The 57,671-nt window shown below is 71.3% G+C and carries 50 protein-coding genes and 1 pseudogene (2 of these 51 cut by a window edge); 32 read left to right on the forward strand and 19 right to left on the reverse strand.

Annotated elements, in window-relative coordinates; genetic code table 11:
• From GWK25_RS03500 to GWK25_RS03515, 4 genes are all read left to right on the forward strand, one after another.
• On the forward strand, positions 1-703 hold the end of the coding sequence (locus GWK25_RS03500; protein ID WP_215448446.1) for a serine/threonine-protein kinase. It extends 1,028 nt beyond the left edge of the window; 703 of the gene's 1,731 nt are visible here — the last part of the coding sequence; the start codon falls outside the window, past its left edge; its stop codon occupies positions 701-703.
• A 243-nt stretch (positions 704-946) separates the two neighbouring features.
• Positions 947-1,735, forward strand: a complete 789-nt coding sequence (locus tag GWK25_RS03505) for an A24 family peptidase (RefSeq protein ID WP_251829408.1) — start codon at positions 947-949, stop codon at positions 1,733-1,735.
• A 134-nt stretch (positions 1,736-1,869) separates the two neighbouring features.
• Complete coding sequence (mqnC, locus tag GWK25_RS03510) at positions 1,870-3,069, forward strand: cyclic dehypoxanthinyl futalosine synthase (protein WP_215448448.1); 1,200 nt, start codon at positions 1,870-1,872, stop codon at positions 3,067-3,069.
• Between the two features lie 8 nt (positions 3,070-3,077).
• The gene (locus GWK25_RS03515) at positions 3,078-3,527 is read left to right on the forward strand and encodes a hypothetical protein (protein ID WP_215448449.1); all 450 of its coding nucleotides are present in this window, start codon (positions 3,078-3,080) and stop codon (positions 3,525-3,527) included.
• A gap of 21 nt (positions 3,528-3,548) precedes the next feature.
• On the opposite strand, the gene GWK25_RS03520 is transcribed toward GWK25_RS03515, so the two are convergent.
• Positions 3,549-4,571 (reverse strand): chitinase, encoded by a 1,023-nt coding sequence (locus GWK25_RS03520; protein ID WP_374200686.1) that lies wholly within the window; start codon positions 4,569-4,571, stop codon positions 3,549-3,551.
• Positions 4,572-4,792: 221 nt separating this feature from the next.
• On the opposite strand from GWK25_RS03520, the gene GWK25_RS03525 reads away from it, so the two are divergent.
• Positions 4,793-5,491, forward strand: coding sequence for a demethylmenaquinone methyltransferase (locus tag GWK25_RS03525; protein ID WP_215448451.1), 699 nt, complete (start codon positions 4,793-4,795; stop codon positions 5,489-5,491).
• A gap of 122 nt (positions 5,492-5,613) precedes the next feature.
• Positions 5,614-7,416: a zinc ribbon domain-containing protein gene (locus GWK25_RS44195; RefSeq protein ID WP_286014512.1), complete on the forward strand. Its 1,803-nt coding sequence runs from the start codon at positions 5,614-5,616 to the stop codon at positions 7,414-7,416.
• A gap of 43 nt (positions 7,417-7,459) precedes the next feature.
• On the opposite strand, the gene GWK25_RS03535 is transcribed toward GWK25_RS44195, so the two are convergent.
• Together GWK25_RS03535 and GWK25_RS03540 are read right to left on the reverse strand one after the other, a co-directional pair.
• Positions 7,460-7,783, reverse strand: a complete 324-nt coding sequence (locus GWK25_RS03535) for a PASTA domain-containing protein (RefSeq protein ID WP_184904816.1) — start codon at positions 7,781-7,783, stop codon at positions 7,460-7,462.
• A gap of 199 nt (positions 7,784-7,982) precedes the next feature.
• Positions 7,983-8,489 (reverse strand): GNAT family N-acetyltransferase, encoded by a 507-nt coding sequence (locus tag GWK25_RS03540; protein WP_215448452.1) that lies wholly within the window; start codon positions 8,487-8,489, stop codon positions 7,983-7,985.
• A 146-nt stretch (positions 8,490-8,635) separates the two neighbouring features.
• Between GWK25_RS03540 and GWK25_RS03545 the strand changes: the two genes are divergently transcribed.
• Complete coding sequence (locus GWK25_RS03545; protein ID WP_215448453.1) at positions 8,636-9,928, forward strand: geranylgeranyl reductase family protein; 1,293 nt, start codon at positions 8,636-8,638, stop codon at positions 9,926-9,928.
• A 251-nt stretch (positions 9,929-10,179) separates the two neighbouring features.
• Here the strand turns inward: GWK25_RS03545 and GWK25_RS03550 are convergent, their stop codons facing one another.
• Positions 10,180-11,016: a C40 family peptidase gene (locus GWK25_RS03550; RefSeq protein WP_215448454.1), complete on the reverse strand. Its 837-nt coding sequence runs from the start codon at positions 11,014-11,016 to the stop codon at positions 10,180-10,182.
• Between the two features lie 715 nt (positions 11,017-11,731).
• Here GWK25_RS03550 and GWK25_RS03555 point away from each other — a divergent pair.
• The 16 genes and pseudogenes from GWK25_RS03555 to GWK25_RS03630 all read left to right on the forward strand — a co-directional run.
• Positions 11,732-12,091: an NADH-quinone oxidoreductase subunit A gene (locus GWK25_RS03555; protein WP_009310323.1), complete on the forward strand. Its 360-nt coding sequence runs from the start codon at positions 11,732-11,734 to the stop codon at positions 12,089-12,091.
• Between the two features lie 15 nt (positions 12,092-12,106).
• Entirely contained in the window at positions 12,107-12,661 is a 555-nt protein-coding gene (locus tag GWK25_RS03560) for an NADH-quinone oxidoreductase subunit B family protein (protein ID WP_003998928.1), read from the forward strand.
• Entirely contained in the window at positions 12,658-13,392 is a 735-nt protein-coding gene (locus GWK25_RS03565; RefSeq protein ID WP_215448455.1) for an NADH-quinone oxidoreductase subunit C, read from the forward strand. Before GWK25_RS03560 ends, GWK25_RS03565 begins: the two co-directional genes overlap by 4 nt.
• Positions 13,389-14,729, forward strand: a complete 1,341-nt coding sequence (locus GWK25_RS03570) for an NADH-quinone oxidoreductase subunit D (protein ID WP_215448456.1) — start codon at positions 13,389-13,391, stop codon at positions 14,727-14,729. The genes GWK25_RS03565 and GWK25_RS03570 overlap by 4 nt, the downstream gene beginning before the upstream one ends.
• 29 nt (positions 14,730-14,758) lie before the next feature.
• The gene (nuoE, locus tag GWK25_RS03575) at positions 14,759-15,592 is read left to right on the forward strand and encodes an NADH-quinone oxidoreductase subunit NuoE (RefSeq protein WP_215457181.1); all 834 of its coding nucleotides are present in this window, start codon (positions 14,759-14,761) and stop codon (positions 15,590-15,592) included.
• Entirely contained in the window at positions 15,592-16,947 is a 1,356-nt protein-coding gene (gene nuoF, locus GWK25_RS03580; RefSeq protein WP_215448457.1) for an NADH-quinone oxidoreductase subunit NuoF, read from the forward strand. The genes nuoE and nuoF overlap by 1 nt, the downstream gene beginning before the upstream one ends.
• A complete protein-coding gene (locus GWK25_RS03585) occupies positions 16,944-19,448 on the forward strand; it encodes an NADH-quinone oxidoreductase subunit G (RefSeq protein ID WP_215448458.1) in 2,505 nt (834 codons plus the stop codon). Before nuoF ends, GWK25_RS03585 begins: the two co-directional genes overlap by 4 nt.
• Entirely contained in the window at positions 19,445-20,809 is a 1,365-nt protein-coding gene (nuoH, locus tag GWK25_RS03590; protein ID WP_215448459.1) for an NADH-quinone oxidoreductase subunit NuoH, read from the forward strand. The genes GWK25_RS03585 and nuoH overlap by 4 nt, the downstream gene beginning before the upstream one ends.
• On the forward strand, positions 20,802-21,443 hold the full coding sequence (nuoI, locus tag GWK25_RS03595; RefSeq protein WP_215448460.1) for an NADH-quinone oxidoreductase subunit NuoI: 642 nt from the start codon (positions 20,802-20,804) through the stop codon (positions 21,441-21,443). The genes nuoH and nuoI overlap by 8 nt, the downstream gene beginning before the upstream one ends.
• Positions 21,440-22,312 (forward strand): NADH-quinone oxidoreductase subunit J, encoded by an 873-nt coding sequence (locus tag GWK25_RS03600; RefSeq protein WP_215448461.1) that lies wholly within the window; start codon positions 21,440-21,442, stop codon positions 22,310-22,312. Before nuoI ends, GWK25_RS03600 begins: the two co-directional genes overlap by 4 nt.
• On the forward strand, positions 22,309-22,608 hold the full coding sequence (gene nuoK, locus GWK25_RS03605; protein ID WP_009310327.1) for an NADH-quinone oxidoreductase subunit NuoK: 300 nt from the start codon (positions 22,309-22,311) through the stop codon (positions 22,606-22,608). The genes GWK25_RS03600 and nuoK overlap by 4 nt, the downstream gene beginning before the upstream one ends.
• A 15-nt stretch (positions 22,609-22,623) precedes the next feature.
• Positions 22,624-24,519: an NADH-quinone oxidoreductase subunit L gene (nuoL, locus tag GWK25_RS03610; protein ID WP_215448462.1), complete on the forward strand. Its 1,896-nt coding sequence runs from the start codon at positions 22,624-22,626 to the stop codon at positions 24,517-24,519.
• 5 nt (positions 24,520-24,524) lie between these two features.
• Entirely contained in the window at positions 24,525-26,096 is a 1,572-nt protein-coding gene (locus GWK25_RS03615) for an NADH-quinone oxidoreductase subunit M (protein ID WP_215448463.1), read from the forward strand.
• Positions 26,093-27,742: an NADH-quinone oxidoreductase subunit NuoN gene (gene nuoN / locus GWK25_RS03620; protein WP_215448464.1), complete on the forward strand. Its 1,650-nt coding sequence runs from the start codon at positions 26,093-26,095 to the stop codon at positions 27,740-27,742. Before GWK25_RS03615 ends, nuoN begins: the two co-directional genes overlap by 4 nt.
• Before the next feature lie 257 nt (positions 27,743-27,999).
• A complete protein-coding gene (gene recQ / locus GWK25_RS03625) occupies positions 28,000-30,114 on the forward strand; it encodes a DNA helicase RecQ (protein ID WP_215448465.1) in 2,115 nt (704 codons plus the stop codon).
• 70 nt (positions 30,115-30,184) lie between these two features.
• A pseudogene (locus GWK25_RS03630) lies at positions 30,185-30,525 on the forward strand (hypothetical protein); the annotation flags it as partial.
• A gap of 78 nt (positions 30,526-30,603) precedes the next feature.
• Here the strand turns inward: GWK25_RS03630 and fahA are convergent.
• Positions 30,604-31,893 (reverse strand): fumarylacetoacetase, encoded by a 1,290-nt coding sequence (gene fahA, locus GWK25_RS03635; RefSeq protein WP_215448466.1) that lies wholly within the window; start codon positions 31,891-31,893, stop codon positions 30,604-30,606.
• Between the two features lie 209 nt (positions 31,894-32,102).
• On the opposite strand from fahA, the gene GWK25_RS03640 reads away from it, so the two are divergent.
• The 3 genes from GWK25_RS03640 (at position 32,103) to GWK25_RS03650 (ending at position 35,803) form a co-directional block, all read left to right on the forward strand.
• Positions 32,103-33,362, forward strand: a complete 1,260-nt coding sequence (locus GWK25_RS03640; protein ID WP_215448467.1) for an ATP-grasp domain-containing protein — start codon at positions 32,103-32,105, stop codon at positions 33,360-33,362.
• A gap of 77 nt (positions 33,363-33,439) precedes the next feature.
• Complete coding sequence (locus GWK25_RS03645; protein ID WP_215448468.1) at positions 33,440-34,642, forward strand: NAD(P)-binding domain-containing protein; 1,203 nt, start codon at positions 33,440-33,442, stop codon at positions 34,640-34,642.
• A gap of 354 nt (positions 34,643-34,996) precedes the next feature.
• Positions 34,997-35,803, forward strand: a complete 807-nt coding sequence (locus GWK25_RS03650) for an HAD family hydrolase (RefSeq protein WP_215448469.1) — start codon at positions 34,997-34,999, stop codon at positions 35,801-35,803.
• Between the two features lie 59 nt (positions 35,804-35,862).
• Here GWK25_RS03650 and GWK25_RS03655 read toward each other — a convergent pair whose 3' ends face one another.
• On the reverse strand, positions 35,863-36,615 hold the full coding sequence (locus GWK25_RS03655) for a LysM peptidoglycan-binding domain-containing protein (RefSeq protein WP_215448470.1): 753 nt from the start codon (positions 36,613-36,615) through the stop codon (positions 35,863-35,865).
• An 802-nt stretch (positions 36,616-37,417) separates the two neighbouring features.
• Between GWK25_RS03655 and GWK25_RS03660 the strand changes: the two genes are divergently transcribed.
• The 4 genes from GWK25_RS03660 (at position 37,418) to GWK25_RS03675 (ending at position 42,231) form a co-directional block, all read left to right on the forward strand.
• A complete protein-coding gene (locus GWK25_RS03660) occupies positions 37,418-38,428 on the forward strand; it encodes a polyprenyl synthetase family protein (protein WP_184904774.1) in 1,011 nt (336 codons plus the stop codon).
• Between the two features lie 318 nt (positions 38,429-38,746).
• On the forward strand, positions 38,747-40,108 hold the full coding sequence (locus tag GWK25_RS03665) for a DUF2092 domain-containing protein (protein WP_215448471.1): 1,362 nt from the start codon (positions 38,747-38,749) through the stop codon (positions 40,106-40,108).
• A gap of 154 nt (positions 40,109-40,262) precedes the next feature.
• Complete coding sequence (locus tag GWK25_RS03670; RefSeq protein ID WP_215448472.1) at positions 40,263-41,210, forward strand: ABC transporter ATP-binding protein; 948 nt, start codon at positions 40,263-40,265, stop codon at positions 41,208-41,210.
• Positions 41,197-42,231, forward strand: coding sequence for an ABC transporter permease (locus tag GWK25_RS03675; protein WP_251828698.1), 1,035 nt, complete (start codon positions 41,197-41,199; stop codon positions 42,229-42,231). Before GWK25_RS03670 ends, GWK25_RS03675 begins: the two co-directional genes overlap by 14 nt.
• A gap of 9 nt (positions 42,232-42,240) precedes the next feature.
• On the opposite strand, the gene GWK25_RS03680 is transcribed toward GWK25_RS03675, so the two are convergent.
• The 13 genes from GWK25_RS03680 to GWK25_RS03740 all read right to left on the reverse strand — a co-directional run bounded on the left by GWK25_RS03680 (position 42,241) and on the right by GWK25_RS03740 (position 55,755).
• Positions 42,241-42,837, reverse strand: a complete 597-nt coding sequence (locus tag GWK25_RS03680) for a flavodoxin family protein (RefSeq protein WP_215448473.1) — start codon at positions 42,835-42,837, stop codon at positions 42,241-42,243.
• Positions 42,838-42,916: 79 nt separating this feature from the next.
• Entirely contained in the window at positions 42,917-44,248 is a 1,332-nt protein-coding gene (locus GWK25_RS03685) for an amidase (protein WP_215448474.1), read from the reverse strand.
• Between the two features lie 323 nt (positions 44,249-44,571).
• Positions 44,572-45,801, reverse strand: coding sequence for a tetrahydrofolate dehydrogenase/cyclohydrolase catalytic domain-containing protein (locus tag GWK25_RS03690; protein ID WP_251828699.1), 1,230 nt, complete (start codon positions 45,799-45,801; stop codon positions 44,572-44,574).
• An 8-nt stretch (positions 45,802-45,809) separates the two neighbouring features.
• Positions 45,810-46,268 carry a hypothetical protein gene (locus tag GWK25_RS03695; protein WP_215448475.1) on the reverse strand — a complete coding sequence of 153 codons (459 nt, stop codon included), beginning with the start codon at positions 46,266-46,268 and terminating at the stop codon, positions 45,810-45,812.
• A 140-nt stretch (positions 46,269-46,408) separates the two neighbouring features.
• On the reverse strand, positions 46,409-46,825 hold the full coding sequence (locus GWK25_RS03700; RefSeq protein ID WP_215448476.1) for a DUF4913 domain-containing protein: 417 nt from the start codon (positions 46,823-46,825) through the stop codon (positions 46,409-46,411).
• A complete protein-coding gene (locus GWK25_RS03705; RefSeq protein ID WP_215448477.1) occupies positions 46,822-48,573 on the reverse strand; it encodes a type IV secretory system conjugative DNA transfer family protein in 1,752 nt (583 codons plus the stop codon). Before GWK25_RS03705 ends, GWK25_RS03700 begins: the two co-directional genes overlap by 4 nt.
• A 212-nt stretch (positions 48,574-48,785) precedes the next feature.
• Positions 48,786-50,285, reverse strand: coding sequence for an ATP/GTP-binding protein (locus tag GWK25_RS03710; RefSeq protein ID WP_308010853.1), 1,500 nt, complete (start codon positions 50,283-50,285; stop codon positions 48,786-48,788).
• Positions 50,282-51,775 (reverse strand): SCO6880 family protein, encoded by a 1,494-nt coding sequence (locus GWK25_RS03715; protein ID WP_215448478.1) that lies wholly within the window; start codon positions 51,773-51,775, stop codon positions 50,282-50,284. Before GWK25_RS03715 ends, GWK25_RS03710 begins: the two co-directional genes overlap by 4 nt.
• Before the next feature lie 155 nt (positions 51,776-51,930).
• Positions 51,931-53,124, reverse strand: a complete 1,194-nt coding sequence (locus tag GWK25_RS03720) for a hypothetical protein (protein WP_215448479.1) — start codon at positions 53,122-53,124, stop codon at positions 51,931-51,933.
• A 1-nt stretch (position 53,125) separates the two neighbouring features.
• Positions 53,126-53,926 (reverse strand): hypothetical protein, encoded by an 801-nt coding sequence (locus GWK25_RS03725; protein ID WP_215448480.1) that lies wholly within the window; start codon positions 53,924-53,926, stop codon positions 53,126-53,128.
• Positions 53,927-53,957: 31 nt separating this feature from the next.
• Complete coding sequence (locus GWK25_RS03730; protein WP_184904751.1) at positions 53,958-54,254, reverse strand: hypothetical protein; 297 nt, start codon at positions 54,252-54,254, stop codon at positions 53,958-53,960.
• A 695-nt stretch (positions 54,255-54,949) separates the two neighbouring features.
• Positions 54,950-55,210, reverse strand: coding sequence for a hypothetical protein (locus GWK25_RS03735; RefSeq protein WP_215448481.1), 261 nt, complete (start codon positions 55,208-55,210; stop codon positions 54,950-54,952).
• Positions 55,207-55,755 (reverse strand): DUF6668 family protein, encoded by a 549-nt coding sequence (locus tag GWK25_RS03740; protein WP_215448482.1) that lies wholly within the window; start codon positions 55,753-55,755, stop codon positions 55,207-55,209. Before GWK25_RS03740 ends, GWK25_RS03735 begins: the two co-directional genes overlap by 4 nt.
• 410 nt (positions 55,756-56,165) lie before the next feature.
• On the opposite strand from GWK25_RS03740, the gene GWK25_RS03745 reads away from it, so the two are divergent.
• Together GWK25_RS03745 and GWK25_RS03750 are read left to right on the forward strand one after the other, a co-directional pair.
• On the forward strand, positions 56,166-57,200 hold the full coding sequence (locus tag GWK25_RS03745) for a peptidoglycan DD-metalloendopeptidase family protein (protein ID WP_215448483.1): 1,035 nt from the start codon (positions 56,166-56,168) through the stop codon (positions 57,198-57,200).
• 119 nt (positions 57,201-57,319) lie between these two features.
• On the forward strand, positions 57,320-57,671 hold the 5' portion of the coding sequence (locus GWK25_RS03750; RefSeq protein WP_215457185.1) for a hypothetical protein. It continues 410 nt past the right edge of the window; the window shows 352 of its 762 coding nt (coding positions 1-352); it begins with the start codon at positions 57,320-57,322; the stop codon falls past the right edge of the window.

The raw sequence follows: 57,671 nt of genomic DNA on the forward strand, positions 1-57,671 counted from the left end.
GAGCGGGGTGTTCGGCCCGCCTCCGGTGATGTCGCCGCCCGCGACCCACGTGCCGGGGCAGCGGGCCGACTCCGCGTCGGCGGACACGGCCCCACCGCCGGGCAAGCTGTCGCTGAGCGTGGCGGCGGCGTCCACGGCCACGGCGAACGGGCGGGTGCGACGGGTGAGTTGCTCGGTCGCCCTGGCGGTCGCGGGCGCGCTCGCGGTGGTGGGCCTTGGTCTGGTGTTCGGGCTGAACATGCTGAACGGCGACGAGAAGGGCAGCGAGGCGGCCGACAAGGCCCCCTCGGCCGGCAGCAGCCCGAGCGAGGGGAACCAGGACCCGGAACCGCAGGACGGGGCGGGCGACCTGCCCAAGAAGTACCTGGGCACGTGGGAGGGCGACGGCTACGCCCTCGGCGGGAACCTTCCCGCGGGCACCTTCACCATCACCCTCGAACAGGGCTCCGTCGGCGACCGGTTGGGCACGTTCCGCTCCGTCGACCTGCTGGGCGGGGCCTGCGACGACACGTTCGTCCTCAAGAAGGTCACCGAGGACCACGTCGTCGTCACGAGCATCGCCGACGCGAAGAACAACCCCAAGACCTGCACCAGCAACACCCACGAGGTCACGCTCACCCCCGTAGGCGACGAACTCCAGTACACCGCGGACAACGCGGACGCGGGCGACCCGACGGCCCGCCTGGCAAAGACGAAAAGGTGAGGTGAGGGGGCCGGCTTTTCGGCTGCGGGTGCGTGGGGCTTCTCATGAAAAAGGCCGGGGCACAGCCCCGCTTTTTTCAGGGGCGCGGGGAACTGCGCGACCAGCCCCCACCGGGCGGACGCCTGGGCCCGCCGCCGAGAGCCCGCCGCCCCGGTACCGCGGGGGGGCAAAGGGGCGCAGCCCCTTGAGGAGGGACGGGTAGGGGCGGCGGGGGCGAAACCCCTCTAGGCTGCCCCCGTGGCACTGGACCCCTGGCTGATCGCACTCACCCTGACCGCCGCACTCTGGGGCGCAGCCACCGGCACCCTCCTCCCCCGCCCCGCCTACCGCTTCACGGTCGACGAGGACCACCCCTGGCACCACACCTGCCCCGTCGGCCACCACATCACCGGCCCGGCGAACGGCTGGCTGGGCCCCGCCCGCTGCCGCCCCACCACCACACCGAGCACCCCCCTCCCCACCACAGCCACCCCACCCCCCACTTGCTCCTACGGCCCGCGCACACCCCCCGTCGCCCTCACCACCGCCCTGATCTGCGCCACCCTCGCCCTGACCACCGGCACCCGCCCCGAACTCGCCGTATGGCTGCTCCTCGCCCCCCTCGGCGTGCTCCTCACCCTCGTGGACCTCGGCGCCCAACGCCTCCCGGACCCGCTGACCCTCCCCTTCGCGGCCCTCGCGCTCACGCTCCTGGGCGCGGTCGCCCTCGTACCCGAGCACGCGGGCCAGTGGCGCACGGCGCTCTACGGCGCCCTCGCCCTCGGCGGTCTGTACTTCCTCTTCTTCCTCATCAGACCCATGGCCCTCGGCTTCGGCGATGTGAAGCTGGCCCTCGGCCTCGGCGCCGTCCTCGGCTGGTACGGCTGGGGCGCGCTGTACCTCGGCACGTTCGCCGGCGCGCTGATCGGCAGCGCGTACACCGTGGTCGCGCTGGCCAGGCGCCGCGCCGTGCGCCGCCAGCTGGTGGCACTGGGCCCGTTCATGATCGCGGGGGCCTACGTCGGCCTCCTGCTGGAGTCGTACGCGGCCTGACCTCCCGCCCCCACGTCTCGCGTCCGCCGCTCGACGGGAAGTTGTCCACAGGCGGAAGGCCTGACGTCGGCCGGTCCGACCCCCTGGCGTAGGCTGGCCCGGTCAGTTCAACCCTTACGAAAGGGACGCCCCCGGTGACCGAGAAGGCCGATCTCCAGTCCGTTCTCGACCGTGCCGCCGAGGGCGGGAGGATCACGCCGGAGGAGGCGCTCGGCCTCTACCGCGACGCCCCGCTGCACGCACTCGGCGCCGCCGCCGACGCCGTACGCAAGCGCCGGTACGCGGGCACGGAGCACATCGCGACGTACATCATCGAGCGGAACATCAACTACACGAACGTGTGCGTCACGGCGTGCAAGTTCTGCGCGTTCTACGCCCCGCCGAAGGCCAAGGACAAGGGCTGGACGCGCGATCTCGACGACATCCTGCGCCGCTGCGCGGAGACCGTCGAGCTGGGCGGGACGCAGATCATGTTCCAGGGCGGGCACCACCCGGACTACGGGGTGGAGTACTACGAGAAGCACTTCGCCGCCATCAAGAAGGAGTTCCCTCAGCTGGTGATCCACTCGCTGGGCGCCTCCGAGGTCGAGCACATGGCCCGGATCTCCAAGGTGAGCGTCGAGGAGGCGATCCAGCGGATCCACGCCGCCGGTCTCGACTCCTTCGCGGGCGCGGGCGCGGAGCTGCTGCCCGAGCGCCCCCGCAAGGCCATCGCCCCGCTCAAGGAGTCCGGCGAGCGCTGGCTGGAGATCATGGAGACCGCGCACAACCTGGGCGTGGAGTCCACCTCGACCATGCTCATGGGCACCGGCGAGACCAACGCCGAGCGCATCGAGCACCTGCGGATGATCCGTGACGTGCAGGACCGCACGGGCGGCTTCCGGGCCTTCATCCCGTACCTGTACCAGCCGATGAACAACCATCTGAAGGGCCGCACCCAGGCCACGATCTTCGAGTACCTGCGGATGATCGCGATCTCCCGGCTCTTCATGGACAACATCGCCCACATCCAGGGCTCCTGGCTGACCACCGGCCAGGACGCGGGCCAGCTGACGCTGCACTACGGCGCGGACGACCTCGGCTCGGTCATGCTGGAGGAGAACGTCGTCTCGGCGGCCGGTGCCAAGCACCGCTCCAACCTCCAGGAAATGATCGACATGATCCGTACGGCGGGGCGGGTCCCGGCCCAGCGCTCCACGACGTACGAGCACCTCGTCGTCCACGACGACCCGGCGAACGACCCCGTCGACGCGCGCGTGATGTCCCACATCTCCTCCACGGCCATCGAGGGCGGCACGGCGCACCCCGAGCTGAAGATCCTCGCCTCCAACTAGGCCCGGCCTTGCTGACGATGCACGCCGCCGACGAGGTGCGGCGCACCTGGGACGACCCGGAGCCGATCAAGGACGGTGCCGTCGTGGTGGACGGCACCCGGGTCCGGGCGGTGGGCCCGGCGGAGGACCTCCGCCTACGGTTCCCGGGCGCCCGTGTCCGGCAGTGGTCCGGCGTCCTCGGGCCCGGCCGGGTGCACGAGGGCCCGCTCCCGGACGCCCCCTCACCCCGCGAACAGGTCCACGCGGTGCTGAAGTCGGGCGCGGTGGCGATCCTGCGACAGCACGCGAACACCCCGGAACTGCGGTCGGCCGCCGAGCGCAACCACGTCTCGGTGCTGCCACACCCGGCGTCCCCGGTGCTCGCCGAGGCGGGCCGCGCCGACCTGGCCGTCTACGACGGGGCAGGCGTCTGCACGGCCACGGTGTGCGCGGGGCGCCTGGTCCACCGTCGCCGCTGACGGGCACCGCCTCCGCGCCTCTCAGCCCGAGAACGCCTCCCCGAACGCCCCGTCCTCCTGGTCGACCCCACTGCACTCGACCAAGGCGTCACTCGCCCCGTCCCCGCACTCCCGATCCCGGAACGTCGCCCACATCGACACCCAGGCGACGCCCTTCTCCTCCGCGAACTCCCGCACCTGCGCCGCGTCCTCCAGCGTGAACGTCTCGTTGTCGACGTCATTGACGCCCAGCATCGAGGTCAACGCCAACGCCCGCCACGCCGTCGACCCGCTCGTGCCGAAGACGTCCATCAGCTGCCCGTGCGTCGCCTCGGCCGCCCGCTCCGCGTAGTCGCCCATGTCACCGTCGTACGAACTGGCGTAGTTCATGGTCATGATGTTGACCGTGCCGACCTGGACGGCGTGATCGTTGGCCGAGTCCAGCAGGGACAGACCGTCGTCGTCGAGACCGGACGGCATGACGGGGAGGGTGAAGGAGACGGAGAGGCCGGGGCGTTCCCTCTGGAGAAGCGCGATCGCCTCCGAACGCAGGGCGACGGAGCCGGAGTCCTTCAAGGCGTCGCCCTCGACGTCGAAGTCGGCCTGCGTCGAGCCGGCCGCGTCGAGCGCCGCGCCGTACGCCTCGGCGAGTTCGGTCGCGCTGTCGCACGCCTGCGCCAGCTCCGTGCCCGAGGCACCGCCGAACGAGACGCGCACCGACGCCCCCGAGCCGGTGAGCGCCGAGACACGGGACTTCACCGCGGTGTCGTCGATCGCGGCCGTGCCGTTCCACATGGGCGTGCACGCGTCACCATCGGCGATCACGAACGCCAGGTTGTACGCGACGGCCGACCCGGCGGCGTCGAGGTCGGAGGCCTCGGTCGCGTTCACGTACGGCGCGTAGGCCGTGGACGGCGCGGAGGTGGTGGGCGCCGTGGGTGCCGTCGTCGCGGCGGACGGCCCGGCCGCCTCCGTCGCCGCCTCCCGGGTGTCCGTCGTGCAGCCCGCGCAGGCCAGAATCACCGGACACAGCAGTCCCACGGCCGGTTTCAGGGAATTCCTCACGGTGCTCATGAAGGCAATGAAGCACAGGGGCCGGTTCCGCAGGTGTGCTTCTCACGTCCGGGGAACGCGATCCGAGTCCGCCGACGAGAATGCCCCCGAGCCCGTCTGCGTCGACCACTCCGGGCGCCGCACCCACCGCTGCGCCGCTGCGGCACGCTGCCGGGGGTCACGACGGGCCGGGCGCCGCACCGGCCCCCGGCCCGTACTGCCACAATGGGCCCGTGACCCGCGCATCCCTGGACAAGCAGCCGCACGAAGTCGCCTCGATGTTCGACCGAGTGGCGAAACGGTACGACCTGACCAACGACGTGCTGTCCCTCGGACAGGACCGGCGCTGGCGCAAGGAGGTCGCGCGGGCCGTCGACGCCCGCCCCGCGCAGAAGGTCCTGGACCTCGCCGCCGGCACGGGCACCTCCTCGCTGCCCTTCGCGCAGACCGGCGCGTACGTCGTGCCGTGCGACTTCTCCCTCGGCATGCTCCAGGTCGGCAAGGAGCGCCTGCCCTGGCTGCCGTTCACCGCGGGCGACGCCACGCGGCTGCCGTTCAAGGACGACACGTTCGACGCGGTCACCATCTCCTTCGGCCTGCGCAACGTGCAGGACACCGACACCGCGCTGCGCGAGCTGTACCGGGTGACGAAGCCCGGCGGCCGTGTCGTGATCTGCGAGTTCTCCCACCCCACGTGGACGCCGTTCCGTACGGTCTACACCGAGTACCTGATGCGCGCGCTGCCGCCGGTCGCCCGCGCGGTGTCCTCCAACCCGGACGCGTACGTCTATCTCGCCGAGTCCATCCGCGCCTGGCCCGACCAGGCGGGTCTCGCCGAGCGCCTCGGCAAGGCCGGCTGGGAGAAGGTCGCGTGGCGCAACCTCTCGGGCGGGATCGTCGCGTTGCACCGGGGGTTCAAGGTCCAGGCGTAGAGCCCAAGTCGGCCTGCCGAAGCCGTAGTTCACCCGTACGAGGGATGCTCCTCGGGGAATTCTGTTGACGGGAACCGGTCAATGGAAACTACCGTCCGTTGATACACCGGCACGCACCGGTGATGTCCGATGACGGGGGTTCCATGACGTCCTACTGCCCGCACTGCGGGACACCAGGCCCGGCCGAGGCGCGCTACTGCATGGCGTGCGGCCGGGAACGCGTGCCGGCCGCCCCGGCGCCCCCTCCCGCCCCACCGGGTGCGCCGACCCTCGGCCCACCGCCGCCCCCGCCCCCGCCGCCACCACCCGCGTACGCACCCGTACCCGCTTCCGCCCCCGTTCCCGCCCGCCCCTCGCCCGTGGGCGCCTTCCTCGGCCGGGCCTTCCGGGGCGACTGGGGAGCCTCCGCGGCCGCCGCGCTCTGGCCGGTCGGGCTGCTCCTCGCCGCCGCCCTCGCCCTGGCCGTCCCCTCGTACGACCAGAGCGCCACGGACGACGACTTCGTCGGCTTCGGCGACCGGCTCGGCCTCGCCCTCGCCGCCCTCCTCCAGGGCCTCGGCGGCGGCTTCAGGATCTCCGAGAGCGGGGGCGGCGACTTCGCGGGCGACTACCGGTCCGCCGAGGGCGCCCTCACCCTGACCCTCGTCCCGCTCACGGTGACCGTCCTGTTCCTCGGGGCGCTCATCCTCGGCGTACGGCAACTCCGTACCCGCCTGGTGACCCGTGCCGCGTACGCCGGCGCGGGAGCGCCCGGGGCGGGGCCCGCCGGCGGCCGTACCACCGGGCTCGAAGCGGCCCTGCGGGTCACGCTGCTGGTGACGGCCGCCGTCCTGCTGCTGGGGCTGTTCGCACAGCCCGACATCGCGCGCGTCGAGGTCGCGGCCTCCCCCTGGCGGGCCGCGCTGGGCGCGCTGCTGCTCACCGCCGCCGTCTCGGCCGGCCTGCTGCAACGCGACGACCTGGCCGCCTGGCTGGCCGTCCGCCCCGGGCCCCGGACGCTGTTCCGGGCGACAGGAACGGCCGTACGGGCCATGGCGGTCGTCCTCGCCCTGTGCTCACTCGTCACGTTCGTCCTCCTCGCGGCGAACGACGAGTGGCAGACGGAGTGGGAGGAGGACCTCAACCCGCTCCTGCTGGTGCTGATCGTCCTCCCCAACCTCGCCGTCCATCTCCTCGGCCTCTCCTGGGGCGCTTCCGTGCAGGGCGAGGCGGGCCGCACGCGGTCCGGGGACGACACGTCGTACGACTCCTCCGGCGACTACGGACTCGTCGAGTCCGGCCCGTACGGCGGCTACGAGCGCGAGTCGTTCGGGCTCTCCGAACTGGGCGACGCCGTCAACTCCTGGGCGGTCGTGGGAGCGTTGACCCTCGGCGCGGTCTGTGCCCTGACCCTGGGGGTCCTCGCGGCCCGCCGTTCCTCGGGCCGCGGCGAGCAACTCCTCGCCGCGGGCGTCTTCTTCGGGCTGTTCCTCCTCCTCGCCGGCATCAGTGGCTTCGGCATGGAGGCGTCCGGCTCGGCCACGGCCGAGTTCACCACCGAGTTCTCGGCCGCGGGGGAGGTGGAGGCGGGCCTGGACCTCCCCGAGGTGCTGCTCTTCAGCCTGCTCTGGATCTTCGCCGCGGCCTTCCTGGCGCCCTATCTGGTGCAGATGACGGGAGCGCGTACGGCGGTGATCGCGCCGCCGATCCCGGCCATGCCGAGCCACGGCCCGGCCACGGCCCACGGGGTCCCGCCGCAGCCCTCCGTCCCCGCCCCGGCACCGGCGCCCCACGAACCTCCGCTCGTGGAGCTCGGCCCGCACCACCTGCCGCCCGCCGGGCCGCCCAAGTCCCGCAGCCGCGCGCTGATCTGGACCCTCACCATCGCGGCGGCCTTCGTGATCGGCGGGGGAGGGGCGGCGGCGATCCTGCTCTGGCAGAGGTAGGAGGCGGGGTGCCGGACGGGTGCGCGAAAGGAGCGCCCACGGGCTAGCGAAGCACCGCGAACGGGTCACCCGGCTCGTCCAGCGCCCTGCGCAACCCCGGCGGCGGCCCACCACGCCGGGGCTCCCGCACACCCCCGCCGTCGTCCCCCGGCTCGAACCACACGGTCACGGCGGCGCCGCGGGGCACCTGCACCCCAGGTGGCGGGTACTGGCGAACGACGTGGTCCACGACGGTGCGTGGGAAGTCGGGGCGGTCGGGCGCGACGAGGAGCACCCCGCCCGCCTCGGCCGTCTCGCGCGCGTCCACGGCCATCAGCCCGACGAACCGTGGCACACGCACTTCGGATGACTTGGGTGTTATGCGCACAGATGTTCACCCCCAGCGGTACCGGCAGGGTAACCGCCGGGCGCCCCCGCCCGGAAGCAGTGCGTGGCAATCTGCGGCAAATCGCTACTCTGGGTGACGAGTTGCCGAAATCCCGAACGCTCGACGCGCTGAACCGCCGACGTCCCGAACCGCCGACGTCGTAAACCGCCGGACCGCCGGACGCCGAAGTGGCGGACCGCTAGAGCGTCAGTCGGTAGCAGTGTCCCGCCCGCTGCGATACGGGCGTCGTGAACGTCTCCGCCAGCTCCATGCCCAGTCGGCGGGTCACGGCGATGGACCGCTCGTTGCGGGCGTCGACCACGGCGACCACCCCGCCGACACCGGCCGCCCGCACCCGCTCCAGGGTCTGGAGCGCGGCGGCGGTCACATACCCCTTGCCCCAGTGCTCGCGGGCGAGCCGCCAGCCGATCTCGATCTCGCCGGCCGGACCCCACTCGCGGGGCCACGGCTGCGCGCCGGTGAAGCCGATGGCCCGGCCCTCGTCGTCGAGCAGGGTCCACAGGCAGAACCCGTGCTCGGCGTCGTGACGGCGCTGGCGCGCGGTGAGCTCCTCGTAGACGGACAGCTCGGCGGACCGGCCGCCGTGGAACTCCATGACGTCGGGATCGTCGAAGATCCGGTGCCAGGCGAAGGCGTCCTCGTCGGTGGGGACACGCAGCCGTACGTCGGGCAGAGCTCGGTTCACAGGGGCAGCCCTTCAGCCGATGATCGGTACCGCTGAATAGACTGCCCATGTCCGACCCCGGTCGGCACATGTTTTCCGGACGTCCGGCGCCCCGGACGTCCGGCAGGCTTTGCTCCGATCCTTCTACTTCTTGGGGAGAACCCGTCGTGACCGAGCCCCAGCCCCTTACCGAACACACCGCCGATGTGATCGTCGTCGGGGCCGGGCCAGCCGGTTCCACCACCGCGTACTACCTGGCGAAGGCCGGGCTCGACGTGCTGCTTCTGGAGAAGACCAGCTTCCCGAGGGAGAAGGTCTGCGGCGACGGACTCACCCCGCGCGCCACCAAGCAGCTGGTGGCGATGGGCATCGACATCTCCGAGGAGGCCGGCTGGCTCCGCAACAAGGGGCTGCGGATCATCGGCGGCGGCGTCCGCCTCCAGCTCGACTGGCCGGATCTCGCCGCCTACCCGAACTACGGACTCGTCCGCAAGCGCGACGACTTCGACGAGCAGCTCGCCCGCCAGGCCCAGAAGGCGGGCGCCCGGCTGTACGAGCGCTGCAACGTGGGCGCTCCGATCGTCGACGACCGCACGGGCCGGATCACCGGGGTGCACGCCAAGCTCGGCGACGAGAAGCGCGAAGTCACCTTCCACGCCCCGCTGGTGGTGGCGGCCGACGGCAACTCCACCCGGCTCTCCCTCGCGATGGGACTGCACCGCCGGGAGGACCGCCCGATGGGCGTCGCGGTCCGCACGTACTTCACCTCCCCGCGCCACGACGACGACTACCTGGAGTCCTGGCTGGAGCTGTGGGACAAGCGCGGCCCGGGCGAGGACCGTCTGCTCCCCGGCTACGGCTGGATCTTCGGCATGGGCGACGGCACGTCCAACGTCGGCCTCGGCGTGCTCAACACCTCGTCCGCCTTCAAGGAGCTGGACTGGCGCGACGTCCTGAAGGCCTGGTGCGCGTCCATGCCGGAGGAGTGGGGCTACACCCCCGAGAACATGACCGGCCCCATCCGCGGCGCCGCCCTCCCGATGGCCTTCAACCGCCAGCCCCACTACACCAAGGGCCTGCTGCTGGTCGGCGACGCCGGCGGCATGGTGAACCCGTTCAACGGGGAGGGCATCGCCTACGCGATGGAATCCGGCCAGATCGCCGCCGACGTCATCGTCCAGGCCCACGCCCGCGCCACCCCCGGGCAGCGTGAACTCGCCCTCCAGCGCTACCCGCAGGTCCTCAAGGACACCTTCGGCGGCTACTACACGATGGGCCGCGCCTTCGTGAAGCTCATCGGCAACCCGAAGGTCATGAAGCTCGCCACCCAGCGGGGCCTGACCCATCCGCTGCTGATGAAGTTCACCCTGAAGATGCTGGCGAACCTCACCGACCCCACCGGCGGTGACGCGATGGACCGCATCATCAACGGCCTGAGCAAGGTGGCCCCGAAGGCGTGACCCGCCCCGGGGCGTATGCCCCCGATCACCGCGTATGACCGCGTTCGGCCGGCCATGGAGCACCCCATGGCCGGCCGAACGCGCTGTACGCCCCTGAGAGGCTCACCGCCGACCCGGGCGCGGTAGCACCACAAGTGCGGGACGACAGGCGCCCTGTGGGGCACCTGTGGCCTTTCTGCGGGCAGCCCGAGGGCCGCTGTCCCCCACGGGGAGAGCGGCCCTTCGAAAAACGCCCTGGGCGACCGCGCGGGTCAGAGCACGCGCACCGCACCCGTCGCCGGGTAGCCGGAGAGGTCCTGGATGACGACGCCCTTGGAGGGGTTCGCCGCGTCGAGGTACTGGCCGTTCCCGACGTAGACACCCACGTGGTAGGCCGAGCCCTTGGCGCCCCAGTACAGGATGTCGCCCACCTGGAGGTTCGACAGCGAGACCTCGGTGCCCTGCATCGACTGGTCCTGCGAGACCCGGGGGAGGTCCACGCCGACCTGCTTGAACGCGGCCTGCACGAGCGAGGAGCAGTCCCACGCGTTGGGGCCCGTGGCTCCCAGCACGTAGGCGTCGCCGAGCTGGGCCTTCAGGAAGCTGATGACCGTGCCGACGCTGCCGGAGGCGGGTGCCGTCGTGGTCGTCGTCGACGCCGACGAGTTCGTCGAGAGGGTGGCCCGCTCGGTGTCGCGCGAGGCGCGCTCGGCGGCGGCCTTGCGCTCGGCCTCCTCGGCGGCCTTCTTCCGGGCCTCTTCCTTCTTCGCCTTGGCGAGGTCCTTGTCGGCCTGCTTGGCCGCCTCCTGGGCGGCGGCGTCACGCTCGGCCTGCAGCTGGTACTCGGCCGCCATCACCTTCGTGGCGTCCGCGGACTGCGCGGCCTGCGTGGCCAGGTCGGCCGTGAGGGTGGGCAGTTCGAGCGTCTGCGTCACCGGCTCCGCGGCGAACGCGGCCGTCGACGCGCCGGCCACGGCCACGGTGCTGAGAACGCCACCGGCGACTCCGGCGCGCATCGCGATCGAGGACGCGTTGCGGCGGGGTTTCCGGTGGCTGCGTATGTGAGCGGTGTGGGACATGGGTACAAGCGGTACCAGCGACTCCTCCATACCTTCAAGAAACGTGTGCTGCGCCACAGTTGTTCAACGGAGGCCGCAAATTTCCCGCGCGTCACTCTTTATTGACGCCGTAACGGGCATAGCGGACAGGGTCGAACAGGCCTTTGATCATGCGCTTTCGTGATTACGCCCGAATTGCCCTGCGCTTACCATCGATCGCAGCGAGTGGCCAAGGCCGGTTGATTTGATCTCGGTCCGATGTGGCGCAGGTCACGGAACGGTCACCCGCTGCCGGGGCGTCCCGCGCGGGAAGGCGCCCTCGCGGCGCTCGTGAACGCGTGCACGTGTCCACATCCGTCATCGGACCTCCCTCCGGCGTGTGAACGCGGGCTCTATCAAGCGACCTCGTCCAGCGCCAATTTGCATGCAGTGGAACTCTCTTGATATTGAGACGCCCTGCGTGACCTGCGGTAACGAGCGAAAATGTCACTTCTGGTGATCAGTCTGGCGCTTCGTGTATGAAGATCGACGCTCATCCGACTTCATGATCCTTCGTCAGGTGGTGGAGATCACAAACTCGGTGCTGCACCCGTGTCGCAGATCACAGACCGGCAGGCATAGGATGCGGGGCAGTTGGGCTTGTGACCTGCTTCACATGTTCGCGATCTTCGTCGAGACGGACGGGGTTCGTGTGGCCGGTGGGGCGGGAGAGCAGGGCCGACGCAATCCGCCAGCAGTCAGTGCCGACTGAGAGGAGCGAGGAGCGGTGAACGCCTATGCGCCCATCCTCGTACTGGGAGCCCTCGGGGCAGGCTTTGCGATCTTCTCCGTGATCATGGCCACGCTGATCGGCCCGAAGCGCTACAACCGGGCCAAGCTCGAGGCCTACGAGTGCGGGATCGAGCCCACCCCCACGCCGGCCGGCGGCGGGCGATTCCCCATCAAGTACTACCTGACGGCGATGCTCTTCATCGTCTTCGACATCGAGATCGTCTTCCTCTACCCCTGGGCCGTCACCTTCGACGCCCTGGGTGTTTTCGGGCTCGTGGAGATGCTGCTCTTCGTGCTCACCGTCTTCGTCGCCTACGCGTACGTCTGGCGCCGCGGCGGCCTGGAATGGGACTGAGGGGCCTTTAAGACCATGGGACTCGAAGAAAAACTGCCGAGCGGTTTCCTGCTGACCACCGTCGAGCAGGCCGCGGGCTGGGTACGCAAGGCATCCGTCTTCCCCGCCACCTTCGGCCTCGCCTGTTGTGCCATCGAGATGATGACCACGGGCGCGGGGCGCTACGACCTGGCGCGCTTCGGCATGGAGGTCTTCCGCGGCTCACCGCGGCAGGCGGACCTGATGATCGTGGCCGGCCGGGTCAGCCAGAAGATGGCGCCGGTGCTGCGGCAGGTCTACGACCAGATGCCGAATCCCAAGTGGGTGATCTCCATGGGGGTCTGCGCGTCGTCCGGCGGCATGTTCAACAACTACGCGATCGTCCAGGGCGTCGACCACATCGTCCCGGTCGACATCTATCTCCCGGGCTGCCCGCCACGGCCCGAGATGCTGATGGACGCGATCCTCAAGCTCCACCAGAAGATCCAGACGTCCAAGCTCGGCGTGAACGCGGAGGAAGCGGCCCGCGAGGCCGAGGAAGCCGCGCTCAAGGCACTCCCCACCATCGAGATGAAGGGGCTGCTGCGATGAGCGACGCGAACGGGGTCAACCCCGAGAAGGATCTCGCCGCCTCCAACCTCCCCGGCCAGCGCGGCGACGGCGGCGAGGAGATCCGCGTCCAGCGCGGCATGTTCGGCGCGAACAACGGCGGCGACACCTCCGGCTACGGCGGCCTGGTCCGCTCCATCCGGCTCCCCGGGGAGGCCGTCCGCCCCTACGGGGGCTGGTTCGACGAGGTCGCCGACGAGCTGGAGGGCGCCCTGGAGGAACAGGGCCTCGTCCCCGAGAACGTGATCGACAAGACCGTCGTCGACCGGGGCGAGCTCACCTTCCACATCGAGCGCGAGCACCTGCCGACCGTCGCCCGCACCCTCCGCGACGACCCGGCCCTCCGCTTCGAGCTGTGCACCGGCGTCTCGGGCGTCCACTACCCGGGCGACAAGGGCCGCGAGCTGCACGCCGTCTACCACCTGCGCTCGATCACCCACAACCGGTTGATCCGCCTGGAGGTCTCCGCCCCCGACGCCGACCCGCACATCCCGTCGCTCGTCCCCGTCTACCCGACCAACGACTGGCACGAGCGCGAGGCGTACGACTTCTTCGGCATCGTCTTCGACGGCCACCCCGCGCTGACGCGGATCATGATGCCGGACGACTGGCAGGGCTTCCCGCAGCGCAAGGACTACCCCCTCGGCGGCATCCCCGTCGAGTACAAGGGCGCCCAGATCCCGGCTCCGGACCAGCGGAGGTCGTACTCATGAGCACGCAGCACGCATCCGCGGAGTCCCAGGCCTCCGCGCGCGAGACCACCGAGGGCACCGTCTACACGGTCACCGGCGGCGACTGGGACGAGGTCGCCGAGACCGCCGCCCGGTCCGACGACGAGCGCATCATCGTCAACATGGGCCCCCAGCACCCGTCCACCCACGGGGTGCTCCGGCTGATCCTGGAGATCGACGGCGAGACCGTCACCGAGGCCCGCTGCGGCATCGGCTACCTCCACACCGGCATCGAGAAGAACCTCGAATACCGCACGTGGACCCAGGGCACCACGTTCGTGACGCGCATGGACTACCTGACGCCGTTCTTCAACGAGACGGCGTACTGCCTCGCCGTGGAGAAGCTCCTCGGCATCGAGGACGAGATCCCCGACCGCGCCACGATCATCCGGGTGCTCCTGATGGAGCTGAACCGGCTCTCCTCCCACCTGGTGTGCATCGCCACCGGCGGCATGGAACTGGGCGCCACCACGATCATGATCTACGGCTTCCGTGATCGTGAACTGATTCTCGACATCTACGAGCTGATCACCGGCCTGCGCATGAACCACGCGTACATCCGGCCCGGCGGACTCGCCCAGGACCTGCCGCCCGGCGCGGTGGACCAGATCCGCGAGTTCGTGAAGAAGATGCAGAAGAACCTGCCCGAGTACGACAAGCTCGCCACCGGGAACCCCATCTTCAAGGCCCGTATGCAGGACGTCGGCTACCTCGACCTGTCCGGCTGCATGGCCCTCGGCGCCACCGGACCGATCCTGCGCTCCGCCGGCCTCCCGCACGACCTGCGCAAGGCCCAGCCGTACTGCGGCTACGAGACGTACGACTTCGACGTCCCGACCGCCGACACCTGCGACTCCTACGGCCGGTTCCTGATCCGCCTCGAAGAGATGCGCCAGTCCCTCAGGATCGTCGAGCAGTGCCTGGACCGGCTGCAGCCCGGCCCGGTCATGGTCGGCGACAAGAAGATCGCCTGGCCCGCGCAGCTCGCCCTCGGACCCGACGGGCTCGGCAACTCCCTGGACCACATCAAGAAGATCATGGGCACCTCCATGGAGGCCCTGATCCACCACTTCAAGCTGGTGACCGAGGGCTTCCGCGTCCCGCCCGGACAGGCGTACGCGGCCGTCGAGTCGCCCAAGGGCGAACTCGGGGTGCACGCCGTCTCCGACGGAGGCACCCGCCCCTTCCGGGTCCACTTCCGCGACCCGTCCTTCACCAACCTGCAGGCCATGGCGGCGATGTGCGAGGGCGGCCAGGTCGCCGACGTCATCGTCGCCGTCGCGTCCATCGACCCCGTGATGGGAGGCGTCGACCGGTGACCACCACCCCCGAGGGCGTCAGCCTGGGCATGCCCCAACTGCCCGCGCCCGACTACCCGGACGACGTTCGAGCCCGGCTGGAGCGGGACGCGGCGGCCGTTGTCGCCCGCTACCCGGACTCCCGGTCCGCCCTGCTGCCGCTGCTGCACCTCGTGCAGTCGGAGGAGGGCCATGTCACCCGCACCGGCATGCGGTTCTGCGCCGAGGTGCTCGGCCTGACCACGGCCGAGGTCACCGCCGTCGCCACCTTCTACTCCATGTACCGGCGGGGGCCCTCCGGCGACTACCAGGTGGGGGTCTGCACCAACACCCTGTGCGCCGTGATGGGCGGCGACGCGATCTTCGAAGCGCTCCAGGAGCACCTGGGGGTCGGCAACGGGGGGACCACCGACGACGGCAAGGTCACCCTGGAGCACATCGAGTGCAACGCGGCCTGCGACTTCGCTCCGGTCGTGATGGTCAACTGGGAGTTCTTCGACAACCAGACCGTCGACAGCGCCAAGCGACTCGTCGACGACCTGCGTGAGGGAGCCGAGGTCCGGCCCACGCGCGGGGCGCCGCTGTGCACCTTCAAGGACACCGCGCGGATCCTCGCCGGCTTCCCCGACGAGCGGCCCGGCGCCGTCGAGGCCAGCGGCGGCGCGGGCCCCGCATCGCTGGTCGGCCTCCGCCTGGCCAAGGGAGAGGCCGCAGCCGCGCGCGTGGTCCACCCGCGGGACGGCGGTCCGCACGACGAGCCGCAGGACCGCAAGGTGCACGAGCCGTCGCCCACCGAACACCTCAGCTCGCACGACGCGCCACAGGAGACATCGGCCTCCGACCCGGCCCACCCGGCAGGGCCCGCCGCCGAGGAGGGGGAGTGATGACATTGGCACCCGAGATCAAGGGCAGCAGCCCGGAGAAGCTGCTCGCACCGGTGCTGTCGTCCTTCTGGGACGAGGACAGGCCCTGGACGCTCGACGTCTACCGCAGGCACGACGGCTACGAGGGACTGCGCAAGGCGCTGGCCATGACACCGGACGACGTGATCGCGTACGTCAAGGAGTCGGGACTGCGCGGCCGCGGCGGCGCGGGGTTCCCGACCGGGATGAAATGGCAGTTCATTCCCCAGGGTGATGGCAAACCGCACTATCTGGTTGTCAACGCCGACGAGTCGGAGCCCGGAACGTGCAAGGACATTCCGCTCCTCTTCGCGAACCCGCACAGCCTCATCGAGGGCATGATCATCGCGTGCTACGCCATTCGGTCCTCGCACGCCTTCATCTATCTGCGGGGTGAAGTCGTCCCCGTCCTGCGGCGGTTGCACGAGGCCGTCCGTGAGGCCTACGAGGCGGGCTTCCTCGGCGAGAACATCCTGGGCAGCGGACTCGACCTCGACATCACCGTGCACGCGGGCGCCGGCGCGTACATCTGCGGTGAGGAGACCGCGCTGCTCGACTCGCTCGAAGGCCGCCGTGGTCAACCGCGGCTGCGTCCTCCCTTCCCGGCTGTCGAGGGCCTCTACGCGTGCCCGACTGTCGTGAACAACGTCGAATCGATCGCGTCGGTTCCCGCCATCCTGCACCGGGGCAAGGAATGGTTCAGGTCGATGGGCAGCGAGAAGTCCCCCGGCTTCACGCTCTACTCGCTCAGCGGCCATGTCGCCTCCCCCGGCCAGTACGAGGCCCCGCTCGGCATCACGCTCCGCCAGCTGCTGGAGATGAGCGGCGGCATGCGGCCCGGCCACCGCCTCAAGTTCTGGACGCCGGGCGGCTCCTCCACCCCGATGTTCACCGACGAGCACCTCGACGTGCCCCTCGACTACGAGGGAGTGGGCGCCGCGGGTTCCATGCTCGGCACCAAGGCGCTCCAGTGCTTCGATGAGACCACCTGCGTCGTCCGGGCCGTCACCCGCTGGACCGAGTTCTACGCCCACGAGTCCTGCGGCAAGTGCACCCCCTGCCGCGAAGGCACCTACTGGCTGGTCCAGTTGCTGCGTGACATCGAGGCCGGCAAGGGCGTCATGAGCGACCTCGACAAGCTGAACGACATCGCCGACAACATCAACGGCAAGTCCTTCTGCGCCCTCGGCGACGGCGCCGCCTCGCCGATCTTCTCCTCACTCAAGTACTTCCGCGCGGAGTACGAGGACCACATCACGGGCCGGGGCTGCCCCTTCGACCCGGCCAGGTCGACGGCCTGGGCCGACAAGGACAAGCACGCGGAGGTGAACGCATGACCGTGACCACGAGCGCTCCCTCCGGGGGCGGCGAGGCGGCGGTCCCGCCGGAAGATCTCGTCTCGCTGACCATCGACGGCGTCGACATCAGCGTGCCCAAGGGCACCCTGGTCATCCGCGCCGCCGAACAGCTCGGCATCGAGATCCCCCGCTTCTGCGACCACCCCCTCCTCGACCCGGCCGGCGCCTGCCGCCAGTGCATCGTCGAGGTGGAGGGCCAGCGCAAGCCCATGGCGTCCTGCACGATCACCTGTACGGACGGGATGGTCGTCAAGACTCACCTCACCTCCCCGGTCGCGGAGAAGGCCCAGAAGGGTGTGATGGAGCTCCTGCTCATCAACCACCCGCTGGACTGCCCCGTCTGCGACAAGGGCGGCGAGTGCCCGCTGCAGAACCAGGCCATGTCGCACGGCCACTCCGAGTCCCGCTTCGAGGGCCGCAAGCGGACGTACGAGAAGCCCGTCCCGATCTCCACGCAGGTCCTGCTCGACCGTGAGCGGTGCGTGCTGTGCGCCCGCTGCACCCGGTTCTCCAACCAGGTAGCAGGCGACCCGATGATCGAGCTGATCGAGCGGGGCGCGCTGCAGCAGGTCGGCACCGGCGAGGGCGACCCCTTCGAGTCGTACTTCTCCGGCAACACCATCCAGATCTGCCCCGTCGGCGCGCTGACCTCCGCGGCGTACCGATTCCGCTCCCGGCCCTTCGACCTGGTCTCCTCTCCGTCTGTCTGCGAGCACTGCTCCGGCGGCTGCGCCACCCGCACCGACCACCGGCGCGGCAAGGTCATGCGACGCCTCGCGGCCGACGACCCCGAGGTCAACGAGGAGTGGATCTGCGACAAGGGCCGCTTCGCGTTCCGGTACGCGCAGCGACCCGACCGGCTCACCACCCCGCTCGTCCGCAACGCCGACGGCGTCCTGGAGCCCGCGTCCTGGCCGGAGGCCCTGGAGGTCGCCGCCCGGGGGCTGCTCGCGGCACGCGGCCGGGCCGGTGTCCTCACCGGCGGACGGCTCACCGTCGAGGACGCCTACGCGTACAGCAAGTTCGCGCGCGTGGCCCTCGACACCAACGACATCGACTTCCGCGCGCGTGTGCACAGCGGCGAGGAGGCCGACTTCCTGGCCGCCCGGGTCGCCGGACGCGGCCGCGACCTCGACGGCACGGGCGTCACGTACACCTCGCTGGAGAAGGCGCCCGCGGTCCTGCTGGTCGGGTTCGAGGCCGAGGAGGAGGCGCCCGGCGTCTTCCTGAGGCTCCGCAAGGCCTGGCGCAAGAACAAGCAGCGGGTGTTCTCGCTGGCCACCCACGCCACCCGGGGTCTGGAGAAGGCCGGCGGCACGCTGCTGCCGGCCGCGCCCGGCACCGAGACCGAGTGGCTGGACGCCCTCGCCAGCGGCTTCGGCCTCGACGACGACGGCACCAGGGCCGCCGAGGCGCTGCGCACCGAGGGCGCCGTGATCGTCGTCGGGGAGCGCCTCGCGGGCGTCGCGGGCGGGCTCACCGCCGCCGTCCGCGCCGCGTCGCTGACCGGCGCGAAGCTGGTGTGGATCCCGCGCCGGGCCGGGGAGCGCGCCGCCGTCGAGGCGGGCGCGCTGCCGTCGGCGCTGCCGGGCGGGCGCCCGGCCACCGACCCGCGCGCGCGGGAGGAGGTCGCCGCCGCCTGGGGCGTCGCCGAACTCCCCGCGCGCTACGGCCGGGACACCGGGCAGATCGTCGAGGCCGCCGCCACCGGAGAGCTCGGGGCCCTGGTGGTGGCGGGTGTGGAAGTCGGCGATCTGCCCGACCCGGCACGCGCGCGTGAGGCGCTGTCCGCGGTGGGCTTCCTGGTGTCGCTGGAACTGCGGCCCAGCGAGGTCACCGACCGCGCGGACGTCGTCCTCCCGGTCGCGGCCGTCGCGGAGAAGGCGGGCACCTTCGTCAACTGGGAGGGGCGGGTGCGGATGTTCGAAGCCGCGCTGAAGCCCGACCAGATGACCCGCAGGGTGGCACCCACCGACGGGCGCGTCCTGCAGATGCTGGCCGACGCCATGGACGTCCACCTGGGGCTGCCGGATCTGCGCACCACGCGCGCGGAGCTGGACCGGCTCGGCGCCTGGGGCGGGGCGAGGGCCAACGAGCCGGTGGAGGTCGGGGCCGCGCTGCCGCGCCCGGCCGCCGGGGAGGCCGTCCTCGCCGGACACCGGCTGCTGCTCGACCAGGGCCGCCTCCAGGACGGCGACGAGGCGCTCGCCGGGACGCGGCACGCCGCCCACGCGCGCGTGTCGGCCGCCACGGCCGCCGAGGCGGGCGTCAAGAACGGCGACCTCCTCGCGGTCAGCGGCCCCGCCGGGGTCGTCGAACTGCCGCTGCTGATCGCCGAGATGCCCGACCGCGTCGTCTGGCTGCCGCTGAACTCCACCGGCTCGGGCGTCGCCTCCGACACCGGGGCGCTGCCCGGCGCACTCGTCCGTATCGGCCCCGCGACGCTCGCCGCCGAGGCCCCCGAGGAGGTGGAGGCATGAGCGCGTACTACCTCGCCGCTGAAGACCTCTCCATGTTCGGCCGCGACCCCTGGTGGCTGGTCGTCGTCAAGGCGGTGTTCTGCTTCGCCTTCCTGATGATCACCGTGCTGTTCTCCATCGTGTGGGAGCGCAAGGTCGTCGCCTGGATGCAGCTGCGCATCGGCCCCAACCGGCACGGCCCCTGGGGCATGCTCCAGTCGCTCGCCGACGGCATCAAGCTGATGCTCAAGGAAGACGTCATCGTCAAACGCGCGGACAAGGTCGTCTACGTCCTCGCGCCGATCGTCGCGGCCATCCCGGCCTTCATGGCGATCGCGGTGATCCCCTTCGGGCCCGCCGGCAACGAGATCTCGATCTTCGGCCAGCGCACCACGATGCAGCTCACCGACCTGCCGATCGCGATGCTCTACATCCTCGCCGTCGCCTCCGTCGGCATCTACGGCATCGTCCTCGCGGGCTGGAGCTCCGGCTCCACCTACCCGCTCCTCGGCGGCCTCCGCTCCTGCGCGCAGATGATCTCCTACGAGATCGCCATGGGCGCCGCGTTCGCCTCCGTCTTCCTCTACTCCGGGTCGATGTCGACCTCGGCGATCGTCGAGGCGCAGCAGGACCGCTGGTACATCGTGCTGCTGCCGGTCTCGTTCGTGATCTACATCGTGACCATGGTCGGCGAGACCAACCGCGCCCCGTTCGACATGCCGGAGTCCGAGGGCGACCTCGTCGGCGGCTTCAACACCGAGTACTCGTCGATCAAGTTCGCGATGTTCATGCTCGCCGAGTACGTCAACATGGTGACCGTCTCCGCCGTGTCGGTGACGCTGTTCCTCGGCGGCTGGCGGGCCCCCTACCCCATCAGCACCTTCTGGGAGGGCGCCAACCACGGCTGGTGGCCGATGCTCTGGTTCGTGGTGAAGGTGCAGCTGCTGCTGTTCTTCTTCATCTGGCTGCGCGGCACCCTCCCGCGCGTCCGCTACGACCAGCTGATGAAGCTCGGCTGGAAGGTCCTCCTGCCGGTCTCCGTGGTCTGGCTGATGCTCGTCGCGACCGTGCGGACCCTCCGGAACGAGAACTACGACTTCGCCGAGATCGCGCTGTACGTCGCCGGCGCCGTCATCGTCCTGTTCCTGCTGTCCGTCGTCGCCGACATGTTCCGCGACCGGCGCGAGGCACAGGACCAGCCCGCCGAACCGGCCGGCTTCGACCCGATGGCCGGCGGATTCCCCGTACCGCCCCTGCCCGGACAGACCCTCCCGCCGGTGCCGCGCAGGCGCCCGCGCCGGGAGCGGGAGCTGATTGTCAGTGGTGGGTCCGATACTGAGAGTGACGGATCTTCGAATGGGAGGGAGGCGTCCGATGGCTGAGGAGCCGAAAGAGAACAAGCAGGGGTTCCAGAACCCCGTCGCCGGCTTCGGCGTGACCTTCAAGGCCATGTTCAAGAAGCGGCTGACCGAGCAGTATCCGGAACAGCCGAAGACCACGGCCCCGCGGTTCCACGGCAGGCACCAGCTCAACCGCCATCCGGACGGCCTGGAGAAGTGCGTCGGCTGCGAACTGTGCGCCTGGGCGTGTCCCGCCGACGCCATCTACGTCGAGGGCGCCGACAACACGGACGAGGAGCGCTACTCCCCGGGCGAGCGGTACGGCCGCGTCTACCAGATCAACTACGCCCGCTGCATCCTGTGCGGCCTGTGCATCGAGGCGTGCCCCACGCGCGCGCTCACGATGACCAACGAGTTCGAGCTGGCCGACTCCAGCCGCGCCAACCTCATCTACACCAAGGAGCAGCTGCTCGCCGGTCTGGAGGAGGGCATGGTCGACTCGCCCCACTCGATCTTCCCGGGCACCGACGAACAGGACTACTACCGGGGCCTGGTCACCGAGGCCGCGCCCGGTACGGAGCGTCAGGTGGCCACCTCCAAGGGCGAGAAGCCGCAGGACGCGGCCTCCACCACCGGCGAGGACGAGCCGGCGTCGGAGAAGGTGATCCGCCGATGACGCAGCAGCTCGCGGCCTACACGACCTCCACCGGTGAGGCCTTCCAGTTCTGGGTGCTCGGCACGATCGCGGTGGTCGGCGCCCTGTGCACCGTCTTCATGAAGAAGGCCGTGCACAGCGCGCTCTGCCTCGCCGGCACCATGATCATCCTGGCCGTTTTCTACCTGGCCAACGGCGCCTACTTCCTGGGCATCGTGCAGATCGTCGTCTACACCGGCGCGATCATGATGTTGTTCCTGTTCGTGGTGATGCTCGTCGGCGTCACCGCCGCGGACTCCCTGAAGGAGACCATCAAGGGCCAGCGCTGGCTGGCCCTGCTGTGCGGCCTCGGCTTCGGCATCCTGCTGATCGCGGGCATCGGCAACGCCTCGCTGACGGAGTTCAACGGCCTCGGCACGGCGAACGCGGGCGGCAACGTGGAGGGCCTCGCGGCCCTGATCTTCACCGACTACGTGTTCGCCTTCGAGCTCACCGGCGCCCTCCTCATCACGGCCGCCGTCGGCGCCATGGTCCTCACCCACCGCGAGCGCACCGAGCGCGCCAAGACCCAGCGCGAGCTGGCCGAGCAGCGCGTACGCGAGGGCAAGCATCTTCCGCCGCTGCCGGCGCCCGGCGTCTACGCCCGGCACAACGCGGTGGACATCGCGGGCCTGCTGCCCGACGGCACCCCGTCCGAGCTGACCGTCAGCAAGACGCTGCGCGACCGGGGCCAGATCCGAGACGTGTCGACCGAGGCGCTCAGCGACCTCAAGGCACTGGAACAGCGCGCCGAGGACCGCCTGGAGCGCTCGCACAGCGGAAGCGGCGGCAACGGCGGCAACGGCCGCGACAGCGGCACCAGCGGGAAGAACGGGGAGGCAGCGAAGTGAATCCCGTCAACTACCTGTATCTCGCCGCCCTGCTGTTCACGATCGGCGCCACCGGCGTCCTGATCAGGCGGAACGCGATCGTGGTGTTCATGTGCGTCGAGCTGATGCTCAACGCCTGCAACCTCGCCCTGGTCGCCTTCTCCCGTATGCACGGCAATCTCGACGGCCAGATCATCGCCTTCTTCACGATGGTCGTCGCCGCCGCGGAGGTCGTGGTCGGACTCGCGATCATCGTGTCGCTGTTCCGGTCCCGCCACTCGGCCTCGGTCGACGACGCCAGCCTGATGAAGCTGTAAGGGGTCGGAAGAATCGTGGAGAACCTGATTGCGCTGCTGGTCGCGGCGCCCCTGCTCGGAGCCGCCGTCCTGCTGTGCGGCGGCCGGCGCCTCGACGCCGTCGGCCACTGGATCGGCACGGCCCTCGCCGCCGCCTCCTTCGTCGTCGGCGTGGTCCTCTTCGCCGACATGCTCGGCAAGGACGCCGAACACCGCGAGATCGGTCAGCACCTGTTCAGCTGGATCCCCGTCGAGGGCTTCCAGGCCGACGTGGCCTTCCAGCTCGACCAGTTGTCGATGACGTTCGTGCTGCTGATCACCGGAGTCGGCTCGCTCATCCACGTGTACTCCATCGGGTACATGGAGCACGACGAGCGCCGACGCCGCTTCTTCGGCTATCTGAACCTGTTCCTCGCGGCGATGCTGCTGCTGGTCCTCGCCGACAACTACCTGCTGCTGTACGTCGGCTGGGAGGGCGTCGGCCTCGCCTCCTACCTGCTCATCGGCTTCTGGCAGCACAAGCCCAGCGCCGCCACCGCCGCGAAGAAGGCCTTCCTGGTCAACCGCGTCGGCGACGTCGGGCTGTCCATCGCCATCATGCTGATGTTCACCACCTTCGGGACCTTCGCCTTCGGGCCGGTCCTGGGGGCCGTCGGCGAGAGCAGCGAGGGCACGCTCACCGCGATCGCCCTGATGCTGCTGCTCGCGGCGTGCGGCAAGTCCGCCCAGGTTCCGCTGCAGTCCTGGCTCGGGGACGCGATGGAGGGCCCGACCCCGGTCTCCGCCCTCATCCACGCCGCGACCATGGTCACCGCCGGTGTCTACCTGATCGTCCGCTCCGCGAACATCTTCAACGCCGCCCCGGACGCGCAGCTCGTCACCACCGTCGTCGGAGCGGTCACGCTCCTGTTCGGTGCGATCGTCGGTTGCGCGAAGGACGACATCAAGAAGGCCCTCGCCGGCTCGACGATGTCGCAGATCGGGTACATGGTGCTGGCCGCCGGTCTGGGCCCCATCGGCTATGTCTTCGCGATCATGCACCTGGTGACGCACGGCTTCTTCAAGGCCGGTCTCTTCCTCGGCGCCGGTTCGGTCATGCACGGCATGAACGACGAGGTCGACATGCGCAAGTACGGCGGCCTCCGCAAGTACATGCCGGTCACCTTCGTCACCTTCGGCCTCGGCTACCTCGCCATCATCGGCTTCCCCGGTCTGTCCGGCTTCTTCTCCAAGGACAAGATCATCGAGGCGGCGTTCGCCAAGGGCGGCACGGAGGGCTGGATCCTCGGTGGCGTGGCCCTGCTGGGCGCGGCCATCACCGCGTTCTACATGACGCGGGTGATGCTGATGACGTTCTTCGGCGAGAAGCGCTGGCAGCCCGACGAGCACGGCCATGAACCGCACCCGCACGAGTCCCCCAAGGTCATGACGATCCCCATGATCGTGCTGGCCGTCGGATCGGTCTTCGGCGGCGCGTTCTTCAGCATCGGTGACCGGTTCATCCACTGGCTGGAGCCCGTCACCGGCCACCGGCACGGCCACCCGCCGATCAGCGCCCTGACGGTGACCATCGCCACGGTCGCCGTGATGGTCATCGGCGTCGGCCTCGCCTGGCTCCAGTACGGGCGGCGGCCCGTCCCCGTCGTCGCCCCGCGCGGATCGCTGCTCACCCGGGCCGCCCGGCGCGACCTCCTCCAGGACGACTTCAACCACGTCGTCCTCGTCCGCGGCGGAGAGCACCTCACGCGCTCCCTCGTCTATGTCGACCACACCCTGGTCGACGGCGTCGTCAACGGCACGGCGGCCTCCATGGGCGGCCTCTCCGGGCGGCTGCGCCGTATCCAGAACGGCTATGCCCGGTCGTACGCGGTCTCGATGTTCGGCGGCGCTGCGATCCTCATCGCCGCGACCCTGCTGATGAGGGCGGTCTGATACCGATGTCCTTTCCTCTGCTGACAGCGACGGCGGCGCTCCCGGCCCTCGGGGCGATCGCCACGGCCGCCGTCCCGGCCCAGCGGCGCAACGCCGCGAAACTGCTGGCGCTGACCGTCTCGCTGGGCACGCTGGTGCTCGCCGCGATCGTCGCGTTCCGCTTCGACCCCGGCGGCGACCGGTACCAGCTCACCGAGTCCCACGCCTGGATCGCGGACTTCGGAGTGCGCTACGAACTGGGCGTCGACGGCATCGCGGTGGCGCTGATCGGGCTCACCGCCCTGCTGATCCCGTTCATCATCCTCGCGGGCTGGCACGACGCCGACCCGCTGGAGACCGGCAGCAAGCGGTGGCGGCCGACGCAGGGCTTCTTCGCCCTGATCCTGGCCGTCGAGGCGATGGTGATCATCTCCTTCGAGGCCACCGACGTCTTCCTCTTCTACATCTTCTTCGAAGCCATGCTCATCCCGATGTACTTCCTCATCGGCGGCTTCGGCGACCGTGCCCACCAGCACGGCGAGGAGACAGCGGCCACGCAACGCTCGTACGCCGCCGTGAAGTTCCTCCTCTACAACCTGGTCGGCGGTCTGATCATGCTGGCCGCGGTCATCGGCCTGTACGTGGTCGCCGGGAACTTCTCGCTCCCGGAGATCGCCGAGGCCCGCGCCGACGGCACCCTGGAGATGGCGACCAACACCGAACGGTGGCTGTTCCTCGGCTTCTTCTTCGCCTTCGCGGTGAAGGCGCCGCTGTGGCCGCTGCACACCTGGCTGCCCAACGCCATGCAGGAGTCCACCGCCCCGGTCGCCGTCCTCATCACGGCCGTCGTCGACAAGGTCGGCACCTTCGCGATGCTCCGCTTCTGCCTCGGACTGTTCCCCGAGGCCAGCACGTGGGCGACGCCCGCGATCCTCGTCCTGGCGCTGATCAGCATCATCTACGGGGCGCTGCTCGCGGTCGGCCAGCGGGACATCAAGCGGCTGGTGGCGTACGCGTCGATCTCGCACTTCGGCTTCATCATCCTGGGCATCTTCGCGATGACCAGTCAGGGCCAGTCCGGGGCGACGCTCTACATGGTCAACCACGGCATCTCGACCGCCGCCCTGATGCTGGTCGCCGGATTCCTGATCTCCCGGCGCGGCTCCCGGCTCATCGCCGACTACGGCGGGGTGCAGAAGGTCGCTCCGGTGCTCGCCGGCACCTTCCTGATCGGCGGTCTCGCGACGCTGTCACTGCCCGGACTCGCCCCGTTCGTCAGCGAGTTCCTGGTCCTGGTCGGCACGTTCGCGCGCTACCCGGTGGTCGGGATCATCGCCACCGTCGGCATCGTCCTCGCCGCGCTCTACACCCTCGTCCTCTACCAGCGGACGATGACGGGCCCGGTGAAGGCCGAGGTCGAGGGGATGCCCGACCTGAGGGTGCGCGAGCTCGTGGTGGTCGCCCCGCTGGTCGCGCTGCTGATCTTCCTGGGTGTCTTCCCGAAGCCGCTCACCGACATCGTCAATCCGGCGGTCGAGCACACCATGTCCGACGTCCAGAAGAAGGACCCCCAGCCCGAGGTGGAGGCGGCCAAGTGAGCGCATCAGCCGTCCACAGCCTGTGGACAACCGCGGCCGACCCGATCACCAAGATCGACGCGCCGAAGATCGAATACGGGCAATTGTCGCCCACCCTGATCGTCATCGGCGCGGCGATCATCGGGGTCCTGGTCGAGGCCTTCGTGCCACGCAAGTCCCGGTACTACGTGCAAGTGTTCGTCTCCGTGGTCGCCCTCACGGCGTCCTTCGCGGCGGTCGTCGCCCTCGCGGCGGGCGGGTACGGCACCACGAAGGCCGGCATCGCGGCCATGGGCGCCATCGCCGTGGACGGACCGGCCCTGTTCCTCCAGGGCACGATCCTCCTCGCCGGCGTCCTCGGCGTCTTCACCTTCGCCGAACGCCGCCTCGACCCCGAGACCCACGGCAACAAGGTCGACTCCTTCGCCGCACAGGCCGCCTCCGTGCCCGGCAGCGACAGCGAGAAGGCCGCCGTCAGGGCCGGGTTCACCACCACCGAGGTCTTCCCGCTGCTGCTCTTCGCGATCGGCGGCATGCTGATCTTCCCGGCGGCCAACGACCTGCTGACCCTCTTCATCGCCCTGGAGGTCTTCTCCCTCCCGCTGTACCTGCTGTGCGCCGTGGCCCGCCGCAAGCGGCTCATGTCGCAGGAGGCCGCCGTCAAGTACTTCCTCCTCGGCGCCTTCGCCTCCGCCTTCACCCTCTTCGGCATCGCCCTGCTCTACGGCTACGCGGGCTCGGTGAAGTACGCGACGATCGCCCAGGTCGTCGACGGCACCATCGGAGACATCAACCCCGCCCTCGCCGACACCATGGGCAACGACGCGCTGCTGCTCATCGGCGCCGCCATGCTCGTCATGGGCCTGCTGTTCAAGGTCGGCGCGGTGCCGTTCCACATGTGGACCCCGGACGTCTACCAGGGCGCCCCCACCCCGGTCACCGGCTTCATGGCCGCCGCGACCAAGGTGGCCGCCTTCGGCGCGCTGCTGCGGCTGCTGTACGTCGTGCTGCCCGGCCTGCGCTGGGACTGGCGGCCGGTCATGTGGGCCGTCGCCATCGTCACCATGCTGGCCGGCGCCATCGTGGCCATCACCCAGACCGACATCAAGCGCCTGCTCGCCTACTCGTCGATCGCGCACGCCGGCTTCATCCTCGCCGGTGTCATCGCGGCCTCGCCCGACGGCGTCTCGTCGGTGCTGTTCTACCTGGGCGCCTACTCCTTCGTGACCATCGGCGCGTTCGCCGTGGTCACGCTGGTGCGCGATGCGGGCGGCGAGGCCACGCACCTGTCCAAGTGGGCCGGGCTCGGCCGCAGGTCCCCGCTGGTGGCGGCCGTGTTCGCGGTCTTCCTGCTGGCCTTCGCGGGCATCCCGCTGACCTCCGGGTTCGCGGGCAAGTTCGCCGTGTTCAAGGCGGCCGCCGAAGGCGGCGCGGGCGCGATCGTCGTGGTCGGTGTGATCTCCTCGGCCATCGCCGCGTTCTTCTACATCCGCGTCATCGTGCTCATGTTCTTCAGCGAGCCCCGCCCCGAGGGGCCGACGGTCGCCGTGCCGTCACCGCTGACCATGACCGCGATCGCGGTCGGCGTCGCCGTCACCCTGGTGCTCGGCGTCGCACCGCAGTACTTCCTGGACCTGGCGGGGCAGGCGGGAGTGTTCGTGCGCTGACGCTCCGGCGCGAGCGCTCCGCCACGGCTTCGGCGCGCTCCGTCACGGTACGTGCGACGGGCCCGGTCCCCTCCCAGGGGGGCCGGGCCCATCGTGCATATGAGCGAGCGGTGGCGCGGCCGGATACGGCCCGCACGGGTGGAGCCTGTGGATAACTCTGAGGCTGTCGGTGCGGGCGCCTATCGTGGCAAGGGCTGGAGGAAGCACGGACGGCACAGGGCGTACGGCACAGGACGCAAGGGCGCGGGGAACCGGCCATGATCGGGACGGGCGGGACGAGTGTGATGGCGGACGAGGACAGGACGACCGGGTCGGACAGCGAGGCGCTGGCCGTGCTCCACCGGGTCTTCGGATACGACGCCTTCCGGGGCGAGCAGGAAGCGATCATCGAGCATGTGGTCGCGGGCGGCGACGCCGTCGTCCTCATGCCGACCGGCGGCGGAAAGTCCCTGTGCTACCAGATCCCGTCCCTGGTCAGGCCCGGCACCGGCATCGTGATCTCCCCGCTGATCGCGCTCATGCAGGACCAGGTGGACGCCCTGCGGGCCCTCGGCGTGCGCGCCGGGTTCGTCAACTCCACCCAGGACTTCGACGAGCGACGCGTGGTCGAGGCCGAGTTCCTCGCGGGCGAGCTGGACCTGCTCTACCTCGCGCCTGAGCGCCTGCGGCTCGACGCCACCCTCGATCTGCTGGGCCGCGGCAAGATCTCCGTCTTCGCGATCGACGAGGCACACTGCGTCTCCCAGTGGGGCCACGACTTCCGGCCCGACTACCTCTCCCTCTCCCTCCTGGGCCGGCGCTGGCCGGACGTGCCGCGCATCGCGCTCACCGCCACCGCCACCCGCGCCACGCACCGCGAGATCACCGAGCGGCTGGACATGCCCCGGGCCAGGCACTTCGAGGCCAGCTTCGACCGGCCCAACATCCAGTACCGCATCGTGCCCAAGGCCGACCCGAAGAAGCAGCTCCTGTCCTTCCTGCGCCAGGAACACCCGGGCGACGCCGGCATCGTCTACTGCCTCTCCCGCAACTCCGTCGAGCGGACCGCCGAGTTCCTCAGCAAGAACGGCGTGGAGGCGGTGCCGTACCACGCGGGCCTGGACGCGGGCACCCGTGCGGCACACCAGTCACGGTTCCTGCGTGAGGAGGGGCTCGTCGTCGTCGCCACGATCGCCTTCGGCATGGGCATCGACAAACCCGACGTACGGTTCGTCGCCCACCTGGACCTGCCGAAGTCCGTCGAGGGCTACTACCAGGAGACCGGCCGCGCCGGCCGTGACGGACTGCCGTCCACGGCCTGGATGGCGTACGGCCTCAACGACGTCATACAGCAGCGCAAGATGATCCAGGGCAGCGAGGGCGACGAGGCGTTCCGCCGCCGGGCCGCCAGTCACCTCGACGCCATGCTGGCGCTCTGCGAGACCGCCCGCTGCCGACGCGGCCAACTCCTCCAGTACTTCGGGCAGGAACCCCAGGCCGAAGGCTGCGGCAACTGCGACACGTGCCTGCTGCCGCCGGAGACCTGGGACGGCACCGTCGCCGCGCAGAAGGTGCTCTCCACGGTGGTGCGGCTCCAGCGCGAGCGCGGGCAGAAGTTCGGCGCCGTGCAGATCGTCGACATCCTGCTGGGGCGGCGGACCGCGAAGGTCATCCAGTTCGACCACGACCAGCTCTCCGTCTTCGGCATCGGCGAGGAACTCGGCGAGGGCGAATGGCGGGGAGTCGTACGGCAGTTGCTCGCCCAGGGGCTCCTCGCGGTCGAGGGCGAGTACGGCACGCTCGTGCTCACCGAGGACAGCGGAGCGGTGCTGCGGCGCGAGCGGGACGTGCCGCTGCGCAAGGAACCGAAGAAGCCGGTGACCTCGCGGACGGCGTCGGGCGGCGGTTCAGGTGGCTCAGGCTCCGGCCGGGGCGAGCGCAAGGCCAAGGCGGCGGCCGTCGAGCTGTCGGACGACCTGCTCCCCGTCTTCGAGGCCCTCCGGGCCTGGCGCGCCGAACAGGCCCGCGAACAGGGCGTGCCCGCCTACGTCATCTTCCACGACGCCACCCTCCGCGAGATCGCGGCCACCGCGCCCGCCTCCGTCGCCGAGCTGGGCACGATCAGCGGAATCGGGGAGAAGAAGCTCGCGACGTACGGGGAGGGGGTGCTCGGGGTCCTCGCCTCGCTGGGCGGCGCAGGAACCGGCGCCGGTACTGACGAGGGCCCTTCGGACGCCCCCGCCCGCACCGCCACCGGCGCCCCCGCTCCCGCTGCCGAGGGCACGAGAGGCCCGGCGCGCGCGACACACGCCGCGAACCCGGACGGTGACGCGCACGACGCCTTCGACTGGCCGGACGACGAGCCGGAACCCGAGCCGGACGACTGGGCGTAGCAGCCGCACCACGGGGGGAGCGGACCGCCGCCCGGGCGCGGGCGGCGCAGGGGGGTGAGCATGGACGCGCAGGACACGGGGACGGGACTTCGTCGGCATCCTGTTCTCCGCCGCCGACAGGATCCAGGTCTTCCGCTTCCTTGGGGACCGGCCCGCCGACACGGCCCGGGGCATCTACTTCGCGGAGACATCGTCATGCTCACCGACGACGACTGCGGTGTCACCGCGGAGTGGATGCATGCCTGGAACGAGGCCAAGCACAGATTGGGCTTCCGTGTCTTCGGCGTGGCCACAGGCGCACCACGGGTCGGCGAGGCCGACTCGGTCCTGGACGCCCTGTGCGACAACCTCCGTTCCATGGAGGACCTCACCGACGTCCACGCCGCCGCGGACCTGTTCCGCGTGATCTGACCCGGACGCGGGAGGTCCCGTACGGCGGTGAGGGCGCCCGGCGGGGGCATGGGCCAGCCCTGAGCCGGACGCGCCGTTCTACCCCTGCGCCCCCACCACCTTCCCGCTGACCTCGCCCAGGCCCACCTTCGTGCCGTTCGGGCCCGGGGCCCATGCCGTGAGGGTCACCTCGTCGCCGTCCTCCAGGAACGTGCGCCTGCCGGTCGGGAGGTCGAGCGGGTCGCGTCCGTTCCAGGTGAGCTCCAGCAGCGAACCCCGCTGGCCGGGGTCGGCCCCGCTGACCGTGCCGGAGCCGTACAGGTCGCCCGTGCGCAGCGAGGCGCCGTTCACCGTCATGTGGGCCAGCTGCTGCGCGGCCGTCCAGTACATCGTGGCGAAGGGCGGCTCCGAGACGACATGTCCGTTGATCGCGACGCTGATCCGCAGGTCGTACCCGCCGGGATCGATGTCCGGCGCGGCGTCGTCCAGGTAGGGCAGCAGCGGGTGCGTACGCTCCGGCGGCGCCACCCGCGCCTCCTCGAGCGCCTCCAGCGGCGTGATCCAGGCCGAGACCGACGTGGCGAACGACTTGCCCAGGAACGGCCCGAGCGGCACGTACTCCCAGGCCTGGAGGTCGCGCGCCGACCAGTCGTTGAGGAGGCACATCCCGAAGACGTGGTCGCGGAAGTCCCCCAGCCCCACCGGCCGGCCCCGCTCCGAGGGCGCCCCGACCACGAAGCCGACCTCCGCCTCGATGTCCAGCCGCACCGACGGTCCGAACACCGGCGCCGGATCGGCAGGCGCCTTGCGCTGTCCGGCCGGCCGCACCACCTCCGTGCCGGACACCACGACCGTGCCGGACCGGCCGTGGTAACCGATGGGCAGGTGCTTCCAGTTGGGCGTCAGCGGGTCGGGCGCGTCGGGACGGAAGATCCGCCCCACGTTCCGGGCGTGGTTCTCGGAGGCGTAGAAGTCGACGTAGTCGGCCACCTCGAACGGCAGGTGCAGTGTCACCGAGGACAGCGCGTGGAAGTGCGGCGCGATCGTCTCGCGGTGCGAGGGCACCGTCAGCCACGCCGTGAGCGCCCGGCGCAGGTCCGACCAGGCCGTGCGCCCCGCCGCCAGCAAGGGGTTCAGCGTGGGGTGCGCCAACAGCGCGGCGTACGGGGAGCCGAGGGCGTGCGCCGCCGCGGCGGCGTCGAGGACGTGGTCGCCGAGCCGGACGCCGACGGTACGGGTGCCGGCGGTCCCGGCGTAGGCCGAGGGGGCGTCGGACGCGCCGAGGGAGAAGACGCCGTAGGGGAGGTTGTGCGGACCGAAGGGGTGACCCTCGGGGACGTCGAACGGGTGACCCTCGGGGACCTCGTCGGGGACATCGAAGGGGGGCATCGGGTGCTGCCTCGCTCTCGTGCGTTCCGTCGTACCTCTGGTCGCGGCTCACGTTACGGGGCGGTGCCAAGATCGGGGAGTGTCTAAAGAGTTCGCAATGTCCTGATAGGGGAGGGTCGGAAGGAAAGGTTCCGGCTTAGCGTCCTCTGGGGGACACGGACGGGGTGGATCCGGGTCCGGTAGGGGGACACGTGGGGGGACCCGTGGCCATGGGCACTTGGGGTGCGCCGGTACAGGCGGACCGGGACGTTCCGGGACTCGTCGTGAAGCTCGGCGACTATCCGCTGCACCACGGCGGCGTCGGAGCCATCCGCAGCCTGGGCCGGCTCGGCGTGCCGATGTACGCGATCACGGAGGACCGGTACACACCGGCCGCCGTCTCGCGCCATCTGCGGCGCGCGTTCGTGTGGCCGACCACCGGGACGGAGGAGCCCGGGTGGCTGGTCGACGGGCTGCTGCGCATCGGCCGGCGGATAGGGCGGCCCACCGTGCTCGTCCCCACCGACGAGGAAGCCGCCGTGCTCATCGCCGAGCACCAGGAGGAGCTCGCGACCCGCTTCCTCTTCCCCCGCGTCGACGCCGGGCTCCCGCGCCGCCTCGCCAGCAAACAAGGGCTGCACGAACTCTGCGTGGAGCACGGCATCGCCAGCCCCGCGAGCTCGTTCCCGCAGTCGTACGACGACGTGGAGCGCTTCGCGCAGCGGGCCCGCTTCCCGGTGGTGGCCAAGAACCGGGAGGCGTTCGAGCGGCGCAGGCAGCCCGCGGTCAACGGGACGACCCGCATCGCCGACCGGGAGTGCCTGCTGCGGCTGGCCCGCGACTGGGGCGAGCGGCCCGGGGTGATCCTCCAGGAGTACCTGCCCCGGGAGGACGCCGAGGACTGGATCGTGCACGCCTACTTCGACGCGGACTCCACACCGCTCGCGATGTTCACCGGGGTGAAGGTGCGCTCGTGGCCGCCGCACGCGGGGATGACGGCGAACGCGTACGTCGTCGACAACCCCGAACTCGCGGACATCGCCGCCCGGTTCATCAAGCAGATCGGATTCGCCGGCGTCATCGACCTCGATCTGCGGTTCGACCGGCGGGACGGGCGGTACAAGCTGCTGGACTTCAACCCGCGGATGGGCGCGCAGTTCCGGCTGTTCGAGAACGAGGCCGGGATCGACGTCGTCCGCGCCATGCACCTCGATCTGACCGGACGCCCGGTGCCGGAGGGGGAGCAACTCGCCGGACGCCGGTACATCGTGGAGAACATCGATCTGGCGGCCCTGCTCGCCTACCGGCGCAGCGGCTACACCACTCCGCACGCGCCGCCGCGCGCGAGCGGGACCGAACTGGCATGGCTCGCGGGTGACGACCCGCTGCCGTTCCTCACGATGCTCGCGCGCTTCGTACGACCGGGCGCGAAGCATCTCTACCAGCTGTGGCGGGCCAACCGCCTCGGCAACGCCCGCGTGCGCCCCTAGGCCGTAGGGCCGTCGGCGCACGTGGGCACGCGCGTGACCACACGAAGTAGGCATGAGGTGTCCTGGGGAGGGACTTCGTGATTCAACCGGTAGCAGTCATCGGTGCCGGGCCGTTCGGTCTGTCCACCGCCGCGCATCTGCGGGCGCGCGGCATTCCCGTCCGTGTCTTCGGTGAACCCATGGTGAGCTGGCGGGACAACATGCCCGCCGGGATGCTGCTGAAGTCCACGCCGGCCGCGTCGAGCATCGACGCGCCGCAGCACGGCCACACCCTGGCCGACTACTGCGACGCGGCGGGGATCCGGCGGCTGGTGACGGACGAGGACATCATTCCCGTCGAGACGTTCATCTCCTACGGCGAGTGGTTCCAGCAGCGGCTCGTACCCGACCTGGAGAGGGTGCGCGTGGTCTCGGTGGACCGGAGCGAGAGCGGCGGCTTCGAACTGAAGCTGGACTCGGGGGAGTCGTTCACCGCGCGGGCCGTCGTCGTGGCGAGCGGGCTGTTCGGGCTGGCGCACCTGCCGGCCGAGCTGGCGGGCGCGGTCGTGGACGGCCCCACGCCAGCGGGGCCCCTCTCGCACAGCTCCCAGCACGCCGACCTGAGCCGGTTCAAGGACCGGGAACTGATCGTCGTGGGCGCGGGGCAGTCCGCCCTGGAGACGGCGGTCCTGGCGGCCGAGGCCGGCGCGCGGGTCCAGGTGGTGGCGCGCGGGCACGGCGCCGTGGCCTTCGGCGCGCCCCCGTGGCGGCAGCCGAGGCTGCGCCCCGAGTCGCCGTTCGGGCGGGCCTGGTCGCTGTGGGCGCTCAGCTACTACCCGCACCCCTACCGGTACCTGCCCGCCGCCGGCCGGCACTACCTGGTCCGGCGGGTGCTCGGGCCGCTGGGCGCGTGGTGGCTGCGGGACCGGTTCGAGGGGCACGTGGAGGTGCGGGAGGTGGACCGGGTCGTGCGCGCCGGCGTCATCGACGGGCGCCCGGTCCTCGTGGCGCGCGGGCACGACGGCCGTACGGCGGAGCTGGGCGCGGATCACGTCATCGCGGCGACGGGGTACCGGGTGGACCTCGGGGCGATGGGGTTCCTCGGGCACGAGCTCCGTACGGAGCTGGGGGTGAGCCGGGGGACGCCGGTGCTGGGGGCCGGGTTCCGGTCGTCGATCCCGGGGCTGTACTTCACGGGGTTGCCGGCGGCGGCGTCGTACGGGCCGGTGATGCGGTTCGTGTGCGGGACGGAGTTCGCCTCGCCTCGGTTGGCCCGGCATCTGGCGGCGGCTCACGGGTGAGGGGCCCGGGACGAGCTCGGGTGGGGGCGGTGCGTCGCGGGGTGCGGGTCCGGTGGGGGTTCTCGCGCCCACGCGGCGGAGCCGCATGTCGGTACAGCCCCGCGCCCCTTTCGAGGCCTGCGGCCATCTCAAGGCCCGCGGCCGTCCCGAGGCGCGCGGCCGTCCCGAGGCGCGCGGCCCTTTCGAGGAGTGCGGTCGTCTCGAAGGCGCGTGCCGCACCCGCTCCCCCTGAACCCCCGTTCGGGCAAAGGGGGTTGACCTCGGGGGGCGTCAGGGCGTTCCGGGCGGTCGGGGTGGCGTACGTCGTCCGGTTCGGGTCGAACCGATGGGGCGTCGCATCCGTATTCTCTGATCATGGCCGCTCCCACCGCATATTCACTCATCGCCACTGACCTGGACGGAACGCTCCTCCGTGGTGACGACACGCTCTCCGACCGGTCCCTCGCCGCGCTGGCGCGGGCCACGGAGGCCGGTGCCCAGCACCTCGTGGTGACGGGACGGCCGGCGCCCAGAGTGCGCCCCCTCTTCGACGACCTCGGCAGCAGGGGGCTCGCGGTGTGCGGACAGGGCGCGCAGTTGTACGACCCCGGCGCGGACCGGCTGCTCTGGTCGGTCACCCTGGACAGGGAACTCGCCGAGACCGCGCTCGGCAAGATCGAGGCGGAGGTCGGACAGGTGTACGCGGCCGTCGACCAGGACGGTGTCGACGGCCTCACCCTGATCGAGCCCGGCTACCTCATGCCGCACCCCACGCTGCCGGCGCTGCGGGTGCCGCGCCGGGACGACCTGTGGTGCGAGCCGATCAGCAAGGTGCTGTTGCGCCACCCCTACCTGTCGGACGACGAGTTGGCCTCGGCGGCGCGGATGGCGGTCGGCTCGCTGGCGACGGTCACGATGTCGGGGCCCGGCACCGTCGAACTCCAGCCATGCGGCATCACCAAGGCGACGGGGCTCGCGCTGGCCGCCGACCACCTCGGGCTGACCCCGGACGGGACCATCGCCTTCGGGGACATGCCCAACGACATCCCGATGTTCGACTGGGCCGCGCACGGCGTCGCCATGGCCAACGCCCACCCCGAGCTCAAGGCCGTCGCCGACGAGGTGACCCTCTCCAACGAGGACGACGGGATCGCGGTGGTGCTGGACAGGCTGTTCCGCTGAGACAGGGCGTTCCCCTGGGCCCGCCGGCCCAGGGGAACGAGTGCGGAGCCGGTGAGGGCTCAGTACGGACCGAACACGTTGTCGATCGAGCCGTACCGGTCGGCGGCGTAGTTGCAGGCCGCCGTGATGTTCGCGACCGGGTCGTACGGGTCGTACGGGGTGCCGGACACGTGGTAGGCGGCGAACGTCGGGTCGATGACCTGGAGCAGGCCCTTCGACGGGGTGCCCGCGGCCGCGTTGGAGTCCCAGTTGTTGATCGCCAGCGGGTTGCCCGAGGACTCGCGCATGATGTTGCGGTGGATCCCGTTGTACGACCCGGGAATTCCCTTCTGCGCCATGATGTCCAGCGACTCGCGGATCCAGCCGTCGAGGTTGTCCGGGTAGGTCTTGACCGACGCCTGCGTGGCCTTGGCGGTCTTCGAGGCCGTCGACGCCTTCTTCGCCGTGGCCGCCTTCGTCCCGTTCACCTTGAGCTTCAGCCCCGGACGGATCAGGGCCGGGTTGTCGCCGACGGCGGCACGGTTGTCCTTGTAGAGCCGCTGCCAGCCGCCCTTGACGCCGCGCTCCCGGGCGATGGAGGAGAGCGTGTCGCCGGAGACCACGGTGTAGGTCGCGGACTTGGGCTGGGTCACGGCCGGCGCGGACTGCGGCGCCGACTGGACGGAGCCGACGGCCTGGGCCGGGGTGGCGGCGCTCGCGGTCGTGGCGACCGTGAGCGGGAGGGCCAGGGCGGCCCCGCCCGTTCCGGCGGCGAGCACGCCACGGGTGAACGCGTTGCTTCTGGGACGGCGGTGTTTGCCTCGTGCGGGCATGGCGGATTCCTCTCCGTCGCCTGCGAGGTGAGCTGTCGGGTTCGGGCTGGAGATGCCCGGCCGCGCGCGTCGTCCCGGCGGCCGCTGTGCGTGCCGCGTCCACCGGGCTACTCCGCGTGGCTGCACCCCGAGCCGGTCCGATGGGGGAAATGCCGGACCGGCGCTTACCTGGGTCCCCCGCTCCTGCCGTGCGTGGATGAGTGGTGATGGGTGGGGAGTCCGGGCGGCGGCAGGATTCGGCGGTCCGTCCGGACGGGGTGTGAACGTATGCGAGAGCACACGATCGGAACAAGTCCCGGTTTGGTCGATAGGTCTAGTTGACCTTGAGTTTGGTGTGATTCGGTGGCAATTTCCGATGCGTGTTCCGGGGTCAACTTGCCTGCCGCAAAGGGAAAATCGGCGCGGTGGCGGATGGGTGCGCCGGGCGGGGCTGGTGACCCAACTCACGGGAGGAGTGGGGTGAAGTGCTGGGTATGCGGCAAATCGGTCAAGTCGGGCTGTGTGTTCGCGGGTGAATCCGAGGGAGTTCGGAGGTCCGTGAGGGTCTTCGAGTGTCCGTGGGGGCCTCCGGACGCCCGCGGGGGTCTCCGGCGGTGGCGTGGGTACCCGGGGCGGGCCTCGCGCGGGTGCCGTACGCGCGTCGACCCGTGGGCGCTCGTGGTGATCGAAAGGTGACCGGATACGCTGACTCGGGTGATGGCAGCGACAGATCGACAAACTGTGTCATCGACCGTGAGAGCGAACCAGACCGACCGTGTGACCGTGTGATCGTCAGTAGACGTCAGCAGACAGGAGAACCCTCGTGACCGTCGTCGAGCCGTTTGGGCTGAGCGCGCGGGACCAGGCTCTCGAAGCCGATGTCCAGGCCGGAATGGCGGCCGTCGAGGAGGGTCTGCTGGAGGCGACCAAGAGCGAGGTCCCCTTCATCCAGGAGGCCGCCCAGCACCTGCTGCGCGCGGGCGGCAAACGGTTCCGCCCCCTGCTGGTGATGCTCGCGGCGCAGTTCGGCGACCCGTACGCGCCGGGAGTCGTGCCCTCGGCGGTCGTGGTCGAGCTGACCCATCTCGCCACGCTGTACCACGACGACGTGATGGACGAGGCCGAGGTGCGCCGGGGCGTGCCGAGCGCCAACGCCCGCTGGGACAACTCCCTCGCCGTCCTCACCGGCGACTTCCTCTTCGCCCGCGCCTCCCACGTCCTCGCCGACCTCGGCCCCGACGCCGTCCGCATCCAGGCCGAGGCCTTCGAGCGGCTGGTCACCGGGCAGATCCTGGAGACCGCCGGTCCGCGCGACGGCCGCGACCCGATCGACCACTACCTCGACGTGCTCGGCGGCAAGACCGGTTCGCTGGTCGCGGTCGCCGGACGGCTCGGCGCGTTGATGGCCGGGGCCGACGAGACCGTGGTCGACATCCTCACCCAGTACGGGGAGCGGCTCGGCGTCGCCTTCCAACTCGCTGACGACGTCCTCGACATCGCCTCCGACTCGCACGAGTCCGGCAAGACCCCCGGCACGGATCTCCGCGAGGGCGTGCCGACCATGCCGGTGCTGCGGCTGCGCGAGCGGGCGGGCCGGCTGGGGCTGGCGGACGACATCGCCCTGTGCGAGCTGCTCGACTCCGACCTCACCGACGACGCCCGCCACGCCGAGGCCCTGGCCCGCCTCCGCGTCCACCCCGCCCTGGAGCAGGCCCGCCGCGACACGATCCGCTACGCGGAGGAGGCCCGCGCCGTGCTGGCCCCCCTCCCGGACTGCGACGCGAAGGCGGCGCTGGTGGAGCTGTGCGACGCCGTGGTGCACCGCGCCGGATAACCACGGGCGCCGGACAGCCCCCCGCGCCGGATCCTCGTCGCCTCGGACGTCGCCGCGCCCGGTCGTCCTCGGGCCGGATCGTCGGCTGCGGGGTCGGTCGTCGGCGGCGTCCCCTACGGGTCGTGGGGAGGCGCCGCCTCGTCATGTCATCCCTGACGGTCCGCCATGTCATCCCGTAGCAGTACGTGGAGTTGAGTCCCGAGTCTGACGATTCCCTCCGGCCGATTTGGTCAGATGGGTATCACCACTCCTCACCGATTCGGGTGAGAATGGCGGCTGAGAGCAGACGCCGCCGCCGACGACGGAGGTAAGGCACACATGGCACCGTACGAAACCGACGACAGCGCCCGGTCCGGCGACGCGGCCGTGCTCGCGGCCGAGGCCGAGGAGGCGCGCTCGGCACGGCGACGCAAGGCCGCGCGGTACGTCGTCCCGGTCACCGTGCTGGGCGTGGCGGCCGCGACCATCGGGCTCGTCCCGGCCTTCGCCGGCTCCGGTGACCCCGATCTGCCGAAGATCAGCGCGCAGGAACTCATCGAGAAGATCGCCGCGTCCGACGTACAGCAGGTCTCGGGCACGGTGAAGATCACCACGGATCTGGGCCTGCCCGACCTGGGCGGCCTGGCGGACAGCCTGGGATCGCAGGGTGCCCCCGGGGGCGACGGCGACTCCTCCGCCGACCCGTCCTCCAAGCTGCTCGAACTCGCAACCGGCACCCACACGTTGCGGATCGCCGCCGACGGCCCCGACAAGCAGAAACTGTCGCTGCTGGACGAGGCGGCCGAGTACAGCGTCATCCACAACGGCGACGACCTGTGGGCGTACGACAGCGCCTCGAACGAGGTCTACCACGCGACCGACGCCGGCCCGAAGGGTGAGGGCGAGGACCGCGCGGGCAAGGGCGGCAAGGACGCCCCGGACACCGCCGAGGACGTGCCTGCCACGCCCCAGCAGCTCGCCGAGGAGGCCCTGAAGGCCGTTGACGACACCACGTCCGTGGCCGTCGACGGGACCGCGCAGGTCGCCGGGCGGGACGCGTACAAGCTGGTCATCAAGCCGAAGCAGTCCGGCTCCACGGTCGGGGCGATCTCCATCGCCGTCGACGAGAAGACGGGGCTGCCGCTGAAGTTCACGCTCACCCCGGCGAGCGGCGGCGCGGCCGTCGTGGACGCGGGCTTCACGAAGGTCGACTTCGGCAAGCCGAGTGCGTCGACGTTCGACTTCACCCCGCCGAAGGGCGCGAAGGTCACCGAGGCGGACGAGGCCGAGAAGTCGGCCGGCCACGAGTCCGGGTCCGGCGACTCCCTGTTCGAGGGTCCCGGCAAGCACGGGGAGTTCAAGAACGAGGACGGCAAGGGGCTCAAGGCTCCCGAGGGCTCCGAGGAGGAGTTCGCCAGCGGGCTCGACGGGCTGAAGATGATCGGCAAGGGCTGGAGCACGATCGCCGTGATCGACGGCGGGTCCGAGGCCGGCATGCCCACCGACGGCGGCGAGTCGTCCGGCGACGCCCGGGTCGACGGCTTCCTGAACTCCCTCGGCGACCAGGTCAAGGGCGAGTTCGGCTCGGGTACGGTCTTCAAGACCCGGCTGATCAACGTCCTCTTCACCGACGACGGCAAGGTGTACGCGGGCGCCGTCACCAAGGACGCCCTGGTGAAGGCGGCGAACGCGGCCAAGTAGAACCGCAGGGCGCGGTGATGCCGGTTCGGTGGGCCGGGTCGGTGGAGCGGTGGCGCCGGTTCGGTGGGCCGGGTCGGTGCAGGAGTGATGTTCGGCCGTGGGCCGGGACGGCTGGTACGCCGTCCCGGCCCCTCGGCCGTACCCGAGGGGAGCCATGAGCGACGCAGCCATCCACACCCAGGGACTGACCAAGACCTTCCGCGGCGGACAGGTGGCCGTGGACCACCTGGAGCTGACGGTTCCCAGCGGCAGCGTCTTCGGCTTCCTCGGCCCGAACGGCTCGGGCAAGACCACCACCATCCGCATGCTGATGGGCCTGATCGAGCCGACCTCGGGCACGGCCCAGGTCCTCGGCCGGCCCATGCCGCGCTCCACCCGGACCGTTCTCCCGCACGTCGGCGCGCTCATCGAGGGCCCCGCCCTCTACGGCTTCCTCTCCGGCCGCGACAACCTGCTCCGCTACGACTCCGCCGACCCGACCGCCGACCCGCGCACCCGGCGTACGCGGGTCGCGGCCGCCCTCGACCGGGTGGGGCTCGCGGCCGCCGCCGGCAAGAAGGCGAAGGCGTACTCGCTCGGCATGAAGCAGCGGCTGGGCCTTGCGGCGGCCCTGCTCCAGCCGCGTCGCCTGCTCGTCCTCGACGAGCCGACGAACGGGCTGGACCCGCAGGGGATGCGTGAGATCCGCACCCTGGTGCGGGAGTTGGCGTCCGACGGCACCACTGTCTTCCTCTCCTCCCACCTGCTCGACGAGATCGAGCAGGTGTGCACGCACGCCGCTGTCATGGCCCGGGGCCGGCTCATCACCCAGGGCGCGGTGACCGAACTGGCCGCCGGCGCACGTGGCCGTCTCGTCGTCACCACGCCCGACACGGCGGACGCGGCCCGGGTGCTCAAGGAGCAGGGAATCGCGGACGTGGCCGTGGCCGAGGTGGGTGGCCGGGTGACGGCGGAACCGCCCCCGCCCGCCCGCGACCTCGCCGAACTGACCGCCGCACTGGTCACCGCGGGCGTCCGCGTCCGCGGCTTCGCCCTCGAACGCGCCTCCCTGGAGGACGCGTTCGTGGCACTCACGGGGGAGGGTTTCGATGTCGCGGGCTGACACGTCCGGGCCGCAGGCCCCGCAGGAGACGCCGGAGACGCCGGACACACCGGATGCGCAGGATGCATCGGATGCACCGGGCACATCGGGTGCATCGGGCGCGCCGGACACGCCGCCGGAGGCGACCGCACCGGCCGTCGCGCAGGCCATCGCCCCCGTGCGCACCCCCAGCCTCCTGTGGACCTTCGGGCTGTTCCGCAGCGAGCTGCTGACGACCTTCCGGCGGTGGCGGACGATCGCGCTGCTGGGTGTCCTCGCGGCCGTGCCGATCCTCGTCGGGATCGCGGTGCGGATCGAGACGGGCGACGGGTCGTCGATGGGCGGCGGTCCGGAGGGCGGTGGCGGTGGCGGGCCCGCGTTCATCGCGCAGATCACCAACAACGGTCTGTTCCTGGTGTTCACGGCGCTGGCCGCGACGCTCCCCTTCTTCCTGCCGATGGCGGTCGGCGTGATCGCCGGGGACGCGATCGCGGGCGAGGCGAACGCGGGCACCCTGCGCTACCTCCTGGTCTCACCCGCCGGCCGGACCCGGCTGCTGCTCACCAAGTACGCGACGACCATGACGTTCTGCCTGGTCGCGACCCTGGTGGTCGCGGCCTCCGCACTGGCCGTCGGGGCGCTGCTGTTCCCACTCGGGGACCTCACCACGATCTCCGGTACGCGGATCAGTTTCGCCGAGGGCCTGCTGCGGGCCCTGCTGATCGCGCTGGCGGTGGCGGCGTCACTGATCGGCGTCGCGGCCCTCGGGCTGTTCATCTCGACGCTCACCAACAGCGGCATCGCCGCGATGGCCACCACGGTCGGGCTGCTCATCACCGTCCAGATCCTCGACCAGATCCCCCAGCTCGACGCCCTCCACCCGTACTTCTTCTCCCACTACTGGCTGTCCTTCGCCGACCTGATGCGCGAGCCGGTCTACTGGGACGACCTCCAGCGCAACCTCGGTCTCCAGGCCGTGTACGCGGCGGTGTTCGGGTCGGCGGCATGGGCGAGGTTCACGGCGAAGGACATCACCGCCTGACGCGACGGCTCAGGCGGCGGCCTCCTCCGTGTCGTACGGGAAGCGCGCGAACGGCGGCTCCGCGGTGAGGAAGGTCTTCGCCCGGGTCAGGGCGGCGGTGTCCCGGAGCACGTCGCCGGGCTTGCTGCCGTTGCCGAGGAGCACGCCGCCGAAGCGCATGCCCAGGTACGCCGCCGAGTGGTTGAGCGTCCCGATGAGGGGCTCGGTGACCTCCTCCTCGTCGTGGGCGAGCGCGGTGACGCCCCAGAGGGTGCGGCCTGCCATGGTCTTCTTGAAGTCGACCCCCGGGGTGCGCAGCCAGCCCGACCAGTGGTCGAGGTAGCGCTTGACGTGGGCGGACACGGAGTACCAGTACAGCGGCGACGCGATCACGATGTCCGTGGCCGCGAGCGTGGCGTCCAGCAGCAGCGCCCGGTTGTCACCCTCGGGCCGTACGTGGTCACTGTCGTGCCGAAGGTCCTCGAAGTCCGGCAGCGGATGCCGGGCCAGGTCGATCCACACCTGCTCGACCTCGGCCGGCAGCTGTTCCGCCGCCGCGCGGGCCAGCATCTCGGTGTTGCCGTCGGACCGGCTGCTGCCGAGCACGAACAGGAAACGGCGGGTCATGGGGCCCCCTCGGGTGTGCGGCGTACGACGATTATGTGCACAGACAATATATGCGCACGCATGTGATGCCAAGAGGGGGTCACTCCCGGACGGGGTCGACGGCCTCGCTGGTTTTGGTGGCCTCGTTGCTCTTGGCGGTCTCGGTGGTCTCGGTGGCCTCGGCTGCTTCCGCCACGCGGAGGAGCAGGGCCTCCTCGCCGGGCCGGGCGACGAGTTGGAGGCCGACCGGGCAGCCGTCGGCGTCGTAGCCGGCCGGGATGCTCAGTGCCGGGTGACCGCTGAGGTTGAACGCCCAGGTGAGGGCCGTGGAGTAACGGTCACCGGGACCGTCGTGACCGTGCGGGGGGTTGGGTGTGGTGGGGGTGAGGATCAGGTCGGCCCCGGCGAAGAGCGCGGCGAGCCGCCGGTCGTTCTCGGCGCGGATCTCTTGGGCCGCACGAAGGTCCGCCGCGTCGACACGGGCGTCGGCCCCGGACCGGGCCCCGGCGCGGAGGGTGAGCCAGGCGGGCCCCGGGTCCTCCAGGACGAGCGCGCCGGTCGGCCCCGGGGGAGGAGGGGCCTGTCGCACGAGCCCCGCGCCCGCGAGGTGGTGGGCGGCGGCACGGGCGATCGCGACCAGCCCGGGTTCGACGTCGGCGAACCCCAGGTCGTCCGACCAGACGGCGACGGGAGGAGTCGGGGCGGGGGCGACGGCGGATGCCGACTCCCGCACGACTCCGGCGGCTTCCGTCACGCAGCGCCAGTACGCCGCCGCGTCGGACGCGTGACGGGTGAGGACACCGGCCGAGGCGAGGCCGGTGCGGTCGGGGGAAGGGAGGAGCCCGTTCGTGGACTTCAGACCGACGATGCCGCACCAGGCGGCCGGGATGCGTACCGACCCGGCGCCGTCCGTGCCGGTCGCCAGCGGTACGAGGCCCGCGGCGACCGCCGCCGCGGACCCGGCGGAGGAGCCGCCCGGCGTACGGTCGGCCCGCCAGGGGTTGACCGTACGGCCGCCTGCCCCGAGACCCCAGGTCTGCCAGGGCGTACCCGGGCCGGGCACGGAGGTCGCACCCACGGGTACGCACCCGGCGGCGACCAGCGCGCGGGCCGCCGCCGTACGCGGCCCGGACCGCCCCTTCACACCGATCGGCACCCCGGCCAACGGCAGTCGCTCGCCTGCGGCGACCCGCACGTCCACCTCCCCGGCCCGCCGCAGGGACTCCTCCGCCCACACCTCGATGAACGCGTGCAGTGTGGGCTCGACCCGCTCGATCCGGGCGAGCGCGGCTGCGACGACATCGACGGCCCGCCACTCACCCGTGCGTACACCCTCGGCGATCCGCACGGCCGAGAGGTCCGACAGCCCTTCGCCGACGAGGCCGCCGGATGGCTGGGGTGAGCGAGGGTGCGGCGAGGTTCGCGGATGCATGGCCTTCCGGGGGTGTTCGGTCTGCTCGGGCGGTTGGCTTCTCGGGCTGCCCAGGCGGGATTGGCTGCTCGGACTGCTCGGACTGCTCGGACTGCTCGGACTGCTCGGACTGTTCGGGCTATTGGGCTGGTGGGCCTGCAAGTGGCTCGGGATCTTGGGGCCGCTTGCACTCCCCGGGCATCCCGCGGTTCGCGACTCCGGCCCGGCGGCTCGCGGCCGGCGTCTCGGGTCTCGCGGGTCACGGCTCGCGACTCGCGCCTCTCGCTTTCGTCTCCTTCCGCGCCGACCCCGCCCCTACGGTCGGCTGAATGCGCCACGCTTCCTCAGCGGCCCGGGCCGCCCATTCCCCCCGGTGTGGGTGGCGTCGGTGGCTTCGGCGGGGTGGAGATGTGGGGGCGGGTCGGGCCGGTCGGGGGTGTCGCCGGGCCGGGGCCGAGCCCAGCGGCTCCACCGCTCGCCCCACCCGTACGGCGCTTGGCCGCGTCCGCGACCGGGTTGCCGGAGGCAGGACCGTGCGGCCCCGTCGCGGGGCCCTGCTGCCCCGTGATCCCCTGACCGGTCGGCGACCGCTGCCCGGCCGCCGTCCGGAGGCTCGCCGACCCCTGCCCGGGGCCCGCCTTCGGTCCGGCCACGGTCGACGCCACCGCCACCTCCGGCGCCTGCTGGGCCGTCAGCTGGTCCTTCGTCAGGTAGGGGCGGGGTTCGACCTTCCAGGACGGGGCGTTCGGGTCCACCTCGCGGCGCACGACGCGTTCCATGAGGGTGGCCATCTCGACCGGGCCGATGCCGCCGGGGACGGGCGTGAGGTGCTGCGGGATGTCGTATGCCGCCCGCTGGACGTCGCCCTTCACGGTGCCGTCCGCCTGCGGGACGAACCCGGAGTCGACGACGAGCCGGTGGTGGGGACGGAGGTGGTCGGGGCCGAGGATGCCGGGGTTGCCGGTGACGGAGACGACGATGTCGGCGTCACGCACCCGCCGCAGGTCGTCCCCGGCGTCGAGCTCCATCAGCCGGTGGCCCCGCTCGCGCAGGGTGGTGACGACGCCCTGCCCGACGAACCCCTTGCTGCCGACGACCGCGATCACCGGGTCGTCCTTGGCGAAGGGTTCCACGACCCGGCAGATGCCCTCGGCCGTGGCGCACGCGGCGTACGGGGAACGGCCCTTGGTGAGCGCGTCGATGTCCTTCGCGGGATCCATGCGCTGGACGAGCGGCTGGAGGTGGGCCGGCGGCGGGAACTGCACGATGATCGCCCGGGTCGCCGGATCCTGGTTCGCCTGCTCCAGCACCGCCGCGAACTGCGCACGCGTGGTGCCCGGCGGCATCACCACGTGGTTCGCCTCGAAGCCCAGATGCTCGAAGCTCTTCACCTTCTGCTCGGCGGAGACCTTCGACGCCTCCAGCTTCGCCTTCCACTCCGGCGGATCGTTCTCCGCGGGCTGGAAGCGGACGATCGTCACCCGCTGTCCCGTCGGGGCCACGTCGTCCCGGTAGCGGGCGTACAGGTCCTTCGCCTGTTTCAGTACGTCACGCCCCGACACATGCTCGGTCATCCGTCAGCTCACCCCCGGGTCGCTTCGTGGTCGATACGGGCGAGTACCTGGGGGACGGGTTCGAGCCCGTGGCCCAGGAGTTCCTCCACGTCCCGCGCGGTGAACGTCCGGTCGCCGGACAGGTCGTCGACGTGTCCCTCCGGGCCCGCCGTGAGGACGATCTGGGTGAAGGACTCGGGCCCGGTCGGGTCGTGGTAGGAGAACGCCCCGAAGTGGGCGATCCAGAAGACCTCGACCGGCTCCGCGCCGAACGCCCGCCGCAGAGCGGGCAGTACGGCGTCCGCGACGCTGCCGAAGTCGTCGGTGACACCCCGGTCGTCGGGGTTGCTCGCCAGCTCCGACACCACCGCGACCACCCGGCCGGTGACGGTGGAGCGCGCGGCCCGCACCAGCGTGTGCGCGCGCCCCGCCCGGCGGTGGCGCCAGTCGACGACGTCCTCGAAGTACTCCAGGGTCGGGTTGTCCATGGTTGTCTCTCCCCGTCGGCCGCGGACGAGAACCGCTCTCGGTTCGTTTCCGCTGGTGGCCGCCTTGTGATCGGCTGCGCGTCGGTTCAGGGTAGGGGGCTCGCCCGGTGGCCGGGCCCGTGCCCGCCCAGGGCCCCGCCTCAGTTCCCCGCCCCGTACGGCTCCACGCTCGGCGGTTGCTTCGCGCGGTGGGCGCCCGTCTTGCAGCCCGCGAACGGGCCGCCGGGGGAGCGGAGTTCGGCCATGATGGGCCCGAGGTGGTCGCGGTGCCACACCGCCGGACCCGTCGGGCCCGCCGTGGGGTCGGTGAGTTCCTGCCAGGCCAGCCACAGGGCGTGCAGCCGGGCCACTGCCTCCAGGTGCTCCCACCAGCGCGGGCACCAGGGCTGCTGCGAGCTGACCTCGCGGCCGTAGACCGGGAGCAGCAGGTCCCCGACCCAGACGGCCAGGCCCTGCATCTCCTCGGCGTACTCGGCGCCGTCGAGGTAGAGGATGAACGGCGGGCCCACGGCGGGCAGCGGCTGCTGCGGGCCGGGCTGTTCGACGGTGGTGGTCATCGGACGATCCTCTCTGTGGCTCGCTCCGTGATCGCCTTGACCTCGGCCTGCGCGGCCAGCGCGATACGGTCGGCGCCGGGCTCGGCGTACCAGGGGCGGAGGCGGACCAGCGCGGGTCTGACGCCGGTGGCGAGGAGGAGGGCGGTGCCCTTGGGGAGGGCGCGGATACGGTCGGCGGGCAGGATGCGTTCCAGGCGGTACGACGTCGAGCGGGAACGCACGTCCTTGCCGCGGGAGTAGCTGACCGTCGACACGTCGTGCTCGCCGACCAGCCGCGAGACCTTCTCGACGAAGTCCGCGTCGTCGAGGCCCGCTCCGAGCAGCTTGATGGTGGCGGCGCTCCACAGCGCGTCCATCCCCGCCTCGCCCCACACCCGGCTGCCCTGGCGGTAACTCTGCAGCAAGGTCACGACGTTGATGCCGCGCGAGCCGAAGTGGGAGTAGAGGTCGGGCAGGTCGGAGATCCGGCAGACGTTGGCCGCCTCGTCCAGTACCGCCGTCATCGGCGGGTCCAGACGGCCGCCCATCCGCTCAGCCGCCACGACTCCGGCACGCAGGACGGAGTCCGCGCAGGCGGCGATGACGCCGGCGGCCGAGCCGCCGCCGTCCTTGGAGAGCAGGAAGAGGGTGTCGCAGGACAGCACATGCCGTTCGGGCAGGAACTGCGGCAGCTCGGGGTCCGGGCTCACCCAGGCGGCGATCGTCGGGTCGAGCAGGCAGGCCACGCACTGGCGGGCCGTCTCGTAGATGCCGTCGCGGGTCTCCACGGCGCCCTGGACGGTGCCCTGGAGCTGGTCGGCGAGGGCCGCCATGCCGGCGTCGCGCAGCAGGTCGACGGGTGTGCGGTCGGCCGGGTCAGCGAGCCAGGCCAGCACCTCACCGACCTGGCGCCCGCCCCGGTTGGCCGCGTGGAAGAGCGCGGTGAGCGTGTTCTGAGCCGCCGAGATCCAGAAGTCCCGCTTGGAAGCATCGTCGTTGACCGCGCCGACGAAGTGGCCGGCCAGTCGGCGGGCGCCCTCGATCGTGGCCGCGTCGGCGAGCATGTCCCACCACAGGCCGCGCGGGGTGTGGGCGATGCCCTGCGGGTCGAACGTCCAGACCGTGCCCGCGCGTTCGCGTTCCGCGCGGGTCACGCTGTACACGTCCGCCTTGTTGGACGTCAGCAGGACGCTGCCGCGGGCCCGCAGGACGCGGGGGACGGCGATCCCGGTGGACTTGCCGGCCCTCGGTGCCATCAGGTCCAGCTCCACGTCCTCGTAGCTGCTGCGGAGCTCGGGGCCGCCGGGTTCCAGGTTGCCGAGGAGGTTGCCCGTGTCGTCGGCGGGGAGTCTGCCGGACTTCGGCAGGGACGGGCGGAGTTGGCGGGCGCGGGCGGCGGCCCCCTTCGGGAGGAGGGCGGCGAGTTCGCGGCGGCCCGCGAGGCCGGTGGGCTTTCCGCCTCGGCGGGTGATGAGGACGACAGGCGTGATGAGCAGGGTGAGGATGGCGCCGAAGACCGTGCCCATGCCGACGGTGAGGGCGCCGGTCGAGGTCGTGGGCCACAGGGTCGTGGGACCGTCCGTGACGAGGACCTTGAGGGTGGTCAGGGTGAAGGGGGGTGGGTGCCAGCCGGCGCCGGTGAGGGCGGCGGCGAGGGTGCCGCCGAGCCAGGCGGCGAGGAAGAGGGTGCCGATGAGCAGGGCGGCGCCGGGGATGATCCAGGGCAGTAGGTCGTCGGTGGTGGTGTGCTGGTGCTTGCGTGTGGCCATCTCTGTTCCCCCGTCAGCTGATCGGACTTTCCCCGCCCCCAGGTGCGGCTCCGGTGGGGGTTGGTCGCGCAGTTCCCCGCGCCCCTTGAGGGCCTACGGCCACTCAGGGGCGAAAAGCACGGGGCGCAGCCCCTGCTTTTCAGGGGCGCGGGGAACTGCGCGAGAAGCCCCACGCACCCGCACCCGCCCACGAACCGGCACCCCCCACCCCACTAGGCGCCCTTCACCAGCGACGGAGTCCACCGCGTGTTCGTGTTGTGGAGTTCCCGCTCCGTGTCCGTGATCGACACCTTGATCGGGATCCCGGGCCGACCACCCACCTTGATCAGGAAGCGGCCACGGCCCGGCGGCTCCTCGTTGCCCCCCGTGCTGGCCCACCCCGGTGGTGACGACCACGACGACACGAGGTCGATCTCCCGCTCCGACAGACCGACGATCTCCCCGAGCTCCCTCATCTCCGTACGGGGAAGCCCCGCGCACACCACCATCCCGGCCCGCTCCACGAACCCGCGCGCCTTCGCCCGGTCCGCCTCGCTGCCCAGCGCCTCCGCGTCCTTCAACGTGTGGGTGATCTTCGCGTCGCCGAGTCCGAGGGACCGGTTGAGGCGGGTGAGCGCGTCGATGCGTTCGACGATGCCGGAGGCGGCCCGCAGCGGGCGCCACAGCTCGTCCAGCACCGTGAAGAACCAGCGCTGCGGTGCCAGACCCGCGTCGGCGAGCGCGTGGGCCGCCGCGACCGTGCCGAGACCGTCCGACCACGCCGCCAGCATCGCCGCCGCCGTGAGCTGCGTGTCCGCCTCGCCGATCCGGGAGATGTCGACGCAGACGGCGGGCGAGGCCGGGTCGATCCGGGTGGAGGTCTCGGCGGCGAAGGTGTCGCCGAGCGGCCCGTCCAGCACACCCAGCAGCGAGCGGTGCAGCGGATCCACCGCCTCCTGGTAGCGCGCCACGTCGCCCCGGTCGAGGGTGACCGCGCGCACCCGGTCCGGTCCCTCGTCCAGCACCTTCAGCAGGTCCGGCAGGAGCGGCGCCCGCCCCGGCTTCGTACGTTCCGTCAGATGGTGCAGGCACGCCGAGAGGACCGACTGCTCGTGATCGTCCATCGGGCGGCCCCGGACGATCGTGATGAGCGCCGCGACCATGTTCAGCACACGGCCGTGCGCCTCCGCCGCCAGGATCCGGCCCCGTTCGCCGCCGATCCGCAGCGCCGCCTCGCCCATCGCGCCCGGGTCGAGGACGTTGATGCCGCCCACCCCGCGCCCGATGGAGATCACCTGGCCGCCGAGCGCCCGGACGGTGTCGGCGTAGTCCGGCTTGAGGTCGCCGAGGACCAGCGGGGTGATGCCCGTGGCCGCCATGCCGATCAGCATGCGGTTGACCAGAGTGGACTTGCCGAGGCCCGGCATGCCCAGCATGAACAGGGACGGGTTGGAGATGTAACGGGCGCGGGTGAACCAGGAGATGGGGTCGCCGCAGACCGTGGCACCCGTGTGCAGGTGCTGGCCGAGCGGCACACCCGTCATCGGGGCGCCGGAACCCGCCGCGAAGGGCCACAGCCCGCACGCCTGGACCGTCGTGGCCCGCCACAGCGCCGGCGGGTCGACATGCCCGACCTGACCGCCCCCGGGCCCGAACCACCCGCGCGGCGGCGCCACTTGCGGCCGTACGGGACGGGTGGGGCGTGCGGAACCTTCAGCAGCGCGCTTGCTCACAGCGCCTCCCGGATCTGGTACGGAACGAGGGTGTGCTCCCACGGCAGCAGGCCGACGGGGAGCGTGCAGGTGAACGCGGAGGCCTGCATACGGTCGGCGGGGCGCATCAGGATGCGGGAGGACGCCTGGAGGTTGCGTACGGTGATCGCCGCGTCCGGCAGCTGCTCCTCGTCGTCGACGGTGACCGTCACCATCAGCGAGAACTCCACGAGCCCGGCGCCCGCGGCCTCCTCGGCCGCCGTCTGCTCGGCCGCCTGCATCTCGGAACTGGCCCGCGCCTGGACCAGCCCCCGCTTGGAGCCGGCCATGAAGTGCGCGGCACGCCGGTCGGCCTCGACGATACGGGCGGAGGTCGCCGGGTCGATCGGGCGGTAGACCAGCGAGACCCGCTTGCGGCGGGTGCCCGACGCCGGCTCCAGCAGGCCCCGCAGCACGCTGGACCGGACCGTGCCGCGCGGCGCCAGCGTCAGCATCCAGGTCCGCGAGACCCCCGAGTCGTGCTTGTACGACTGCACCGTCTCCACGGCCGCCGCCGGGCCCGCGTCCGCCCAGTCGAGGCCGGTGGTGGACTGCTCGGCCCGCGTGCTCAGCACGTCGGGGGCCACGGCGGGGTCGTACGCCACCCGTACGATCTCCGCGAGCCGCTCGGCGGAGAGCGGGTACGCGGAGCCGCCGCCGGCCGCGACCAGTCCCGACAGCAGGCCCGGCAGGCGCATGGACAGGTCGGTGATGACGTCCTCGACGTCCCGCTTGGGGCCGCCGGTCGGGCCGTAGGTGAGCGCGATGTACGTGTGCATCTCGGAGGAGGCGGACGGGTAGCGCGCGACGACCTCCTCCATCACCGCGCGGGCCGCCGCCGGGGCGTCCGGCGAGATGCGCGGCAGCACCTCGGCCGCCAGCCGCGTCCCCGTGTCCGGAGCGGTCTCCACGACGACCTGGGCGCCGCGCAGACCCGGCTCGTGCGAGAGCCGGGAGAGCCAGTCGCCCCAGGACGCCACCCAGATGTCGACCTGCTCGGGGTCGACCAGCGAACCGCCGTCCGGCTCGCAGGCCAGGACCACCGTGCAGAGGTTGCGTCCGGGGTGGTGGATCACCCCGAAGGCACGGTTGTAGGCGTCCCGGCCCTCGTACATCTTGGTGCGGGCCAGCAGGCCCGGCGGCTGGTAGCGGCCGCCGGGACGCTTGGAGAGCGGGCCGGAGACGTACGTGGTGGAGCCGTTCGCCTTGCGCCTGAGCCAACCGATACGCACCGCGACCACCTGGTAGATGTTGCGGCCGTCCACCGTGCGCAGCGCGAGCGGCGCGAGGAAGAGGCCGAGGGGGATGAGGACGAGGACCGCGGCCAGCAGCGAGACCAGCGAGGCGAGCAGAGCGACCAGGAGTCCGCCGAAGGCCACGACGGTGCCGAGGAGGCCCAGGGGGCCGAGGCCCGGGCGGCGGGGGCGGCGCCAGTTTCCGTAGGTGGGACGCGTGAGGGCGTCGGTGGACATGGGGTTCCTTCTTCCGGCTGAGGTCGCTGGTTTCCGAGTGCGGTCGCGGGGTGCTGCGTGCCTACGAGCTCGGGGTGTCCTGCGGTTCGGTGACCGCGGGGCCGTCGTGGTTGCTCGCGCAGTTCCCGCGCCCCTGACGGGGCGCGGGGGTACCGCTACTGGTTGTGGCCCTTCATCCCGTCGTTGTCGTCCAGCGAGCCCGCGACCTCGGAGGCCGCCTGCATGCCGGTCTGGACGACCACGGCGGCGGCCTGGACCGCGACGGCCGCGCCCGCCGTGGCCGCTCCCGCCGCGGCGGTACCGGCCGCGGCGCCGGCGCCACCGGCACCGCCCGCGGCGCCGCCCGCCGACGAGCCCGCCCCCGAGGACGGAGAGCCCTGGGGGCCGGCGGAACCGCCGCCCCCGCCGCCGCCCGACTGTCCGGCGGCGCCGGCGGCACTGCCGGCGATGCTGACCGCGCCGGAGGCCATGTTGTTGGCGACTCCCATGGCGACCGTGCCGCCCGAGGTGCCGCCGAGGGCGGCCGTCGCCGGGACGATCAGCTTGAGCAGGGCGGGCAGCGCGAACACCGCCAGGATCAGCATGCCCATGCCCGCGATGACCTGGTTCAGGTCCTTGGTGTCCTTGGTCATCGAGGTGGCCGAGTAGATGATCAGGGCCGCCGCCGGCTTGTACAGCAGCCAGGCCGCGAGCCAGCCGATGTGCTTCTTCCACCAGCCCTCGCCCCACCCGGTCATCGAGGAGGCGGCGGCCAGCGGCAACGTGCCGACCAGCATGATCAGGACACCGATGCGGATGTACATCAGCACGATCTGCACGAAGCTCGACAGCATCACCAGCAGACCGAAGATCAGCACCAGACCCGGTTGGTTGAGCGTCAGCACGCCCAGCATCTCGGTGGCCTTCTCACCGAGGCTCGCTCTCGCGTAGACGTCCTTCGCGTATGCGTCCGACGCCCTCATCAGGGCCGTGACCACGGGAACGGAGGCCGCGCCGACGAGGATGACCTTCCACATCCCCATGAACGCCTGCCGCATCGACTGGCCCTTGCGGTCCACGGCCATCCGGATCGCGGCCAGCAGCAACGAGGCCACCGCGACGTAGGCGACGATCCAGTTGACCTCCGCGGTGATCTGACCGATGGGACTGGCGGCGGTCGCCTGGCCGTGGCCGCCGCCGTTCCCCGTCGGGTTCTCCACGTCGATGTTCAGCCAGACGCCGTTGAGCGCCTTGAGCACCTCCGCCGCGCCGTCGCCGATCGCCTTGGCGAAGACGACCACGGCACCCTCGGTGAACTGCTTGCCGCCCTCTTCGATCACACAGTCGTAGAGCTTCCAGGAGCAGGCCATCTCACGCCTCCCAGGTGACGAAGCCGTCGGTGCCGCTGACCTGCGACACCCCGCTGTAGACCGTGCCGTCCCGGTCCGGGGCGAGCTTCCAGTCGCCGTCCCGCCAGCGCACGGTGACCGAGGCGGAGCCGAAGCCGCCGTCGCCCATGCCGCGCACCAGGACCATCACGGTCGCCTGCGTCTCGTCGTACGACAGGACCGTGAAGCCGGCGTAGCCACCGGCGTCCGGCGAGCCCGTGGTGGACTTGTTCGCCTCCTGGGAGCGGCTCGCGATCAGCGCGTCGCGGCCGGCGCCCGGCACGACCTGCCTCTCGACGACCTCGCGCCAGCCGTCGTAACTGAGGTGGTCGGTGATGGAGTGGACCGCCATGACGGCGCCCAGCGGGGTGTGGGCGAAGCAGGACCAGACCGGACCGTCGTACGTGCGAGGGCCCGCCGCCTTGGAGACGGGGACCAGGCCGGTGCCGTTGGCCTTCCAGTGGAAGTCGCGCGGCGCCTCGGTGGGCTTGTCCTGGTCGCGGTCGTCGGTGCGGCAGCCGGCGGGCCGCTTGTCCGAACCGCCGTCACCGCCACCGGAGTCGGAGCCCTTGTCCGAGCCCGTGTCCGAGGTCGAGGTCGGTGCCGGGTCCGGATCGCCGGCCGCGCCGGACGACCCCCCGCCGCTGTTGCCCGTCACCGCGAAGAGCACGGCGAGGACGAGCAGGACCGCCAGGAACCCGGCCGACAGGATCCAGCCCCGCTGCTGCCAGAACGGCTGTTCCCACTCTCCGCTGCCCCGGTGGACTCGGCCGGAGTTCGGCATCGTCGCTCCCCCTTTCGACGTGCTCGGACGACTAGAAGACGAAGTTCACGAGCGGGCCGGCGGTGGCGACCAGGACACAGCCGCCGAGGACCATGCCGAGTCGGCCCATGTGCTCCGAGCCCTCGCCGCGGCGCATGGAGATCGCCATCATGGCGCCGCAGATCAGCACACCCGCGACACCGGCGGCGGTGCCGGCCCAGGCGACGATGCCGAGCACGGTGTCGACCTTGCCGGTGAGTTCGGCGGGGGCGTCGCGGTTGGGGTTGGGGACCGTGCCGTCGGCCAGGAATACGGACTGATGAGCCTTGGCGGCTATCGCGTGCAGCATGTGGTTTCTCCCCGTGGCCTCGGCCGTCCCGCCGTGGGCGGCGGGCCGGCGTCGACCGATGTGAGCGGATGGGACATTGGTTGCTTTCGGGACCGGCGTGATGTGCCCGGGTTCCCGGTCGCTCTGTGAGCTTGGCGACTGCTGTGAGCCGAAACCAAGCGATGTAGTGATCCAGCACCTGTCGGTGACGTGCTCGTGACAGACGGGAACTCCTCGTCATGTCCGGGACAGTGACGATCCGTCAGAAACGCCGGGACCTGCGGCTAAGCGGAAGGTCTCGCACCGGCGTGCGAAGAGAGCGACGTATCCATGTGCGACGGGGCCGCGCGTCCTGGCGCGGCGGGGGCGTATGCCCTTGCGCGGCGGAGGCGTGTGTCCTTGCGCGGCGGAGGCGTGTGTCCTTGCGCGGCGGAGTCGCGCACCGTGGCAGTGACTCGGCGCGCGATGGGCGCGCACCAGCGCGTTACGAGAAGCCGCCCGAAGCCATGGCGGAACCCATCAGGCCGGAGGCCGTCAGGCACGGCGGAAGCTGCCCGAAGCCACGGTGCGAGCCGTCCGTAGCCGCGGCGGAAGCCGTCAGGCGCGGCCGAAGTCGCCTGACGGCACGGCGACGGCCCGTCGGTTCCCCGTGAACCGGCGGGCCGTCGCCCTGCCTTACGCCCGGTGTTCCTCCTGTGCTCCGCTCCGCGGTCCCCCTACAGCACGAACCCCACGATCGGTCCGGCCGTCGCGCCGATGATGCAGGCGCCCATGACCACCGCGAACTGCGTGAGGTGCTCGTCGCCCTCCCCGGACCGCAGGGAGATGGCCATCCGTGTGCCCACGATCATCAGCCCGCACACGCCGGCCGCCGTGACCAGCCAGGCGAGGATGTTCAGCACGTAGTTGAGCTCGTTGGTGACCACGGCCGGAGGCGCGGCCAGCGTCGAGGCGGCGGCGTACAGGGTGCTGCTCACGGGGTCCTCCCGGTCAGACGGGCCAGTGCCGCGCTCTCCCGGGGCGGCGGGCCGGTGAGATCGCCGGTGCGCCAGGCGGGCACCCAGGGCACGCGGTAGACGTCTATGACGGAACCGATCACCTTCACGCGCTGCACCAGCTGCCGGGGCAGCCGGCCGGGCGCGTCCGCGACCAGCACGATCGCGTCGAGGTCGAGCCCCGGCGGCGCGTCGCCCCGCCGGAAGATGTCCAGGGTGTGCGAGACCGCGTCGAGCCCGGAGGAGTGCGTGCGCCCCACCAGGAGCACCGACCCCGGCTCGCCCTGGTCGGGACGCGGCCAGTTGCGGCCCGCGTCATGACCGCCGAAGACCGTCGCGAGGGTGGTGGACCCGGCACCGCCGTGCGTGGCGACCCAGGAGAACTGCCGTGCGCTCGCCGCCGCCAGGGGCGCCGGGTCCGGCGGCCGTGCCTCCGGCTCCGTCACCGGGCCCCGCACCCAGATCTCCGGCCCGGCCGCCGCCTGTCCCGTGTCCGGCCGCATCACCGCATCACCGCTCTCCACCACTCCCCGTTTCCGCCGCTGATCACAGCGGTCCGCTCGGCGCGGCCCGCCTGTCGCAGTCTTCCTGAGTCCGTGGCGCCCGTCGCACCCGGCGGGGTGCCGGCCGCCGTTGTGTGCCCGGCGCGACGCCCATCACCGATCTTCACGGCGTACGGGCGGCTTGGGAATCGGGACGTGAGTTCCTGCGACGAGCCTGTGACGCACCGGTGACGCGCGGAGCGGGGGTGAGCGGAGAGACTCGTCTGACTGGACCCAAGTGGCAGGAACATGACGGAACGACGTCACCGGATGCCTGACGGAACGACGTCACCGGATGCCTGACGGAACGACGTCACCGGAGGCGTGACGGAACCGCGTCACCGCATCTCGTCTCGTCTCGTCCCTTCCCGCCACTTCGACGCTGAGGGGAGCAGATGTCCAACGGGGGAGGGTCCGTCACGACCTGGGTCGTCGGCGGCTGCGTGGCGGCCGTACTGATGCCGGTGGTCATGATGGTCGCGGTGAGCGGCGGCGGCGATGCCGAGGCAGAGGAGCAGGGTGTCGGGGGAGGACTCAAGTCGGGCCAGGTACCGGCCGAGTACGTGCCGTGGGTGCTCAAGGCGGGCGCCATGTGCGACGTCATCAAGCCCGCGGTGATCGCCGCGCAGATCGAGGCCGAGTCGGGCTGGAACCCGAACGCCAAGTCCCCGGTCGGCGCCGAGGGGTTGAGCCAGTTCATGCCCGGCACCTGGCCGAGCTGGGGCAAGGACGACGACGGCAACGGCCGCGTCTCCCCGTACGACCCCGGTGACGCGATCATGGCCCAGGGCCGCTACGACTGCGCCCTCGCCAAGCAGGTCCAGGGCTACAAGGACCGCGGCCAGGCGACCGGCGAGACCCTCGACCTGGCGCTCGCCGCGTACAACGCCGGTCCGGGCGCGGTGCAGAAGTACGGCGGCATCCCGCCCTACACCGAGACCCAGAACTACGTCGCCCGCATCAAGTCCCTGATCTCCAAGTACGAGTCGGTCGACGACCCGCCCGGAAAGCTCCCGGACGGCCGGGAGATGGCGATGCCGCTGTCCGGCAACCCGCCCGTGACCTCGCCGTACGGCTGGCGCATGCACCCGACGCTCGGGGTCCGCAAACTGCACACAGGCATCGACTTCGGCGCGGCGTCCGGTACGCCGGTGCTCGCCGCCCGCGACGGCGAGGTGACCTTCGCCGGGTGGAGCAACGGCTACGGCAACCGTGTCGTCATCTCCCACGGAACCATCAACGGCGACACCATCTCCACCACCTACAACCACATGCTGTCCGGCCTCAGCGTGAGCGTCGGCGACAAGGTCAAGGTCGGCCAACGCGTCGGCCTGGTCGGCTCGACCGGCTACTCGACCGGCGCCCACCTCCACTTCGAGGTGCAGCAGAACGGGGCGTACGTGAATCCGGCGCCGTGGCTGGGGCTGTAGTGAGGGTCAGGGTGCGGGTAACAGATGCGACGGGCCCGGCGGGTTCGACGGGTTCGGCGGGTTCAGCAGGTTCGACGGGGCAGGACACTGAGGTGAGGAGGGGAATCAGGGTGAACGTGATGCATGGTGCGCGCGGCGGGCGCGAGGAACGAGACGCGCGCGGGGCCGGCCGCTTCGGCGGAGTGGTCCGCCGGGCGGGTGTGGTCGTGCTCGCGACCGTGACCGGCGTCGCGGTCCTCACCGCCTGCGGTCTGGAGGACCACCGCAAGACGGCGGGCGGCTCCACGGCCACGTCCGAACCGCCCTTCACCCCCAAGGCCCCCCTCCCTTCCGGGAAGTCGCTCGGCCCGGACGCCCGTGTCCCGAACCCCACCGGCGTCGACGAGACGGACGCGACCGCCGTCGCCGAGGCATGGACCGAGGTCGCGTACGGCTACGACACCAAGTACGACACCGGTCCGCACGACGCCG

This window comes from Streptomyces sp. ATCC 21386 (assembly GCF_018728545.1).
Taxonomy (GTDB): domain Bacteria; phylum Actinomycetota; class Actinomycetes; order Streptomycetales; family Streptomycetaceae; genus Streptomyces.

Bases quoted from the DNA above. Each gene is read 5' to 3' on its own strand.
- GWK25_RS03650 (WP_215448469.1), top strand. From the start codon at position 34,997: ATGGCCGCTCCCACCGCATATTCACTCATCGCCACTGACCTGGACGGA.
- GWK25_RS03730 (WP_184904751.1), bottom strand. From the start codon at position 54,254: ATGCTGCACGCGATAGCCGCCAAGGCTCATCAGTCCGTATTCCTGGCC.
- fahA (WP_215448466.1), bottom strand. From the start codon at position 31,893: ATGCCCCCCTTCGATGTCCCCGACGAGGTCCCCGAGGGTCACCCGTTC.
- GWK25_RS03680 (WP_215448473.1), bottom strand. From the start codon at position 42,837: ATGACCCGCCGTTTCCTGTTCGTGCTCGGCAGCAGCCGGTCCGACGGC.
- nuoE (WP_215457181.1), top strand. From the start codon at position 14,759: ATGCCCCAACTGCCCGCGCCCGACTACCCGGACGACGTTCGAGCCCGG.
- GWK25_RS03715 (WP_215448478.1), bottom strand. From the start codon at position 51,775: ATGTCCACCGACGCCCTCACGCGTCCCACCTACGGAAACTGGCGCCGC.
- GWK25_RS03640 (WP_215448467.1), top strand. From the start codon at position 32,103: ATGGGCACTTGGGGTGCGCCGGTACAGGCGGACCGGGACGTTCCGGGA.
- GWK25_RS03585 (WP_215448458.1), top strand. From the start codon at position 16,944: ATGACCGTGACCACGAGCGCTCCCTCCGGGGGCGGCGAGGCGGCGGTC.
- GWK25_RS03600 (WP_215448461.1), top strand. From the start codon at position 21,440: ATGACGCAGCAGCTCGCGGCCTACACGACCTCCACCGGTGAGGCCTTC.
- GWK25_RS44195 (WP_286014512.1), top strand. From the start codon at position 5,614: ATGTCCGATGACGGGGGTTCCATGACGTCCTACTGCCCGCACTGCGGG.
- GWK25_RS03615 (WP_215448463.1), top strand. From the start codon at position 24,525: ATGTCCTTTCCTCTGCTGACAGCGACGGCGGCGCTCCCGGCCCTCGGG.
- GWK25_RS03550 (WP_215448454.1), bottom strand. From the start codon at position 11,016: ATGGAGGAGTCGCTGGTACCGCTTGTACCCATGTCCCACACCGCTCAC.
- GWK25_RS03670 (WP_215448472.1), top strand. From the start codon at position 40,263: ATGAGCGACGCAGCCATCCACACCCAGGGACTGACCAAGACCTTCCGC.
- GWK25_RS03665 (WP_215448471.1), top strand. From the start codon at position 38,747: ATGGCACCGTACGAAACCGACGACAGCGCCCGGTCCGGCGACGCGGCC.
- GWK25_RS03695 (WP_215448475.1), bottom strand. From the start codon at position 46,268: ATGGACAACCCGACCCTGGAGTACTTCGAGGACGTCGTCGACTGGCGC.
- GWK25_RS03725 (WP_215448480.1), bottom strand. From the start codon at position 53,926: ATGCCGAACTCCGGCCGAGTCCACCGGGGCAGCGGAGAGTGGGAACAG.
- nuoI (WP_215448460.1), top strand. From the start codon at position 20,802: ATGGCTGAGGAGCCGAAAGAGAACAAGCAGGGGTTCCAGAACCCCGTC.
- GWK25_RS03720 (WP_215448479.1), bottom strand. From the start codon at position 53,124: ATGGCCTGCTCCTGGAAGCTCTACGACTGTGTGATCGAAGAGGGCGGC.
- GWK25_RS03675 (WP_251828698.1), top strand. From the start codon at position 41,197: ATGTCGCGGGCTGACACGTCCGGGCCGCAGGCCCCGCAGGAGACGCCG.
- GWK25_RS03570 (WP_215448456.1), top strand. From the start codon at position 13,389: ATGAGCACGCAGCACGCATCCGCGGAGTCCCAGGCCTCCGCGCGCGAG.
- GWK25_RS03565 (WP_215448455.1), top strand. From the start codon at position 12,658: ATGAGCGACGCGAACGGGGTCAACCCCGAGAAGGATCTCGCCGCCTCC.
- GWK25_RS03745 (WP_215448483.1), top strand. From the start codon at position 56,166: ATGTCCAACGGGGGAGGGTCCGTCACGACCTGGGTCGTCGGCGGCTGC.
- GWK25_RS03655 (WP_215448470.1), bottom strand. From the start codon at position 36,615: ATGCCCGCACGAGGCAAACACCGCCGTCCCAGAAGCAACGCGTTCACC.
- GWK25_RS03560 (WP_003998928.1), top strand. From the start codon at position 12,107: ATGGGACTCGAAGAAAAACTGCCGAGCGGTTTCCTGCTGACCACCGTC.
- GWK25_RS03690 (WP_251828699.1), bottom strand. From the start codon at position 45,801: ATGACCGAGCATGTGTCGGGGCGTGACGTACTGAAACAGGCGAAGGAC.
- recQ (WP_215448465.1), top strand. From the start codon at position 28,000: ATGATCGGGACGGGCGGGACGAGTGTGATGGCGGACGAGGACAGGACG.
- GWK25_RS03685 (WP_215448474.1), bottom strand. From the start codon at position 44,248: ATGCATCCGCGAACCTCGCCGCACCCTCGCTCACCCCAGCCATCCGGC.
- GWK25_RS03705 (WP_215448477.1), bottom strand. From the start codon at position 48,573: ATGGCCACACGCAAGCACCAGCACACCACCACCGACGACCTACTGCCC.
- nuoH (WP_215448459.1), top strand. From the start codon at position 19,445: ATGAGCGCGTACTACCTCGCCGCTGAAGACCTCTCCATGTTCGGCCGC.
- nuoF (WP_215448457.1), top strand. From the start codon at position 15,592: ATGACATTGGCACCCGAGATCAAGGGCAGCAGCCCGGAGAAGCTGCTC.
- GWK25_RS03700 (WP_215448476.1), bottom strand. From the start codon at position 46,825: ATGACCACCACCGTCGAACAGCCCGGCCCGCAGCAGCCGCTGCCCGCC.